General features: G+C 61.3%; 47 protein-coding genes and 1 tRNA gene. 19 read left to right on the forward strand and 29 right to left on the reverse strand.

From position 1 onward, the window contains the following. From AF71_RS27400 to AF71_RS27415, 4 genes are all read right to left on the reverse strand, one after another. Nucleotides 1-7,998 (reverse strand): DUF5801 repeats-in-toxin domain-containing protein (locus tag AF71_RS27400; RefSeq protein ID WP_169683884.1); only part of this gene is annotated, 7,998 nt, incomplete at its 3' end. A gap of 334 nt (nucleotides 7,999-8,332) precedes the next feature. Next, nucleotides 8,333-9,112 carry a VOC family protein gene (locus AF71_RS27405; protein ID WP_169683885.1) on the reverse strand — a complete coding sequence of 260 codons (780 nt, stop codon included), beginning with the start codon at nucleotides 9,110-9,112 and terminating at the stop codon, nucleotides 8,333-8,335. Nucleotides 9,113-9,164: 52 nt separating this feature from the next. Next, nucleotides 9,165-9,632 carry a DUF1579 domain-containing protein gene (locus AF71_RS27410; protein WP_169683886.1) on the reverse strand — a complete coding sequence of 156 codons (468 nt, stop codon included), beginning with the start codon at nucleotides 9,630-9,632 and terminating at the stop codon, nucleotides 9,165-9,167. Between the two features lie 33 nt (nucleotides 9,633-9,665). Continuing rightward, a complete protein-coding gene (locus AF71_RS27415) occupies nucleotides 9,666-10,394 on the reverse strand; it encodes a thioredoxin family protein (RefSeq protein ID WP_169683908.1) in 729 nt (242 codons plus the stop codon). A 90-nt stretch (nucleotides 10,395-10,484) separates the two neighbouring features. Here AF71_RS27415 and AF71_RS27420 point away from each other — a divergent pair, with 90 nt between their 5' ends. Further along, nucleotides 10,485-10,931: a MarR family winged helix-turn-helix transcriptional regulator gene (locus AF71_RS27420; protein ID WP_025662359.1), complete on the forward strand. Its 447-nt coding sequence runs from the start codon at nucleotides 10,485-10,487 to the stop codon at nucleotides 10,929-10,931. Between the two features lie 23 nt (nucleotides 10,932-10,954). Here AF71_RS27420 and AF71_RS27425 read toward each other — a convergent pair whose 3' ends face one another. The 3 genes from AF71_RS27425 to AF71_RS27435 form a co-directional block, all read right to left on the reverse strand. Beyond that, the gene (locus AF71_RS27425; RefSeq protein WP_169683887.1) at nucleotides 10,955-11,710 is read right to left on the reverse strand and encodes an RES family NAD+ phosphorylase; all 756 of its coding nucleotides are present in this window, start codon (nucleotides 11,708-11,710) and stop codon (nucleotides 10,955-10,957) included. Beyond that, the gene (locus AF71_RS27430) at nucleotides 11,670-12,053 is read right to left on the reverse strand and encodes an MbcA/ParS/Xre antitoxin family protein (protein WP_018859620.1); all 384 of its coding nucleotides are present in this window, start codon (nucleotides 12,051-12,053) and stop codon (nucleotides 11,670-11,672) included. The genes AF71_RS27425 and AF71_RS27430 overlap by 41 nt, the downstream gene beginning before the upstream one ends. 87 nt (nucleotides 12,054-12,140) lie before the next feature. Continuing rightward, nucleotides 12,141-12,563 (reverse strand): organic hydroperoxide resistance protein, encoded by a 423-nt coding sequence (locus AF71_RS27435; protein ID WP_025662361.1) that lies wholly within the window; start codon nucleotides 12,561-12,563, stop codon nucleotides 12,141-12,143. A 123-nt stretch (nucleotides 12,564-12,686) separates the two neighbouring features. On the opposite strand from AF71_RS27435, the gene AF71_RS27440 reads away from it, so the two are divergent. Further along, nucleotides 12,687-13,154 carry a MarR family transcriptional regulator gene (locus AF71_RS27440; protein ID WP_018859622.1) on the forward strand — a complete coding sequence of 156 codons (468 nt, stop codon included), beginning with the start codon at nucleotides 12,687-12,689 and terminating at the stop codon, nucleotides 13,152-13,154. Nucleotides 13,155-13,188: 34 nt separating this feature from the next. Here the strand turns inward: AF71_RS27440 and AF71_RS27445 are convergent, their stop codons facing one another. Further along, nucleotides 13,189-15,114, reverse strand: coding sequence for a BTAD domain-containing putative transcriptional regulator (locus AF71_RS27445; protein ID WP_169683888.1), 1,926 nt, complete (start codon nucleotides 15,112-15,114; stop codon nucleotides 13,189-13,191). 113 nt (nucleotides 15,115-15,227) lie between these two features. On the opposite strand from AF71_RS27445, the gene AF71_RS27450 reads away from it, so the two are divergent. Next, complete coding sequence (locus tag AF71_RS27450; protein WP_169683889.1) at nucleotides 15,228-15,941, forward strand: DUF1194 domain-containing protein; 714 nt, start codon at nucleotides 15,228-15,230, stop codon at nucleotides 15,939-15,941. A 37-nt stretch (nucleotides 15,942-15,978) separates the two neighbouring features. Here the strand turns inward: AF71_RS27450 and AF71_RS27455 are convergent, their stop codons facing one another. The 5 genes from AF71_RS27455 to AF71_RS27475 all read right to left on the reverse strand — a co-directional run bounded on the left by AF71_RS27455 (nucleotide 15,979) and on the right by AF71_RS27475 (nucleotide 21,485). Further along, on the reverse strand, nucleotides 15,979-16,707 hold the full coding sequence (locus AF71_RS27455; RefSeq protein WP_018859625.1) for a L,D-transpeptidase: 729 nt from the start codon (nucleotides 16,705-16,707) through the stop codon (nucleotides 15,979-15,981). A gap of 167 nt (nucleotides 16,708-16,874) precedes the next feature. Further along, nucleotides 16,875-17,705 (reverse strand): L,D-transpeptidase, encoded by an 831-nt coding sequence (locus AF71_RS27460; protein WP_169683890.1) that lies wholly within the window; start codon nucleotides 17,703-17,705, stop codon nucleotides 16,875-16,877. 109 nt (nucleotides 17,706-17,814) lie between these two features. Further along, on the reverse strand, nucleotides 17,815-18,738 hold the full coding sequence (locus AF71_RS27465; RefSeq protein WP_018859627.1) for an alpha/beta fold hydrolase: 924 nt from the start codon (nucleotides 18,736-18,738) through the stop codon (nucleotides 17,815-17,817). 108 nt (nucleotides 18,739-18,846) lie between these two features. Further along, nucleotides 18,847-20,475: a cisplatin damage response ATP-dependent DNA ligase gene (locus AF71_RS27470; protein WP_169683891.1), complete on the reverse strand. Its 1,629-nt coding sequence runs from the start codon at nucleotides 20,473-20,475 to the stop codon at nucleotides 18,847-18,849. Then, the gene (locus AF71_RS27475; RefSeq protein WP_112824423.1) at nucleotides 20,475-21,485 is read right to left on the reverse strand and encodes a ligase-associated DNA damage response exonuclease; all 1,011 of its coding nucleotides are present in this window, start codon (nucleotides 21,483-21,485) and stop codon (nucleotides 20,475-20,477) included. Before AF71_RS27475 ends, AF71_RS27470 begins: the two co-directional genes overlap by 1 nt. Nucleotides 21,486-21,595: 110 nt before the next feature. Here AF71_RS27475 and AF71_RS27480 point away from each other — a divergent pair, with 110 nt between their 5' ends. Beyond that, on the forward strand, nucleotides 21,596-22,972 hold the full coding sequence (locus tag AF71_RS27480; protein WP_169683892.1) for a TIGR03808 family TAT-translocated repetitive protein: 1,377 nt from the start codon (nucleotides 21,596-21,598) through the stop codon (nucleotides 22,970-22,972). 99 nt (nucleotides 22,973-23,071) lie between these two features. Then, nucleotides 23,072-23,731: a glutathione S-transferase family protein gene (locus AF71_RS27485; RefSeq protein WP_113471621.1), complete on the forward strand. Its 660-nt coding sequence runs from the start codon at nucleotides 23,072-23,074 to the stop codon at nucleotides 23,729-23,731. Here the strand turns inward: AF71_RS27485 and AF71_RS27490 are convergent, their stop codons facing one another. Continuing rightward, the gene (locus AF71_RS27490) at nucleotides 23,732-24,628 is read right to left on the reverse strand and encodes a LysR substrate-binding domain-containing protein (RefSeq protein ID WP_169683893.1); all 897 of its coding nucleotides are present in this window, start codon (nucleotides 24,626-24,628) and stop codon (nucleotides 23,732-23,734) included. A 120-nt stretch (nucleotides 24,629-24,748) separates the two neighbouring features. Here AF71_RS27490 and AF71_RS27495 point away from each other — a divergent pair, with 120 nt between their 5' ends. Next, nucleotides 24,749-24,937, forward strand: coding sequence for a hypothetical protein (locus AF71_RS27495; protein WP_026372113.1), 189 nt, complete (start codon nucleotides 24,749-24,751; stop codon nucleotides 24,935-24,937). A gap of 50 nt (nucleotides 24,938-24,987) precedes the next feature. After that, the gene (locus AF71_RS27500) at nucleotides 24,988-25,338 is read left to right on the forward strand and encodes an MmcQ/YjbR family DNA-binding protein (RefSeq protein ID WP_025662372.1); all 351 of its coding nucleotides are present in this window, start codon (nucleotides 24,988-24,990) and stop codon (nucleotides 25,336-25,338) included. Nucleotides 25,339-25,365: 27 nt separating this feature from the next. Here the strand turns inward: AF71_RS27500 and AF71_RS27505 are convergent, their stop codons facing one another. Further along, nucleotides 25,366-25,983 (reverse strand): glutathione S-transferase, encoded by a 618-nt coding sequence (locus AF71_RS27505; protein ID WP_018859635.1) that lies wholly within the window; start codon nucleotides 25,981-25,983, stop codon nucleotides 25,366-25,368. 93 nt (nucleotides 25,984-26,076) lie between these two features. Continuing rightward, nucleotides 26,077-26,433, reverse strand: coding sequence for a hypothetical protein (locus AF71_RS27510; RefSeq protein ID WP_026371959.1), 357 nt, complete (start codon nucleotides 26,431-26,433; stop codon nucleotides 26,077-26,079). 120 nt (nucleotides 26,434-26,553) lie between these two features. On the opposite strand from AF71_RS27510, the gene AF71_RS27515 reads away from it, so the two are divergent. Continuing rightward, a complete protein-coding gene (locus AF71_RS27515) occupies nucleotides 26,554-27,309 on the forward strand; it encodes a DeoR/GlpR family DNA-binding transcription regulator (RefSeq protein WP_169683894.1) in 756 nt (251 codons plus the stop codon). Here AF71_RS27515 and AF71_RS27520 read toward each other — a convergent pair. The 3 genes from AF71_RS27520 to AF71_RS27530 all read right to left on the reverse strand — a co-directional run bounded on the left by AF71_RS27520 (nucleotide 27,284) and on the right by AF71_RS27530 (nucleotide 29,897). Continuing rightward, a complete protein-coding gene (locus AF71_RS27520) occupies nucleotides 27,284-28,033 on the reverse strand; it encodes a hypothetical protein (RefSeq protein WP_169683895.1) in 750 nt (249 codons plus the stop codon). The two genes, AF71_RS27515 and AF71_RS27520, sit on opposite strands and share 26 nt — an antisense overlap. A gap of 140 nt (nucleotides 28,034-28,173) precedes the next feature. Beyond that, the gene (locus AF71_RS27525) at nucleotides 28,174-29,181 is read right to left on the reverse strand and encodes an asparaginase (protein WP_018858461.1); all 1,008 of its coding nucleotides are present in this window, start codon (nucleotides 29,179-29,181) and stop codon (nucleotides 28,174-28,176) included. 95 nt (nucleotides 29,182-29,276) lie between these two features. After that, a complete protein-coding gene (locus tag AF71_RS27530; RefSeq protein ID WP_169683896.1) occupies nucleotides 29,277-29,897 on the reverse strand; it encodes a MarR family transcriptional regulator in 621 nt (206 codons plus the stop codon). A 107-nt stretch (nucleotides 29,898-30,004) separates the two neighbouring features. On the opposite strand from AF71_RS27530, the gene AF71_RS27535 reads away from it, so the two are divergent. Beyond that, a complete protein-coding gene (locus tag AF71_RS27535) occupies nucleotides 30,005-31,438 on the forward strand; it encodes an MFS transporter (protein ID WP_169683897.1) in 1,434 nt (477 codons plus the stop codon). A 206-nt stretch (nucleotides 31,439-31,644) separates the two neighbouring features. Further along, the gene (locus AF71_RS27540; protein WP_169683898.1) at nucleotides 31,645-32,859 is read left to right on the forward strand and encodes an MFS transporter; all 1,215 of its coding nucleotides are present in this window, start codon (nucleotides 31,645-31,647) and stop codon (nucleotides 32,857-32,859) included. On the opposite strand, the gene AF71_RS27545 is transcribed toward AF71_RS27540, so the two are convergent. From AF71_RS27545 to AF71_RS27560, 4 genes are all read right to left on the reverse strand, one after another. Then, on the reverse strand, nucleotides 32,856-33,851 hold the full coding sequence (locus tag AF71_RS27545) for an NAD(P)H-quinone oxidoreductase (RefSeq protein ID WP_169683899.1): 996 nt from the start codon (nucleotides 33,849-33,851) through the stop codon (nucleotides 32,856-32,858). The genes AF71_RS27540 and AF71_RS27545 overlap by 4 nt on opposite strands. Nucleotides 33,852-33,929: 78 nt before the next feature. Beyond that, a complete protein-coding gene (locus AF71_RS27550; RefSeq protein WP_169683900.1) occupies nucleotides 33,930-35,735 on the reverse strand; it encodes a GGDEF domain-containing protein in 1,806 nt (601 codons plus the stop codon). A gap of 137 nt (nucleotides 35,736-35,872) precedes the next feature. Then, complete coding sequence (locus AF71_RS27555) at nucleotides 35,873-36,115, reverse strand: type II toxin-antitoxin system ParD family antitoxin (protein WP_112660907.1); 243 nt, start codon at nucleotides 36,113-36,115, stop codon at nucleotides 35,873-35,875. A gap of 182 nt (nucleotides 36,116-36,297) precedes the next feature. Further along, nucleotides 36,298-36,846, reverse strand: coding sequence for an HdeD family acid-resistance protein (locus tag AF71_RS27560; RefSeq protein WP_169683901.1), 549 nt, complete (start codon nucleotides 36,844-36,846; stop codon nucleotides 36,298-36,300). Between the two features lie 142 nt (nucleotides 36,847-36,988). On the opposite strand from AF71_RS27560, the gene betI reads away from it, so the two are divergent. From betI to betA, 3 genes are all read left to right on the forward strand, one after another. Next, nucleotides 36,989-37,588, forward strand: coding sequence for a transcriptional regulator BetI (gene betI, locus AF71_RS27565; RefSeq protein WP_018116475.1), 600 nt, complete (start codon nucleotides 36,989-36,991; stop codon nucleotides 37,586-37,588). Next, nucleotides 37,585-39,054, forward strand: coding sequence for a betaine-aldehyde dehydrogenase (gene betB, locus AF71_RS27570; protein ID WP_113472111.1), 1,470 nt, complete (start codon nucleotides 37,585-37,587; stop codon nucleotides 39,052-39,054). Before betI ends, betB begins: the two co-directional genes overlap by 4 nt. A 106-nt stretch (nucleotides 39,055-39,160) precedes the next feature. Then, the gene (gene betA / locus AF71_RS27575) at nucleotides 39,161-40,813 is read left to right on the forward strand and encodes a choline dehydrogenase (protein WP_169683902.1); all 1,653 of its coding nucleotides are present in this window, start codon (nucleotides 39,161-39,163) and stop codon (nucleotides 40,811-40,813) included. 15 nt (nucleotides 40,814-40,828) lie between these two features. Here betA and AF71_RS27580 read toward each other — a convergent pair whose 3' ends face one another. The 3 genes from AF71_RS27580 to AF71_RS27590 all read right to left on the reverse strand — a co-directional run bounded on the left by AF71_RS27580 (nucleotide 40,829) and on the right by AF71_RS27590 (nucleotide 42,312). Further along, nucleotides 40,829-41,305 carry a DUF6644 family protein gene (locus AF71_RS27580; RefSeq protein WP_113472113.1) on the reverse strand — a complete coding sequence of 159 codons (477 nt, stop codon included), beginning with the start codon at nucleotides 41,303-41,305 and terminating at the stop codon, nucleotides 40,829-40,831. Between the two features lie 34 nt (nucleotides 41,306-41,339). Then, entirely contained in the window at nucleotides 41,340-41,726 is a 387-nt protein-coding gene (locus AF71_RS27585; RefSeq protein WP_169683903.1) for a DUF6152 family protein, read from the reverse strand. 139 nt (nucleotides 41,727-41,865) lie between these two features. Beyond that, entirely contained in the window at nucleotides 41,866-42,312 is a 447-nt protein-coding gene (locus tag AF71_RS27590) for an Rrf2 family transcriptional regulator (RefSeq protein WP_018858473.1), read from the reverse strand. A gap of 412 nt (nucleotides 42,313-42,724) precedes the next feature. Here AF71_RS27590 and AF71_RS27595 point away from each other — a divergent pair, with 412 nt between their 5' ends. The 3 genes from AF71_RS27595 to cysN all read left to right on the forward strand — a co-directional run bounded on the left by AF71_RS27595 (nucleotide 42,725) and on the right by cysN (nucleotide 46,025). Beyond that, a complete protein-coding gene (locus AF71_RS27595; RefSeq protein WP_018116470.1) occupies nucleotides 42,725-43,471 on the forward strand; it encodes a phosphoadenylyl-sulfate reductase in 747 nt (248 codons plus the stop codon). 111 nt (nucleotides 43,472-43,582) lie between these two features. Next, the gene (gene cysD / locus AF71_RS27600; protein ID WP_018116469.1) at nucleotides 43,583-44,536 is read left to right on the forward strand and encodes a sulfate adenylyltransferase subunit CysD; all 954 of its coding nucleotides are present in this window, start codon (nucleotides 43,583-43,585) and stop codon (nucleotides 44,534-44,536) included. Between the two features lies 1 nt (nucleotide 44,537). Beyond that, nucleotides 44,538-46,025 (forward strand): sulfate adenylyltransferase subunit CysN, encoded by a 1,488-nt coding sequence (cysN, locus tag AF71_RS27605; protein WP_169683904.1) that lies wholly within the window; start codon nucleotides 44,538-44,540, stop codon nucleotides 46,023-46,025. A 59-nt stretch (nucleotides 46,026-46,084) separates the two neighbouring features. Here cysN and AF71_RS27610 read toward each other — a convergent pair whose 3' ends face one another. After that, entirely contained in the window at nucleotides 46,085-46,906 is an 822-nt protein-coding gene (locus tag AF71_RS27610; protein ID WP_018858476.1) for a bifunctional allantoicase/(S)-ureidoglycine aminohydrolase, read from the reverse strand. 125 nt (nucleotides 46,907-47,031) lie between these two features. Here AF71_RS27610 and AF71_RS27615 point away from each other — a divergent pair, with 125 nt between their 5' ends. Then, a complete protein-coding gene (locus AF71_RS27615; RefSeq protein WP_169683905.1) occupies nucleotides 47,032-47,247 on the forward strand; it encodes a hypothetical protein in 216 nt (71 codons plus the stop codon). A 145-nt stretch (nucleotides 47,248-47,392) separates the two neighbouring features. Here the strand turns inward: AF71_RS27615 and AF71_RS27620 are convergent, their stop codons facing one another. Together AF71_RS27620 and AF71_RS27625 are read right to left on the reverse strand one after the other, a co-directional pair. Continuing rightward, nucleotides 47,393-47,626, reverse strand: a complete 234-nt coding sequence (locus AF71_RS27620; RefSeq protein ID WP_018858477.1) for a hypothetical protein — start codon at nucleotides 47,624-47,626, stop codon at nucleotides 47,393-47,395. 1,361 nt (nucleotides 47,627-48,987) lie between these two features. After that, nucleotides 48,988-49,064: transfer RNA gene (locus tag AF71_RS27625), tRNA-Pro, on the reverse strand. Between the two features lie 272 nt (nucleotides 49,065-49,336). Between AF71_RS27625 and AF71_RS27630 the strand changes: the two genes are divergently transcribed. Continuing rightward, nucleotides 49,337-49,750 (forward strand): hypothetical protein, encoded by a 414-nt coding sequence (locus AF71_RS27630; protein WP_169683906.1) that lies wholly within the window; start codon nucleotides 49,337-49,339, stop codon nucleotides 49,748-49,750. A 227-nt stretch (nucleotides 49,751-49,977) separates the two neighbouring features. Beyond that, nucleotides 49,978-50,383: helix-turn-helix domain-containing protein (locus AF71_RS27635; protein WP_169683907.1), on the forward strand; the 406-nt coding region annotated here is incomplete at its 3' end.

Consider the following 50,383-nt stretch of genomic DNA (forward strand, 5'->3'; position numbering starts at 1 on the left):
GAACACGTAGCTGGCAGTTGAGCCTTCGGTTACGGACGAGCCGGAAAGGCTGACCGTCGTCACGTCGATCGTGTCGCTGACCGACGCGGTAGCGGAGCCAGTTCCGACCTGCAGGCTTTCGAAGTTGCCGCCGCTGGTGCCGGTGATCGTCGCTGTCCTGGTCGAGGCGTCGCTGTAGACGTCCTCGCCATTGTTGGCGGCGATCGTCAGCGTGCCGCTGGTCTGACCGTCGGCGATGGTGATGTCGCCCCGATCGGTATGGACAACCGTGACNCCCTGCGAGGCGTTCGTCAGCGTTGCCGTGAACACGTAGCTGGCAGTTGAGCCTTCGGTTACGGACGAGCCGGAAAGGTTGACCGTCGTCACGTCCGTGGTGTTCGAGACATTGAACGACACGTTCGCCGTCGAGGTATCGCCGTCGCTATCCTTTACCGCAAAGGTGAAGCTTGCCGAGCCGGCATCCTTGTAGACGGTGTCGGAATGCGCGGTGAACTGATAGTTTCCGTCAGCTGTTACCCGCAGCGTTCCCTGCGCTGTCGTGACGCCCTGCGACCAACCGTCATTTCCAAACGTCAGGTTGACGCCGTTGATTTGAGAGACAACGGCGCCATCGGTGCCCCGGGCGAAATCGAGCGTGCCTTCGGCGACCGAGCCTTCGGCAACCGACTGCGCAACCATGTCGTGCGCCACCGGACCGTCATCCTGGAACTGGACCGTCAGATCCACCTGCGATACGGCGCTGGTCCTGTCGCCGTCTGCGTCGGTCAGGGTTGCCTGGATGTGTAGGCCACCGTCGACGACAACCTTTACGACGTCGTCATAGGCTGCCTGGCTGGAGCCGGCTTCGCTGTTATGGATCGGCTGGTACTGGGCGATCCAGACATGACCGTCGGCATCAACGTATACCTTGAAGATCTGGTTGGCGGCCGGATTGCTGCCCGTGTAGCCAATCAGCGTTCCGTCCGAGGCAGTCGTCATCTTGATCGAGGTGCCGTCCAGCGTGGTCAGACCGGAATCCACGCCGCTGAAGGCGCTGCCGTCGGCCTTGGTGATGGCGAAGGACCAGGTACCGCTCTTGTCAGCGCCGACGCTGCCGGTGAATAGAGCGTTCGGTCCGGAAAGCACGCTCGTCGCGGACTCGGCATAGCCGATGGCGTTGGCCATGTAGATCGCCACCGGCGGGGTGTTGGCGGTATCGTCGGCGGCGTTTGGACCCGACGCGGCAACTCCCGCGCTTTCATCGATGCTGACCGCCAACGTCTCATGGTGGGTAACGGTGGTATAGACAGGCACTTGCTTCGAGTGCTCGACCTCCACAGTCACAGACGTCTCAATATTGGAAATGCCAAACTTGTCGCCGTGGTATGTCCTGTTAGAGCCGTAGCTCACGTCATCGTAATTGCTAACCTTGAGCACGTCGAAGGTGCCGTTTGCATTTGCCGCCTTGACGTTGATCACCGCGTTATCGGGAACCTTGGCCAGCACATAGCCAGTCAGCGTATTGCCCTGATAGACCGCGTTGGCGCTAACCGCGTTCCCGTTGACCAGGAAGGTCAGCGCTACGAAATTGCCGTTGTTGGTGGCATTGATGAAGACTGCGGCGGTGTTGTTGTTACCAGTAACATCAACCTTGAACTGTGCCGACGAATGCGGATCCGCTGCCTGATTACTCTTCCCAGCATTGGTTACGAAGTTCATGGACAGAACTTCGCTGGGGCCGTCGATCCACGGGTTGGAGACGCCGATATTGTTGCTGCTGGTGTTGACCGTATCGCCATAACCACCGCTCTTGGCCGTCAGCAGCAGGTCATGTCCGGCCGCGCTGCCGGCACCGACAAGCGTGCGCTCCGACTGATTGCCGGCCTTGAACGCGAACGTATCAGCGACCACTTCCGTCGTGGTCCAGGTGTAGGTCGTCGTACCGGTCAGAACCTGTTCGGTCGTATCGTTCGATGCGCGGGTCGTAAGGACCGGAATGTCGTCCAGCACGCTGACCTGAATGCTGCCGGGTCCAAGGTCGATGGTGTCGTTGTCGCCGTCGGTCGCGGTGACATAGTTGGAAAGGTCGAAGGTCAGCGTGTTTTCGCCGTTGCCCGTCGCGTGGTCGAGCTGCGCGATCAGCGTGAAGATGTAGGCGCCGTTCGCCCCGAGAACCAGGGTGAAGACAGGTTTGTCGTACGCCGCATTATAGCCGACGCCACCACCTGCCTCGACATAACCGGTCAACGTCGAGCCATTCGACGACAGGTAGACCTGTTGCTCATGCGACGTAACGCCGGAAAGTTCGGCCGCGCTGACCGGCTTCAGGGCGAAGCCGCCATTGGGACCGGGACCGTCCGCGCCGAAATTGACCAGAGCCGACAGGATTCCCGTCGCCGTCAGGCGGTTGCTCGGCGTGCTAGTGTCGGTGTCGGCATGCTCGCCCGTGCGGTTGGCATCGGCATTCGCCCAGGTGAGGCCGTCTTCGTCGACTTTGGCCGTCACCGTCGCACTAGCGATCAGCTTCGGACCATCGTCGGCGAAAGTGATATTGCGACCGATCTCGATCGTGGCGCTGCTGCTCTTCGAGTCGCCGTCATAATCAATGATCGTCGCCGTCGCCGTCAGCTTGATGAGATTGTCAGCAAGCGAGACCACCGTGCCGTCGCCGCCGTGATCGATAGCGTCGTACTGGGTCAGCGTGACCTTGCCGGTATCGTCCACCGTGACCTTAAAGATGGTGTTGCTCTGCCCGACACCCTGGAACGTGGAGGCGGTCGAGCCGTAGATCACTCCATTGCTCTGATAGAGATAGATAGTCTGGTTATCGCTCTTGAGCCCGGAGGTGCCGCCCTGGGTCACCGAAAGCGCATATCTCGTGGCGAGATCGCCCGCGCCGTCCGCGCCGTAGCTGGAAACAGCGTTGAACACGCCGGCGAAGCTCTGGCTGGCCGTATCGTAATTGGCGCCAATGGTGTCGGCGTCCTGCGTGGCCAGCACAACGTTCGCCTCACCACTAGCGGTCAGCGTGATCGACGGGGTGTGGTCATCAAAGCTGATATTTCCGCCGAGATCGACCGTGGCGCTGCTGCTCTTGCTGTCATTGTCACCATCGGTGATCGTTGCGGTCGCCGTAAGCTTGACGAGATTGTCGGCGAGCGAGATCACCGTGCCGTTGCCGCCATGATCGATCGCGTCGTACTGGGTCAACGTGACCTCACCAACGTTGTCCACGGTGATCTTGAAGATGGTGTTGGTCTGCCCGACCTTGTCGGACGAGGAAGCCGTCGAGCCGTAGACGGTGTCACCGATCTTATAGAGATAGATCGTCTGCCCGTGGCTATCGAGCTTGGAGTCGACGCGGTTTTGGCTGTCCGGCTGGCCGGTCACCGAGAGCGCGTAGCTGGTGACGGTGCTTCCCGTGCCATCCGCGCCATAGCTGGAGACAGAATGGAACACGCCGGCGAAGTTCCGGCTGGCTGTGTCGTAATTGGCGCCGATGGTATCGGCGTCCCGTGTGGTCAGGGTGAGCGCGGCGTCGCTGCCCGCTGTCAGCGTGATCGACGGCGTATGGTCGTCGAATTTGATATTGCCGCCGAGATCGATCGAGGCGCTGCTGCTCGCCTTGTCGCCGTCATCGTCGGTGATCGTCGCCGTCGCCGTCAGCTTGACGAGATCGTTGGCGAGCGAGATGCTCGTATTATTGCCCTCGCCGAGATGATCGATGGCGCTGTACTGCGTCAGCGTCACTGTGCCGCCGCTGCTTACCTCGATCTTGAACACCGTGTTGCCAACGTTGATGTCGTTTGCCGAACCGGCGGTGGAACCGTAAACAACGCCGTTCTTCACAAACAGGTGGATCGCTTGGTCGTCATGCGACAGGCCGCTCAATCCGCCCTGAGCGCTCACCGAAAGCGCGTAGCTGGTGACGGTGTTGCCAACGCCGTCCGCGCCGTAGCTGGAAACGGCGGTGAACACGCCGGCGAAGCTCCGGCTGGCCGTATCGAAATTGTTTCCGATGGTGTCGGCGTCCTGCGTGGTCAGGGTGAGCGCGGCGTCGCTGCCCGCTGTCAGCGTGATCGACGGCGTGTCGTCGTCGAATTTGATATTGCAGCCGAGATCGATCGAAGCGCTATCGGTCGCCTTGTCGCCATCATGGTCGGTGATCGTCACGGTCGCCGTCAGCTTGACGAGGCCCTCGTCGAGCGAGATGACCGCACCATTGCCGTTGCCGACATGATCGATGGCGTCGTACTGGGTAAGCGTGACCTTGCCAATGCCGTCCACGGAGATCGTGAAGATGGTGTTGCCCTGCCCGACGCCGTGGGACGAGGAGGCGGTCGAGCCAACAATTACGCCATTGATCTCGTAGAGATAGATCGCATGGTCGTTGCTTTCGAGCCCGGAGTCGACGCGGTCGCCGAAGCCGCCACGATCCCAGTCGTCATGGTCATCATGATGCGAATTGCCGCTGAGGCTGAGCGCATAGGTGGTGTTTGTAGTACCGGCGCCGTCCGCGCCATAGGAAGAGGTGATCTTGAACGCCCCGGAGAAATCGGCGCTCGCCGTGTCGGTACCGCCGGCCCCGCTCCCGATCGTGTCGTGATCCTGCGTCTCAAGAGTCGGCGCCTTCGAAGCGGAGGCAGAGATCGCCGCCACCGGCACGTCGTCGATCACGCTGACGAGGAAGCTCTTGGCGTCCAACGTTACGCTGTCGTTGTCGAAATCGGTGTACTGGACCAGGCTTGACAGGTCGAGCTTCAGCACGCCCTCGCCATTATTGCCGTAGCTGTGGTCGAGATTATCCCTGAGTTCGAATTTCCAGCTGCCGTTGTCATAGACGGTGAGGGTGAAGACAGAGTGCGCGCCTTCGCCAGTCGTCCCGGCGGTAAGCACCTGATAGCCGTCATACGAGGCGACAGAGGTGATGGTAACGGGATATCCGTCGGAGTTCACCGGATAGCTGTTGGCATCAACGATAGCCACCGGATGGCCATTGGCATCGACGATATTCGTTCCACTGGAGGCTACGAACGAGAAATGCCCGCCTTCGTCGGCGCCGGTGTTGACCAGCGTGGCGAGCGAATTCGCGCCGCTGCCGCTGACGACCGCGGTGGTATTGTCGTGGAAATGGCCGTGGTGGCTGATGTCGTCGTCCGTGGCCGAGCCCGAGCCGCCACTGGTATCCTCATTGCCGTTGAGCTGCTCTTCCTCGACCGTACCCGAGACATGGGCGCGACCGGCCGTGGTTGGCGCGTCGTCGGTGATGGCGATTTTCAGGCCGCCGGTCAGCGGAATGCTGTCGCCATCGCCATCGGTCGCCTGGATCAGGCCGCCGAAGTCGATGGACACGCTCCCATTGGTGGCGTCGGTGCCATGGTCGAGCTGATCGAAGAGCTTAAAGGTGTAGTCGCCGTCATTCGATAGGGTCAGCGTGAAGACGACGCGCGCCCCCTCACCCTCGCCCGCCGTCGCGGTGAGGACGCCGTTCGCGACGGTGTAACTCAGCGCGTCGCCATGCGAGGACAGCGCACCGAGGCTGCTTAAGTCGCCGGTGAAGGAAAAACCGCCCTTGCCGTCATTGCCGAAGTTCACGACGTTTGCGATCGAGCCGCTGACTGTCGCGGGGCCTGGCAGATTGTTAGAGGCATTGCCGGTATAGGAGCCGTCCGCGTTGCCGTCGTTCGGGCTCGTACCCTGCGAAAGCGACGTCTTGATGTCGTCTTCAGCGACCGTGGCGCTCTGAAGTGCCTCCCGGTTGATGCTCGGGCTGTCGTCATCGACATTGACGCTGATCGTGCCGGACACGTGGTCTCCGTCGCCGTCATAGATGTCGAAGCCGAAGTTCAGGACGAGATTGTCCTCGGTGCCCGTTGCGGGGTGAGCGAGGGCGGCGTTGAGCGTAACCGAGTAGGTGCCGTCCGCATTGACCGTGACGACGATCGCGTTTTGGACGTGAAGGCTGCTCCAACTCATGGAGCCGCCCTGCCCATTCGGCGTCCAGACCCCTTCGCCCAGTGCCTCTGCTGTACCCTTGCCGGTGTCGTCAATGTACATGACCGAGAGCGCGGCGTTGCCGAGGCCGGCGACGGATTCAAGGCCGGTGATCTGGATATGGCCGAGCCCATCCGAGCCCGCGTCGAAATCGATCGTGCCGAACGCGGTGGCCCCGTGACCGTCGTCACCAGTGCCGCCCTGGTTGCCAGCTTTGCCGACGTCCTCGTCGTCAAGGATGGCACTGTTGCCGGTCACCGACACATTGGCGAGGAACGTGCCGTAGTAGTCGGCGTGCCCGGTTTCCTTGAATTCCAGCGTGTTCGATGCATTGCCGGCGCCGCCGACAATGGAGATGCTATAAGTCGTCATCTGTCCGGGCGGGTCGATTTCGAGCACGACGACGCCGCCGAAGGTGACGACCAGGTGCTTGCTGCCCGCCTGTGCCGCGCCGGCCTCGAATGTGAGGGTGTAGCTTTCGCCCTCTGCCAGTTTGAGCACCTGCGAGACCGCTACATCGCCCGGCGATGCGTCGAGGTCGATCATGTATCCGTTCGTCGAGGAATGCATGCCGAGATAGCCGTCGCCGACGCGCTCAAGCTGCGGGGTACCCTCGGAACCGTCCGCCCAGGCGATATGCCAGTTGCCCGAGACACCGGTGTTGTTGACGCCGCTGTTCTCGTTCCAGGCATTGCCGTTGGAGGTGAAGCCATCGAAGAAGAATGAGCCCGAATAGTCGCCGGCCGGTGCCGGGACCGAGATCAGAATTGGGCCATCGTCGCTGAAGCCAATTTTGTCGCCGATATCAACGGTTGCGTCGACTTTGTCGCCGTCGAAATCACTGACCGTGACCTTGGCGAGGACCTGGCCGGACTTGATGAAGTCGATCTCGTCTTGTGAGTTGCTATCGGCGTTGTAGATCGAGACATACTGGACCATCGACAGCTGGCCAGTGACTGGATCGATCGCAAGGGCGAATGCGGCGGGATCAGCACTGGTGACCTCGCCGTTCTCGGCGTCATAACGACCGACGATTAGGCCATTTTCCTCGAAGAAGTAGATTTCGTGGCCGCCCGTGGTCTTAAGGCCGGAATCGTGATTGTTGCCGGAGCCGAGTTCGAGCGACCACTGGACTGCATTCGTAGCGGCAGGACCATTGATGCCGAACTGGATATCGGCCTGCAGGAGGCCGGCGGTCGCGTATTGCGCCCCGTTCATATGCCCATCGAAGCCTTGATTGCTAACACCTTTGAACAGGTCCGCAACATCGGCGAGGGCCGTATCGTTGTCCGGGCTGGTCTGGATGCCCGCCGATTCATCGAGCACGAGCGTCGCGGCAAGGTTGCCGAGGTTGATGACGTGCAGGCTGACTGTCGGCGAACCGTCCGGGACCGCTGGCGATGTCGGTGGGGTTGCATCTTGGCCGTGCCTGCCGACTCCGCCGAAGAGGCGGCCGGGCTGACCATCCGGCTGGTCCGTGTTCTGCAGGAGGTCCGCTATCAGCGGCGGCAGGTGGGGAGGCTGCTGGATCGTATCGAAGTTGCCGCCCGAGCTTGGGGAGCCGGAATGGGCCGAATAGGAGCCGTCGGGACCCGCCGCAACGTTGATGTTGTTCTGCTCGAGGGCGGCGATCACGGCCTGCTGCGGCAACTCGACTTCGCCGAGCAGGAAGGTCGGCACGTGCAGAGCGCCATTGACGATGACGATCTCGGTGCCGTCTGCCTGGATGAGCACGAGATTGTTGCCTTCGACGCGGATGTCGTCGATCGATACGTCAGCCGGCAGGTGGGCGACGTTGTTCTGATCCGGAACGATTTCGGCCGGATGGGCGCTGGCAGCTGCCGTCTGGGGCGCCGCCGGCACGCGGTCGGTCTTCTCCGGCTGCTGGTTATTATCGGCCTGCGCGACCTCAACGCCCTGACGAGCGGAAGTCTCAATACTTGCGTCTTCATGAATGTCCTGGCGGAAGTCGTGCGAGACGTTTTCGCTTGCAGTAGCGGAAATGCGCGGATCTTCGATAGACATAACAAAACAACCCCAATGAGAAACTGGGGTCAATCAATTACGCGGAAGAGCCAAAATCAATACTTGCAGCCGCTTCAGGCATAGCCGGTTATGCTTCCACCCAAAAATGTTTTAGGAAGAGTTAACGCCGCGGCCCCGAACCTCGCCGGAAACGCTAAAATTCTAATAAAATTAATGAAGTACAAACGCGCTCCCGCAACGCGTCCCAGCTCCTTCGATTCGACGCGAACGCTGCCATGCGGCTTGCGGCGGAGCTCCCGGAACCCTCAAACAGTTCAGCGCGAGACGGCGTCCGGCCATCTCGCGCTGAGTTGAAAATCGTCGTCTGAAGCGCCTATCGGGTGGGCGCCACGAGGCAGAAGAATGCGCCCTGGGGATCGGCAGCCTGGATGATCCAGCTGCCGCCGGGCACTTCCATCGGACCGTTCAGCACCGTGCCGCCGCCCGCCTTGACGCGTTCGATAGCCGCATCGATGGCCGGCACATTGAAATAATAGGCCCATACCGGCATGGGAACGGTCGGCGGCTTGGTCATCATGCCGCCAATTTGCGTGCCGTGCTCGGCGAAGATAGTATAGGCGCCCATCTCGCCCATGTCGAAGTCATGATCCTTCGTCCAGCCGAAGACCTTCGAGTAGAATGTGAAGGCTTCGGCACCGTTGCCGGCATAGAGTTCGTGCCAGCCGATATGGCCGGGCGTACCCATCGGTGCCGGCGGCGACGGATTGTCCCTCGGCAGCGGCGTCATGATGCAGATGACCGCCCCATGCGGATCGGCAACGACGGCAAAGCGTCCGACCGTCGGAATATCCGCCGGCTCGCGCCGGACGGAGCCACCGTTGGCGCCAAAGTCCTTCGCCGACTTGTCGACGTCATCGACAGCGACATAGCCCGTCCAGTTCGGCGGAATGCCCTTCCCTTCCAGTTCGGCGGGAAAATCCATCAGGCCGGCGACGCCGGCTCCATTCGCTTCGAAGATCGTATAGGGCGGCAGGTCCTGGATCGTCATGTCACTTGTCGTCCACCCGACAACCTTGCCGTAGAATTCGGCGGCGGCCTTGGGATCGGGGGTCATCAGTTCGCACCAGATGAATTTGCCGTGGTTTTCGGACATGGTCTTCTCCATTTGGATTTGGACTTGCGACGAACGGCAGCGCCGTCCGCAGCTATTGCTTGCGGGTGTAGTGCGCTTCCATGAACTGCTTCCAGGAACCGTCGGGCTGCCTGGCAGCAGAATTGAACGTGCGGTGATCGCGATGGTGGAAGATAAGCTGCTCGCGATACTCGGCGAGTTCGTTTCCGCCGATAAGATCGGGGCCCGTGGTATAGAGGCTCAAGGTCTTGCCGTCGTCGGAAACCTCACCCTCGTAGACCCACATGTGGTCCATCATCGTTCCTATCCAGGTTCCGACATATCTTCCCTTGTCGGCGCTGTAGCCGAGAGTGAGTATCGTCGTTGCCGCGCTACCGCCCGGCATGGTGCCGGAGCCTTCGGCGACGAACCAGATGCCATGAAGCGACCGCACGATCTCCGTCCACGGTTCCTGTCCGGTCATTTCGGGTGCCGTCACGTCCCATACGCCAACGAGATCTTCCAGGAACTCGTGCTCCTTCAGAACTTTCGCTTGCTGCATCGTCCTTCTCCCTTGGGATGATGGTCGCAGATATCAGTGACAGCAGGATGGCGTGCTCTTGGCCGGCTCGTATTCGTCGTGACGCTTGACGAAATCCATGGTCGCGTCTTCGTTACGTCCCTTCGGCGCACGATCGAGGATCATCAAGGTGCCGACCGCTTCTTCGAGGCCGCGGGCGTAGCTCGAGTAGGTATGGAAGACTTCGCCCGCGTTGTTCTTGTAGAATGCGCTGAGACCGGGAAGCTCGTGATTGGCGTTCGCCGGATCAATCGCCTCGAAATTGTAGAAGACCTTGTCCTTCGCCAGATCCTCCGGACTGAAGGACACATGGTAGTCGAAGTTGAAGCTGTTATCGAAGGATGAGACCCAAGGGAATTTCCAGCCCATGCGCTTCTTGTAAGCCTCGATCTTGGCGAGCGGCGCGCGCGAGACGGCGACCCAGGTGACATCATGGTTGTTGAGATGTGGCAGCGTTCCATCGACGTGATCCGACAGGAACGAGCATCCGGGGCAACCGGCCTCCCAATCGGGGCCAAGCATGAAATGATAGATCAAAAGCTGGCTGCGCCCATCGAAAAGGTCGGCGAAACCTTTCTTGCCCTGCGGCGTGTCGAATATGTAATTCCTGTCAACCTTGACCCATGGCAGGGCCATGCGTTCGGCGTTGACCTTGTCCCTCAGATGCGTCGCTTCCTTCTCCTTGAGAAGCAGTGCACGGCGGGCTTCCAGCCATTCTTCACGGGAAACGACTTGGTTCTGCATCACGTGCGCCCTCCTCCGGCGCGGTCGAGACGTGCTTGGTTCATGCTCCTTTTCCTTGACTAATTACATTGATATCAATAGAAATTGATCATGTCAAACGCGGTAGAGATTCCCTATTCAACGACACTTCTGGTACGTGACACGTGTCTGTGCCTGCATGTGCAGCGCGCGGCGCGCGCACTGGCGCGGCTCTTCGACGATGCCCTTCGCCCTGTCGGGCTCACCAACGGCCAGTTTTCGCTGATGATGTCGCTGAACCGCCCGGAACCGCCGCCCATGGGACCGGTCGCGACCCTGCTTGCGATGGACCAAACGACATTGACGGCAGCGCTCAAGCCATTGCAGCGTCGTGGTTGGGTAAATGTAACGCAGAATGCGAAAGACAAGCGTCGGCGCCTGCTAAGCCTGACGCCCGAAGGAAAGGCCGTGCTCGCGGCCGCAGTGCCGATCTGGGAAACCACCCACGCCAGCCTCGAGGAAGTCCTGCCTGATGGCGACATGGGAAGGTTGCGGCGCGACCTGCAGGCGCTCGCCTGACGCTCGGGCCGCCTGCGACATCGTCAGTCGCGCGCCATGCGCGGGTCGCTGGCGAAATCCTCCACCGAGAATCCAATTCTGACTTTCGGGAAATCGCAGAGCGCCTGGACGCCAATACCCGAAAGTCGGATCCTCCAGGTCTGACGCTCGACAGGCTCGCGGGCGGCAAATGCCGCTGCCGTCAAGAGCGCGATATTGCGGCCACGTTGCGGATCCCGCACGGATTCGTAGAGGATTGCCTGGCAACCCGCCTCGCGAGCAGCGTCGGCCAGGGCCTGACAGGGCGCATAATTCTGAGGATCCGTCCATATCGCCCGATCGGCATCGAGAGGCGCGCGGGTCAGGTCGATTGCCGATGCGGTCGCGATGGCCGCGGAAGAAGCAGTGTACTCGGCGGCATTGACAGGAAGCGATGTCGCGGGCGACTCCGAATAAAACAGCAACCGGTAGAACGCCATTTCGGCAAGCGCGGTTTCCACCCGCTCGGACGCATAGAAGACGCCCAGCGTGCGCCCTGCCCGGCGGAAACGCGACCCATGCGGATAGACGGCGCCATAGCGAAACGGGGTCGCCAGCAGGTAGTCCAGCCCGATGCATTCCGGCGGCAGCGCCGGCTTGCTTTCTTCGAGCAAGGCTTCGAGCAGCGCCTGCTCATCGAGCGTGTCGACGAGCTTCAGCGTCGAAATCTGGTGCTGCGCCTCGACCAGACGCCAGAACCTGCCCGAGATTGCCCGCGTCTCAGACGATAGCGCGGCGGGCGTCCAGATAGGCAAGGACATCGGTCAATCCCGAAATGCTGACGATCTTTTCGAGCGGCGTGGCGCCGAGCGCCGTGTTGGCGTTGCGCAGCCATTGCCGGGCAACGGTCTCGTCGCCGCCGACAATCGCGTCGAGCGAACGAAACAGACGGACCAGCAGGATCGCGAGCTCAAAGGACTTCGAGCCGCGCTCAAGCAGATAATCCTGCCGCTTCATGCGCGAGACAGTCGCCTCGGAAACGCCGAGCACCGCCGAAAGCGTTCTGGCGTTGAGGCCGAGACGATCAGCGGCATTGACGGCGGCCTTGGTGATCACGGCCGCCTCGGGAGCCCGGGCGCCGGAGATCGGATGCGCTACAGCCATGCCATACTCCTTTCACAGGAAAGAATATAGCATCTAAATTTCATATGAAAAGAGCGGCGCATTACGCGACGCTCCTTTTCGCCTTGATCAAGCGACGGTAACCGGAACTTCCGTCGATGTACGCATTGCATGGCTATAGGGGCACACGATGTGGGCCGCAGCGGCAAGCTTTTCGGCGGTCGGCTTGTCGAGGCCGGGAATGTTCACCGTCAGGGCGACTTCAATGCCGAAGCCCGTGCCGTCGTCACGCGGGCCGATGCCGACCGTGGCGCTGACCGTGGTGTCCTCGGGAATCTTGACCTTTTCCTTGCCGGCGACAAATTTCAGCGCACCGAGGAAGCAGGCCGAATAACCGGCTGCAAAGAGCTGTTCAGGGTTGGTGCCGGTCGCGCCATCGCCGCCGAGTTCCTTCGGAACCGTCAGCGTCACATCGAGAACGCCGTTTTCGGAAACGGCGCGGCCTGCGCGGCCACCGGTGGCCGAAGCTTTGGTCGTGTAGAGGATAGGCATGTCAGTCTCCTTTGCGTTGGGGTTGGATTTTGTTTATCGCACTATTAAATTGTACGCAAGTGAATTTTGCAAATTGCATTTCGAATTCGAAAAGAGGACAATCGAGCCCGTGGAAGGACGACAATGAAAGCGCATCTGGCCAAGACGATGGAAATTCCAGAAGAGGAAAAGCGGCTCGAGAACCAGCTTTGCTTTGCTGTCTATTCGACGGCGCATGCCTTTACCCGCGCCTACAAGCCGATCCTTGACAGGGTCGGCCTCACCTATCCCCAATATCTCGTGATGCTGGCGCTTTGGGAGAAGTCCGAGCAGCCGGTCAAGGCGATCGGCGAGCAACTCGATCTCGATTCGGGCACGCTGTCGCCATTGCTCAAGCGCCTGGAACAGAATGGCCTGATCAAGCGCACACGCGATTCCCGCGATGAACGGCAGGTTATCGTGTCGCTGACCGACAACGGCCGCGCGATGCGGAGCGAGATCGACACCATCATGGGCGCAATCGGCCAGGCCGCAGGCTGCACGCTCGAGGAAATGAAGACGATCCGAGGGCTGTTGAAGGGCCTCCGCTCCAATCTGACATCGGCGGCTTGAGCACCAAGACATTCAAGCCGGAGCCGAGACGACATCATGCCCACGGCAAGTCCGCAGCCTCCAGCCGTAACCACAAATCTTGCCGGAACGATGAGCCGCGTGCCTGAAGCAGCTGCTCGAGATACCTACCGTTCAACAAAAGCGTGCTTTCCCTCACATAGGCCACGTCGCCCCGCGCCATCAGGTCCCTGCCCAGCGCTGCGTATGACGCCGCTCGCAGGAGTCGCGCCCAATGATAGTCCGGCAGCACGGTCAGGAAGCGATCAAGGCAGGCGATCGCTTCCTCATACTTCCCGGAGGCGAAATGGGCATCGCCCCGGAACAGGAAAATCGGATGATAGTCCGGACTGACCTGATCGGCCTGATCGAACGCCATGTGCGCCTCGCCGATCAGACCGGCGACGGTCAGTCCAATACCGAGCCACGTGTGGAATTCGGCGTCGTTGGGGTTGAGGTCGACGGCCCTTTGCAACGCCTCCAGGCCGGCCCTGGCGTTTCCCAGGTAGGTTTCAGCAAGGCCGAAGGCGCTGAGCAGGTAGGGTTCGTGGTCATCCAGGCCAAGCCCCACCAGAACGATTTCACGCGCCTGCTGGAAGCCCCCTACGGGATCGTCCAGCCAGCCGTTGAAACAGGAGTGGAAATTTATCCAGGCGAGGCTCTCGCGGACCAGAACGTGATTGGGATCAATGGCCAGGATCCGCTCGCAGAGACGCCGGGCACGGATCATCCCCTTCAACGTCGGCCGCTCGACATGATTGAACACCTGCAGATACAGCTTGTCCGTACCGACTTCGCCCTCCGGCTCGGTGGCCGAACTGGCTGCCGCGTGCTTCATCACGATATGATAGAGATTGCCGCTGATCTTGCGGACAAGCCGGTCCTGCCCGAGGTCGGAATTCGTGCTTTCGTCGAGATATTTGCGGCTCCATATCTGTGTGCCGCTTTGCACGAACACGAGTTGCACTATCGCCCAGCCGGCCTCCCCGTCGCCCTGAACCGCAGTTTCCAGGACATAGTCGGCGCCGACCCGTCTGCCGATTTCCTCGACAGTCTCGTGCCTCGCATTGACGGCAAACATCGTTGCGGCGGCGACCACCGAGAGTGGCGAGAACAGGCCGAGTTCCCCGATCAGTTTGCGCGTCAGGGATTCGGCGACGAGACTGTCGTCTCCATCATGTGAAAGGCTCCTGATTGGCAGGATCGCGATCCTGGGCTTGCCATTGGTCAAGTCCACGGACGGCTCCTGCTGTTCGCGAATTCGATCGATGAGCTGCTGCGTTTCGAGATCAGGCGCGACACCGAGATTGGCCTCCAGCAATGCCTTCAGGCCTTCGTAATGCCTGATGGCACGGGCGCGCTCGCCTCGGGCCTTGTGATGGCGCAGGATCGTTCGATGAGATGGCTCGTGGTAGGGATCCTGCCGCAAAAGGCATTGCGCAGCGAGAACCGCATGCTCCGTGCTGCCCGCCCTCTCCAAACCTTCGGTTAGATCCGCAAGGCAGTCGGCCAGCAAATTGTGGTGTCGGCCGCGTTCAATCCGAAGCCATGTTTCCAATGTCTCGTCGTTGAAGCTCAATCCCTCGAGAAACTCGCCCTCGAAGACATCCAGTGACGGCGGCAGCGACCCCGCCTTCGCGCTTTCCGCAAGAGTCTGAATGTCGGTGACAATGGCATCAGTTCTCATCCAGCCGGCGCCGCTGTCGAAGACGAGAGGTGACACATCGTGGCCGTTGACGGCATGGCGGATTGCAAAGAACGCCTGGCGGAGGCTGTTGCGTGCATGTTCCTCGGTGCGCTCGGACCACAGCATGCCCGCCAGTTTCGATCGTGAAACAGGCTTGCCGTTGGACAGCGCCAGCATCGCAATCAGCGCCTGATGCTTGCGCGAAGCGATCACAATGCTCTCGCCCGCGGGGGAGAGCAGTTGGAATCGACCGAACAGGCGCAGCATGAACCGCATCGCTACAATCTCAACTTCTAATTTAGCACGATCAAATAACGGCGATATAACAGCAGGAAAGCGACCGCTTGTCATAGTCAATTTTGGGCTATGGGCGAACGAGGGATGCGGAAATGCTCAAGATGCTGATTGGTATGGCTGCGGCTGTGGTTTTGATACTGCCCGCGTCTCCATCATTGGCCTGCGCGGATATCGCGCTGGTTGTGGCCGTCGACGGATCCGGTAGCATCACCGACGAAGAATATGCCTTTCAGAAGTCCGCGATCGCCACCGCCTTCCGGGACAACGACGTCCTGGCCATCTTGAGAAGTGCTGGCAACGTTGCGGTATCCGCAGTCTTCTGGGGGGATGGTGAATTCTCCACCCAAAAACTGGATTGGTTCGTCATACACAACGGGAACGGTGCCGAATCCTTCGCGGCCGCGATCGACGCCAACCAGCGCAGGGTGTTCGGCAACACCGACATCGGCAACGGCATGTGGTCCGCCCTCGATATGCTCTCCGACCCACGCTACTGCGCCATCAAGACCATCATCAACGTCTCCGGCGACGGCAAGGAGACGGTTGCGCCGAAACGACGGCAGACGCCGTCGCTCTATCAGGCGCGACAGCGCGCCATGAAGATGGGGACGACCGTCAATGGACTGGTCATTTCCGACGAGGAACCCGATCTTCCCGACTACTACGAGACGCGCGTCATCCTCGGCGAGGATGCCTTCGTGATGGAAATCAGGAGCTTTGCTGATTATGCGACGGCGATCCGCAAGAAGCTTATCAGGGAATTGTCACCGCCTACAGAAGTTCAGGTCGCCGAGCACCGGCAGTGAATGCGACCAGCCAATCAGCTGGCCGCACCCTCTTGGATCACTGCAGAACCACCACCGGAGCCTTGTTCGGCACGCGGTCATAGAGATCGATGATGTCCTGGTTCAGGAGGCGGACGCAGCCGGATGAAACGGCCTTGCCGATGGAGCGCCATTCCGGATTGCCATGCAGGCGGTAGAGCGTGTCTTCGCCATTCGAGAAGATATAGAGCGCCCGCGCGCCAAGCGGGTTCTTCAAGCCCGGCTCCATGCCACCGTTCTCGATCGAATACTTGGCGAGTTCGGGCTGACGCGCGACCATCTCATTCGGCGGCTTCCAACGCGGCCATCTTTGACGCCACTGGATGACGCCGGAACCCTGCCAGGCGAACCCTTCGCGGCCGATGCCGACGCCATAGCGCATGGCGGTGCCGCCCGGCTGAACAAGGTAGAGGAAGCGCGAGGGTGTATCGACGACGATCGTGCCGGGCGCCTGACCGGTCGGATCAACCACCTGCTGACGGTAGAAGCGCGGATCGATCTGCTGGTAGGGCACGGCCGGAATGAGAAAGCCGCCGTCCTCGATCGGGCCATACATGACCGCCAGCTCGGCGTCACCTGGCGTCTGCGGTGCCTGGAACATGTTGACCGGACTGCGCATGACGACCGGCTGAGCCGTGGCATAGGGCGGCGGTCCAGCCGTGGATGCACACCCCGTCAGCGCCGAAGCTGCGGTCACTGCCGAAAAGGAAAGGAAGCTGCGGCGGGAAAGGGGTTTTTCGAAGCTCATACGCGGGTCTGGTTTCCTGTTGCGCGGGAAGGACGGACGCCCTTCGCGGAAGGTGGCTCAACGCCGGTGACAACACAAGAAATCTATCGCCATACGTTAAATAAACCACCACCTCACGAAGTCGTGTCCGTCTGCCGCGAGACGATATCACCAGAGCTGTTGCGCGACTACATCACGACGATTTCGGCCTTTGCCGGAACGCGGTCATAAAGGTCGACCACATCTTGGTTCAGCATGCGCACGCATCCCGACGACGTGGCCTTTCCGACCGACTGCCAATCCGGTGTGCCGTGGATGCGGTAGAGTGTATCCTGCCCGTCCTTGAAGATGTAAAGCGCGCGCGCGCCGAGCGGGTTGCCGAGGCCCGGATTCATCCCGCCGTTCTCCGCAGAGAAGGCCCGGACATCCGGCTGGCGCGAGACCATTTCGGCGGGCGGCGTCCAGCGCGGCCACTTCTGCTTCCACTGGATGACGCCGCGGCCGGACCATGCGTAGCCGTCACGGCCGAGGCCGACGCCGTAGCGCATCGCCTTGCCGCCCAGCTCGACGAAATAAAGGTGCTTGGTTTTCGTGTCGACGATGATCGTGCCGGGCTTCTCGTTGGTCGGATAGTCGACCTCCTGCCGCAGATATTGCGGATCGATGCGGCTGACCGGTATGGCCGGCAGCGTAAAGTCGGTATCGCGCACCTGGCCATACATCGCGCCATTCACCGGATTGGTGACCGGCAGGCCGTAGGTCCGGCTGAAATTCGCGCCTGGGATACCATAGGTCTGGTTATAGATTGTCGGCGGCACACCCGGCCTCTGCGGGACCGGCGTTTCCAGTGGCTTGACGCGCATCGGATCCACACCGTTATAAAAAACAGGCGACGTTTCCTGCACAAAGCGGGCGGGATCGGTGGCACCGGTATCCGGGACAAGGATGTTGCAGCCGCTCAGGCAAAGAGCAGCGGCCGCAAGCCCGGCAAATGGCGACACCCGGCTGAGAACAGTCATAAAACACCCTCATCGACAACAGCGAGACGTATAGCTGCGGCGAGGATGACACCCGCGGCTGGCGCGAGGCTGGTCACCCGGTCAGCCTCGCATGGATGTCAGACCGCGATCAGGCCGCGACGCCGTGGAAGAACCGTATGCTCTGCTCGATTTCCGCCGGCAGCGCCGACGTATGGTTGCCGGTCACCGTATCAGTTTCGATGCGGACACCGCCGGAGCGAGCGCGACTGGCAAGCAGACCGGCGCGGTCGTTGAAATGTGCCTCTTCGGTACCGTGAACAACGCGGACGGGGCACTTGAAGCTCTTGGCATAGCAGAGCGCGCTGCGGACCTCGAATTCGTGGGCGTTGCTGTCGTCGAAGCGAATGTCCTGCGGGTAGCGATTGAAGAAACGGAAAGCATCCGGATTGCCGGAGATCGGCGCCGCCGCACGAAACTTGTGGCTGCTCATCGCCGCAAGCATGGTCAGCGTGCCGCCGACACTGTGGCCGGCAATGAACAGGCGATCGGCATCGACGCCCGGAAGGTGTTGCAGCCGGTCGGCCGCCGAGAGCACGTCGTCGACCTCGTCGTAGAAGCCCGAGAAATTGCCCATCTGGCCGTTCTCGCCGCGCAGCGACGGCATCATCACCACGAATCCGGCATCGACATAGGCCTTGAGCAGGACCCAATGCCCAAGCCCCATCGCGTTGCCGCCATGCAGGAACAGCACGCCCGGCTTCGGCTTGCTGCCGCGCTTGTATCTGGAAACCCAGGCGACCAACTCCAATTCGCCGCCGTAACCCGAACGATAGAAGATCTTCTCGCCTTCCGGCGGAGCGTCGAGCGGTTCGTACTTGTCGGGAGCCGGCCCCTTCTGCAAGAGCTTGGTATGGAAGCGCTTGCGGACCTTTGCATAATCGTGATCGATCAGCCTCGGCACCTCCGGAACGTCGAATGCGCTTGCGATGCGCGGGAGCAGGAGGGCTCCAGCCAGGCCTGCAAGAACCGTGCGGCGCTGGCGGAGAAAAGAATTACCTTCGTCTGACGTCATTTCACACTTCCATGGTTCCCGGCGATTCGAAAATTGCACCGGAAGCGTGCGACCGCCAACACACGTTGTGTTGAAACGGTGGCCCTGCGGCGTTTTGCGTCGGAAAACCTACCGCTCGTCCTTGGCATCGATCATGGCGACCAGCGTCTGAAGGCGGTCCGCCTCGTAGGACGGCTTATCGGGGCGCAGGCGGGAGATCCGCGGAAAGCGCATCGCAACACCTGACTTGTGGCGGGTGGAGCGATTGATGCCTTCGAAGGCAACTTCCACGACGAAGCCGAAATCCTTGTCCGCCCTGACGGCCCGCACCGGACCGAAGCGCTCCGTCGTGTTGTTGCGCACGAACTTATCCAGCAGTTCCAACTCGGCATCGGTGAAGCCGAAATAGGCCTTGCCGACAGGCACCAGCTGTTCTCCCTCCGGCGTCTCGGTCCAGACGCCGAAGGTGAAATCCGAGTAATAGCTGGAGCGCTTGCCATGGCCGCGCTGCGCATACATCAGCACGGCGTCGACGTTATAGGGATTGCGCTTCCACTTGAACCACGGACCCTTCAGCCGCCCGGCCTGATAGACACTGTCGCGGCGTTTGATCATCACCCCTTCGATGACAGGATCCGGCGGTGACGACCGCAGTTGATCCAGTTCATCCCACGACGAGAACTCGACCAGGGGCGAAAGATCGAAACGGTCGTGCGGCGCATGATCGATGACCTCCGCAAGACGCGCGCGGCGATCGACATAGGAGCGCCCGCGCACGTCCTCCTCCCGATCGAACAGGAGGTCATAGGCACGGATGAAGGCCGGATACTCGTCAAGCATCTTCATCGTCACCGTCTTGCGGTTCAGGCGTTGCTGCAGATCGGAGAAGGTACGCGTCGGGCTGTTCGAACGGGTGGTTCCGCCAACGAGGAGTTCACCGTCCATCACCCCGTCGAAGTTGATCGAATCGACGATATCGGGAAACGCGCCCGAGATATCGTCGCCGGAACGCGAATAGATCTTGCGCGTGTCGCCGGAGCGCGACAGCTGTACGCGAATGCCGTCCCATTTCCACTCGGCGGCGTATTCGGCCGGCTCGAGCTGATCGAGATCGCCCTCCTCCACCGGATTGGCGAGCATGACGGAATGGAAGATTGCAGGCGTTGCCAGCACCGGCTTGTCGCCCTGCCCTTCCAGCCAGCGAAACAGCGGTTCGTAGGGCGGCTGCAGACCATGCCAGAGCGTCTCGATTTCGGTCACATCGCGGCCGCCCATATCGGCGAGCGCCTGTTTCGCCAGACGAGACGAGACCCCGATGCGGAGCGCCCCGGTCGCAAGCTTGATGAAGGCGAAGCGACCTGATGTGTCCAGCCGATCGAGCAGGTCGCGCACGAAGCTGCGAACCTCGGTGCGCCCAAGCGCGTTCATCTGCCTGACGACATCGCCAAGCCGCGGCTGGGCAAGTGCTGACCGTTCGATGTCCTTCTCGGCGTCCCAGACAAGGGAGATCGTCTCGGCGAGATCGCCGACATAATCATAGGAATAGCGGAAGAGCACTTCATCCATCCGCTCCAGCACCAGCTCGCGCAGCATGGCCGGCTTGACGTTGCGCACTTCAAGCGTGCCGGCGATGGCGGCAAGCCCGTAGCCGCGATCCGGATCCGGGGTGTCGCGGAAGTAGTCGGAGAGCAGTTTCAGCTTGCCGTTGCGGCTGGGGGTGAGCACGAGGCGGTCGAGAAGGTCGGCGAATGCTTTCATCAGTCGGCCTCGTCTTCATAACCGACCAGGTGCAGCGGCCGGGCCTTGATGCCCTGCAACTGGCACCAGCGAACCAGCGCCTCCTCGCGACCATGCGTCACCCACACTTCCTCGGGGCGCAGATCACTGATCGTCTCCGTCAGTTCCGGCCAATCGCAATGGTCGGAGATGACTAGCGGCAGCTCGACGCCCTGCTGCTTGGCGCGCTGACGCACCATCATCCAGCCCGACGCAAATGCCGGCAAAGGCTCGTTGAAGCGTCGTGCCCAGCGATCGGCAAAGGCGGAGGACGGGCCGACGACAATGGCTCCCTTGAAGGCTGACTTGTCGCGACTTTCGATGGTCGCCGGGCAAAGCTCACCGAGCTCAATGCCCTGTTCCATGTAGTAGTCGCACAGCCTCTCCATCGCGCCGTGGATATAGATCGGCTGATCGTAGCCGGTATCGCGCAGCAGGCGGATGACGCGCTGCGCCTTGCCGAGCGCATAGGCGCCGATCAGATGCGTACGCTCCGGAAATTGCCGCAGCGAGGCGTAGAGCTTGCCCATCTCATCGACCGGATCGGGATGGTGGAAGACCGGCAGTCCAAAGGTGGCCTCGGTGATGAAGACATCACAGGGAACCGGCACGTAGGCCGCGCAGGTCGGGTCCGCTCGCCGCTTGTAATCACCTGAGACGACGATGCGGGTGCCGTTCTTCTCGATGGCGATCTGCGCCGAGCCGAGCACATGGCCAGCCGGATGAAAGCTGACCTTCACGCCGTTGATCAGGACCTCCTCGCCGAAAGCGGCAGCCTGCTGGCTTGCGCAGAAACCGTCACCATAGCGGATCTGCATGATGTCGAGCGTCTGGCGTGTCGCAAGCACGTTTGCATGGCCGGGCCGCGCATGATCGGAATGGCCGTGGGTGATCAGGGCTCGCTCGACTGGCCGCACGGGATCCACATAGAATCCTCCCTCGGGACAATAGAGCCCCTCGGGGGCGGGATAGAGCAAGGCATCTGGTCTCATGCCTGCAAAGATAGCGGGAAAGAACGGAAGGGCCAGTGGGCGACGGGAAGATGCCTATCTGTACCAAAATGAAACAGGCGCGCTGGCACGTTTCCTGCAGGGCGGTCGAAATGAAGGAAAGTCCGTTAACCTCCCGTCGTGACCTGCTCCGTCTTGCGGGAGCATCCGCCTTTGCGCTGATGGCATCGCGCAGCTTCGCGACTACGCGCGATGGTGGCCTGCGCTGCGCGATTGACGCGGCAGATTACCAGCCAACGCCAGGCGCGCCGGACCGCAAGCGCGTCAGCCTGCAGAAGATGATCGACCAAGCGGCGGCGGAGAACGCACCGGTTTTCCTGCCACCAGGCACCTACAAGGCTTCCAATCTCGTGCTGCGGGAGAATACGCGCATCACCGGCGTTCCCGGCGTATCGCGCATCGTCTACACCGGCGGTGGCAACCTCTTCAGCGCTGAGAAGGTCAAGCACATCGAACTCTCGAACATCATCATCGACGGACAGAATCGCTCGCTCGGTGATGATACTGGCGGGCTGCTGCAATTCACCGGCGTCGCCAAGGTAATCATCGACAATTGCGAGATCGCCAACAGCCGCAAACATGCCGTTCGACTGGAGCGATGCGGCGGCCGGATCACGGGCAGCCGCATATCAGGCTCCGGCCAATCCGGCATCTACGCCGTCGAATCCGACGCGCTTTCGATCACCGGCAACGAGGTCTTCGACTGCGGCAATGGCGGTATTCTCGTGCATCGCTGGACGAAGGCGGCTGATAACAGCGTCGTCAACGGCAACCGCATCTACCGGATCAAGGCCAATGACGGCGGCACCGGCCAAAACGGCAACGGCATCAATATCTTCCGCGCTGACAACGTCATGGTCGCAAACAACCACGTGTCGGACTGCGCATTTACCGCCATCCGCGCCAATTCGGCCTCGGATATCCAGATCACCGGCAACCAATGCCAGCGCTCGGGCGAGACGGCTGTTTATGTCGAGTTCGAGTTTGTGGGCGCCGTCGTCTCCAACAACCTGGTGGACGGCGCGGCGAACGGCATCTCGATCGCCAATTTCGACCAGGGCGGCAGGCTGGCGAGCGTTACCGGCAACGTCGTGCGCAACCTGACGCTCAAGGGCCCCTACGAGCATGAGGTCGGCTTCGGCATCGGCATTGCCGCCGAGGCGGACACACTGGTCTCCGCCAACATCATCGAAGGCGCTCCACGCCGGGGCATGCAGCTCGGCTGGGGTCCCTATCTCCGTAACCTCGTCGTGACCGGAAATATCATCCGCAAGGCCTCGATCGGATGCGCTGTGTCGGTAGCGGAAGGTGCCGGAACAGCCGTCATCACCGACAATGTGTTTCAGGAAACACCCGGTGGCGCCGTCCTCGGCTTCGAATGGGACAGGAAGGTGTCCGGCGACCTGGCGACCGCGGGCGCTGCCTCGCGCTTTGCGCAGCTGACGGTCGAGCGCAACCGCATCTCCTGAAAAGCATCAAAAGCTTTCATAGATTCATAAGGCTTGGCGGCTTCCGCTGCGACGCTTCGGCTCCTACCCTGCGCCCAGCCGAACAAGGGGGACATCGACATGCTGACAGTTTACGGAGTTTATCGCTCGCGCGCCTCGCGCGTTTACTGGATGGCCGAGGAATTGGGGCTCGAATTCGAGTCCGTGCGGGTCATTCAGGCCCGGCGACTTGCCAATCCGCTTGCCGCCGATGCGCCTATCAATACGCTGTCGCCTGATTTCCTGGCGGTCAATCCGATGGCGCTGATCCCGAGCATCAAGGACGGCGACCTCGTGATGCACGAGTCGCTCGCCATTACCCTTTACCTCGCCCGCAAGCATGGCGGACCGCTGGCCGGTCAAACCGTCGCGGAAGACGGTTTGATGACGATGTGGACCATTTGGGCGGCCACCGAAGTCGAGCCGCATACGGTGAAGATCGTCTATGTCTACGACGACGAGAAGCAAAACAGCGACGAGGGCAAGGCAACGATCAGCGTCGCCGTCCGATCGCTGAAGAAGACCTTCGCGACGCTGGACAAGCATCTGGCGGCCAACGAATACGTTGTCGGCAACCGCTTCACCGCAGCCGATCTCAATATTGCGGAAGTTCTTCGCTACGCGCAGACGGAACAGGCGCTGTTCGACGCCCATCCCAATGTCAGCGCCTGGATCAAGCGCTGCCAGTCGCGGCCGGCCTATATCGCGATGCAGGCGACGCGGTCGCAGGAACCGGTTTGATCATGGAAAGAGCTTGAGGGTGCTGGCCATTTCCTCGCGGATCCAGGCCTTGAAATCCTTCACCTTCTTGGGTTCGCGCGCGCCTTCGGCCGTTACGAAATAGTGGCCGAAGCCGGTTTTCGCGCGAATGCCGAAAGGCGCAACCAGCTGCCCCTGCTGCAGGGCAAAGTCCGCGAGCGTCTGCCAGGCGAGCATGACGCCCTGCCCTGCGATAGCCGCATCGAGGCAGAGCGAGGCATCGTTGAAGACGTGGCGCGTCTCAAGCGTCGCGCTAGACAATCCGGCCTCTCGCATCCACACTTCCCAAGTGAACATGGCGCGACCGTCGATGACCGCCGGCAGCGACAGTATATCGGCGGGCTCGTGCAGTCGCGCCGCCATAGCGGGCGAGCAGACCGGGAAGACCTGCTGCTGCAGCAGCAGTTCGGCCTTCACGTCCGGCCACTGACCGTTGCCGACGCGGATGCCGACATCGACATCGCAGAGCGCCGGATTGACGAGCCGGGTGGTGGCATCCATCCGCAGGCTGATCTCAGGATGCCGTTCGGCAAAGCGATCGAGCCGATAGACAAGCCAGCGCGCGGCAAAGACCGGCGCCACAGAGATCGTCAGAATGCTGTCGTCCCGCCGCTGCGTCGTCGCGACGGCCTGCGACAGCGCATTGAAGCCCTCGGTCAGGCCGGCCAGCAGGCGCGTGCCCGCCTCAGTCGCGACCATGCCTTTTGGCGTGCGCTCGAAGATCACGTGGTCGAGCTGCGCTTCGGCCTTGATGACCTGTTGGCTGACAGCGCCGATGGAGACGCCCAGTTCCTCTGCGGCGGCCTGCAGGGAGCCAAGCCGGCCGACAGCCTCGAGCGCGCGCAATCCGTTCAAGTGAACCGAGTTCAGGTTTCTCATATAGTTTTTCTATACCGAGAGATTGGTAATCTCAATTGAAACCTGGCTGGCCGCCCGCGATAATCCGCCTGTGTTGAGCAGATGCTCCGTTCGCCATTCTGGAAGGAAGCGAGGCGCGCCATGCAAATACTAAAGTTTTTCTTGAGCGTGGAAACAATCGAACCGCCCTACAGCGCGGACAGCAAGCGGGATCCGCTCTACCATCCCGATCTGGCCCGCATGTCACCGACGGCGTTGGCAGACCTGCCGCTCGGCCCGCAACCACGCGCGCCCGAGCAGGAACCGCTACAGCTCGCAAAGTGCGCATAGCCCGGTAAAATCTGCTAGTCTTGGCCCGCTTCAGTTTCGAGCGGGCTCACATGACCAGTGTCGATACGATCTTTGCGCGCCTCAAGCGTCTTTCGGCGGAAGCCAATCTGCCTGACGTCGAGGAGAGCACGTCCTACGGTAACCCGGCGCTGAAAGTCGGCGGCAAATCATTCGCGGCGGTCAAGAACAACGAGACCATCGTGCTCTGCATCTCGATCGACGACAAGGAACGGCTGATCGAGATGGCGCCCGAGATCTACTATCAGACACCCCACTATATCGGCTGGCCGTATATGCCCCTGCACGCCGCGATGATCAGCGACGCCGAACTGAAGGAACGGCTGATCGGTGCGTGGCGGTTCCGCGCGCCAAAGCGGCTTGCCGCGAATTTTCATGGCTGATGTGCCCGGCGGCCGGGCGACGTCTCTTTAGGCCTGTTCGCGTTCCAATGCCCGCAGCACGGCCGCGCGCTCCATCATCTGCGCATAGTGCGCCGTCGCTTTCCGGAAGCGGGCCGGATCGACGCCATCGGACCGCAGCCAGCCGGTCATGACAAAGAGGTAGGGATCGGCGACCGAATAGTACTCGCCCATGACCCAGGGGCCCTCCAGCATCTTCGCCTCGATGATCTCGAAGCATTCGGCCATCGTTTGCGGCACCTTCGCCTTCATCGCTTCATGGGCTGTCGGATCATCGGCCCACCGGCTGCCCCGGCGGCCGTGCGCGTGGTTCACATGCACGGTCGAGCAAAGATAATTGTTGAAGGCCTGCATGCGAGCGAACTCGAAAGGATCAAGCGGGGCCAATTGCGCGGCGGAGGCGACCTGAGCGATATAGGCGAGGATTGCCGGCGTTTCGGTAACGATGCCGCGATCCGTCACCAGAGCGGGAACCCTGCCCTTGGGATTGATCGCCAGGTACTCGGGAGAACGCTGCTCCGCTTCGGCGAAGTTCAGCTTCTTCGTTTTGAACTGCAGGCCGGACTCCTCCAGCGCAATGAGGCTTGCGAGCGCGCAGGTATGCGGCGCGTAGTACAGTGTCAGCATGATCGACTCCCTTCGATGCTGACTTTATAGCGCGGCTCTCCGCAAACGCACAGATCGAGGCCGGCGAGCCGGCCTCTTAAAAGTCAGCCTGCCTCAAGCACAGCCGGGGACATCCTCGATCCGGTGCCAGACCGGGATGCCGCGTTCGCGCGCGATGCGAACATCATTGTCGGCGCCTTTCGATTCGCCCTCAAGCCGCAGCACGCCATCGCAAAGCTGCAGCAGGCGGCCGGCAACGGGGTGGAAGATTTCCTCGTAGAGATCATCGCCGACAGCCTTGCCGCCGGCCGCGTTCCACACGGGGAGCGCCACCCATTCCCCAATCATCGGTACATGGCCCGCCTGGAACAGCCTGTGCGAGGGTTGCTCCAGCCGCTGCAGATTGGCAGCCATTTTTTCCGGGTCATCCCCGGTTCCGGACCTGTAGGGACCAGCAATCAAGATCAACATCATCAAGCTCCATTTCCCTCGGCTTCATGCACGGGATGGCCGATAACTGCACGATATTTCTTGATTGTCGATTCATTTCGTGCAATTTCACGATAATTCGTGCAAATACGGGATGAAGGCATGCTTACGACCCAGCGCAGATCGTTGATCCTCGATATTCTCAGGCGAGACGGCCAGGTGATTGCCAAACGTGTCGCCGAAGACTTCTCGCTTTCGGAGGACACGATCCGCCGCGACCTCAGGGAGATGGCGGCGGAAGGTTTGCTGCAGCGTGTTCACGGCGGGGCGATGCCTGTTGCGCCCGAGCTGCCGGATTTCTCGACGCGAAAGAGTGTTTCGTCCGAGGCGAAGGCGCGGTTGGGACGAAAGGCCGCCTCGCTCGTGCAACCCGGGCAGCTGATCTTTCTGGATGGCGGGACGACGACGGCGGAGATTGCCCGGCAACTGCCGCGCGACTTTGCGTTCTCGGTCGCGACGCACAGTCCGACGATCGCTGCGGAGCTGGAACACCACCCGACGGCGAGCGTCATCCTGATCGGCGGCAAGCTCTACAAGCACTCGATGGTCGCGGTCGGCGCCGTTGCGATGGCCGCGATCTCGCAGCTTCGGCCGGGTATGTTCTTTCTCGGCGTGACGGCTGTGCATCCCGTACACGGGCTGTCGACAGGCGACTTCGAGGAGGCGGCCATCAAGCGGCACATCGCATCCTGCGCAGCCGAAACCTACGTGCCGCTAACGGAGGAGAAGTTCGACCACGTCTCTCCCTGCCAGGTCCTTCCGATCTCAGGCGTATCGGGGCTGATCGTCGCCTCTGATATCCCAGCGGCAGCCATAGAGCCCTATCGCAATCTTACTGCCGAGATCCTCGAAGCATGAACGGCGGGACGAAGCGCGCCCTGAGTTCCTCGAGGTTCTGTGGCAACAGGCTCGCAGCGAGACCGACGACAAAGACAGCGAAGACGATATAGGCGAACGTGTCGCGGCCGGCCCAGAGGGTCAGGACGTCATGCAATCCGGGCTGTAGCGCAGCAATTGACGTCGAAAGCCGCATCTCGCCAAGCACACGACCCGGAATGGTCGCGAAGGCGGGTGCTTCCGACAGCGCCAATAGCGCGCCATAGACGGCGGTGACGGAAATGATTGCGCGCAGCGCACGCCACGCACCAAACGGCCGCGCGCCACTCTCTTCAAACGACCAGCCGATATAGGCGCAGAAGATCACAAAAAACAGGAACGCCACCGGCAGCCCATCCAGCACGGCCTCCGGCTTCAACTGGCCGGTCCAGCCGTTGGCGAGGAGCAGCGGAAACGGCGCCGATGCAACGAACCAGATTGCGACAATCACGCCCCAGATCCAGTTCATCGACAGATAGTGGATGCGGGCAAGCGTCACGACGAGGATGATGCCCCCCGCTAGGTAGACGCCCGACGGTTTCATGGAACCGGTCATGGTGACGATGATCGGCCCGCAGGAGCCGGCGATCCGCGCGCAGCCGGACGAAACGACCGTCAGCCAGGTCACGTAGTCAAAACACATGGTGAAGAAGAGGAAGATCGCGATGGCGATCAACATCCACCAAAGATAGCGGCCCGCAAACATATCCTGCCCTCATGGCGTTCGATGTACTGGGCAAAAGGGTAACTCAGCCCACAAAAACCGCATCCGTTCTCGTGGGCTGTAGTTTCACATACATTAGCAACTTCTATTTTCGCAGCGAGACTGTCCCGTTCCGGAACGGCTTATGCAGTCAACGCAGCCGTCGCGCGAATATCACCAACATGCATACCGTTCCAATTGTGCATCTGGACGGTCGCCATGGCGGCCAGGCGCGCGCGAATCGCATCTTCCTTGCCGAAGAAGCGGCTGAGGGCGGCGGCAACCATTGCCTCGGAGGCACGCGAATGGCCGTCGTCGCATTTGACTGTTATCGCGACTCCCTGCTCGGGGATCGCCGCGCAGAAGACACCCTCGGCCCCCGTCTTGGCGAAGATGCGACCAGGTGCGGCCTCCATCAGCGCGGTGCAGGCGCGGCCCGTTCCGGCCACATAGAAGGGCTCGGCCATGCAGGCATCAAACAGCCGCCGGGAAGCCTTGGCGCGGAGCGGCTCGAGGCCATTGCCGGTCGCCATCTTGGCAAAGCCCTGCGCCAGGCCGCGCAAGGGAACCGCGTAGGTCGGGATGGAGCAGCCGTCCGTGCCGCAGTTGTCACGGCCGAGCGCCGCACCCGTCAGGCTTTCCATGACGCCGCGAATTTCGGCCTGCAGCGGATGGTCGTAGCCGACATATCCCTTCGGATCGATGTCCTGATGGCAGCAAGCGCAGATGAAGCCGGCATGCTTGCCGGAGCAGTTGTTGTGCAATGCCGTCGGCTTGTCGATCGTGCGCGCCTGGTGGATCAGCACCTTCTGGCTCGAGGACCAATGAGCGCCGCATTCCAGCGTTTCGACATCTCGACCGGCTTTCGCCAGCATGGCGGCGGCGAGCGCCACATGCTCGTCCTCGCCATTGTGCGAGGAGCAGGCCAGCGCCAGTTCCTTGTCGCCGAAGCCATAGGCGTCCGCAGCACCGCTTTCCATCAGCGGCAGCGCCTGCATCGCCTTGCAGGCAGAACGCGGGAAGGTTGGCGCGTCGATGTCGCCGATCGAGAACACGATCTTTCCATCACCATCCACGGCAACGACGGCGCCGCGATGGCGGCTTTCAACGAGCGAGCCTCGGGTGACTTCGACGGTGACGGGATTGGTCATGGCTTGGTCCTGATCATGTAGGCAGATGCGTCACGCATAGCGAGTCGCGTCGATAAAGCAATTGCCTTTCGTCGACTCCTGTACCGGGGCGCCGCTCAAGGCGGCGTGACGCGATAGGCGCAACGGCGGGCGCCGAGCAGGATATGTTCCTCGCGCTCGACCTTGGCGCCGAGGACGGCGCGAAAGGTCTCCAGCTCGGAGCGGCAAAAACCGGCACAGACGCTTGCGGCGGCGCAGATCGGGCAGTGGTTTTCGACAAGCAGAAGCGAACCGTCCGCCTCTTCCCAGCTGTCGGCCATGTATCCTTCGCTGGTGCGTATGGCGGCGAGCTGCCGCACACGGGATTCCATGTCGGCAGCGTCGACTTCCTTGCGGTAGCGCTTGAGGGTATCTGCTTCGCGGGCGGAAATGACGGCATCCAGGGCCGGCGTCCCCAGCTGCGCGACCAGCGTGCTCAGGATCGTGGCTGTGAGTTCGGCATGGCCATCGGGAAAGGTCTGGTTGCCGGCTGTGGTCAGGTTCCAGAGCTGTCTCGGTCTCCCCCTGCCGGTCGCACTTTCGTTCACTGCTTCGACCAGCCCATCCTCCGCCATCTTCGTCAATTGCTGACGGGCGGCTTCCGACGATATGCCGAGCTTTGAGCCGAGTGTCGCGGCAAGTTGAGGTCCTTCCGTTTTGATTAGCAGCAGGATTCGGTTGGCCGGGGATTGTCTCATCTATTTTTCCAAGCTTGCACTTTCTTTAATAACATGGCCGTGTATTTTTTCCAAATAATAACTTGCAAAAATAATGCATATCCCGGGAAGCACACAAGGCATTAGACATGACCGGCATTGAAGAGATTTCCGCAGACAGGCCATCCGTCTTTCACCTGTTTTCCGCGCCGCTTTTGCCCGCGACACTCATGCTCGGCGGTGGCGTCACCCTCTACGCGGTTGAGACCTACATCACCGCGACAATCGCGCCGTCGATCGTGCGCGACATCGGCGGGCTCGAACTGCTGTCATGGATGACGACGCTCTTCGTTGCCGCTGCGGTCCTGGGGTCGATCTTTGTCGCGACGCGTCCTCAAGGCATCGGCTTGCGCAGTGTCTACGTCGCAGGCGCGCTCATCTTCGGCACCGGCAGCCTGGTCTGCGCGCTTGCCCCGGCAATGCCATTTGTGCTGGCCGGGCGTACGGTACAGGGATTCGGCGCCGGTATTCTTGCCGGGCTTGCCTATGCTTTCATTCGCTTCGCCTACCCAGAGCCGCTGTGGCAGAAGGCATCAACCCTCTATGCCGCCATCTGGGGTGTCTCGACCCTGGTCGGACCCAGCCTCGGCGGCTTGTTTTCCGAAGGCAACGCGTGGCGCCACGCCTTCATGGTGCTCGTCCCGCTCTGCGTGCTGATGGCGTCGCTTGCGCCCTGGCTGCTGCCACGCGCCGAGGATGACCGCGCCCATGGCAAGACCCCGATCCTGCAGATTGCCTTGCTGCTTGCCGCCGTGATGCTGGTCAGCATTGCCGGAACGATCGATGTGACAAGCTTCAAAGCATTGTTGATTGCAGCATCGATTGTCGCGATCGTCTCCATGCTATCGGTCGAACGGCGCGGCAGGAACCGTCTCCTCCCGACAGGCGCGGTCACGCTCGCAAAGCCTGTGGCACGTGTCTACCTGACGATGTTCGTGCTACTGCTGGTGCTCACAAGCGACATCTACATACCCTATTTCCTGCAGGCCCTGCATGGCGTGACGCCGCTGGTGTCAGGCTATCTGACCGCCCTTGTCGCGCTCGGCTGGACCTTTGCCGCCTTCTTCAGCGCAACGCTGTCCGAAAAGCGTGCCAGCGCCGCGATCGCCGCCGGCTGCGTGATCGAGATGATTGCGGTTGCCTCGCTGACCATCTTCCTCGCAGCGGATAACCAATCGGGCAACCTAGCCATTCTCGGCCCGGCTGTCATCGGCATGTTCCTAATGGGTTTCGGTGTTGGCCTTGGCTGGGCGCATCTGGTGACCAAGGTCCTGAGCCTTGTCGATAACTCCGAACAGGACAAGGCCTCGGCCGCGATCTCGACGGTACAGTCCCTCGGCAGCGCCTTCGGCGCCGCCGTCGCCGGTGTGATCGTCAACAGCACCGGACTGGTGAACCCTGGCGGGGTTGCCGGCAGCGTCTCGGCTGCCCACTGGCTCTACGTCCTGATGGCCCTTCCAGGCCTGATCGCGGTCGCAACGTCTCTGACCCTCTCGTCGCCCGCCGAACGGCAGGCCCGGTGAGCGACGTGCGAGCGGTCATAGACGCAGCATGATCTGCCGATGTGACCGCTCGTTTCCATCCCAGCGATTGGGCGGATCGGCTCTTGTCGACCGGCCGCGATCACGGCATGGGACCACCCATCACGTGATTTGACCGCTGCCATCACAAACTCTGGTTATTCGAAAGCACACTACTGGTTTATATCAGTGGCATCGGGAATCACGCCATGCCATCCGCTTTTTCGTCCATCCTCCGCGATCGTCAAATCCGCGTCCCAGCGCTGACGCTGGTTTCGCTCGCCTTCACCTATGCCTCGACGATGCCTTATCAATCGATCATCGGCATCAACGAACTCGGCCTGTCCGACCGCAGCTATTCCGGGCTGATCTTCCTTGCGGCGCTGGTCAACGTCTCTACCAGCCTGACGCTCGGCATCTGGTCCGACGGGCTCAGCGATCGGCGCCCGCTGGTGCTGGCGCTGTCGGTGTGCGGCATGCTCGGCTTCGGAATGATCTACGAATTCCGCACCGCCGCAGTCTTCATGTTCGGCATATTGGTGCTGATCCCCATCAGCAATTCCACCTATTCGATCCTGTTTGCCAGTATCCGCGCGACGACGAACACGATGGACCGCGGAAAGGCTGCAGCGATCACGTCCACGGTTCGCGCGCTGTTCTCGGGCTCCTGGGCGCTGGCGCCTGGCCTGATCGGCCTGTACCTCATCAATTCGCAATCGATGACACCGGCCTATGGCATTGCGGCTCTCGCGAGCCTGACCTGCTTTTGCCTCTACCTGTTCGTGGCCAAGCCTGCGCCGGCGGGCGCAGCCTCCCCTTCCCTGAATATCGGCTTCTTCTCGTCGCTCGGCAGGATTTTTTCCCCTCATGTGCTGGTGAGGGTCTGCCTCATGGCGCTGCTGCTCGGCTTGCAGCGGTTGAACAGTGTCGTTTCGCCGTTGATCATTACCGATGCCGCAGGCGGCACGGTGGTCGATGTCGGTTTCATGGCCGGCCTCGTCGCCTTCCTGGAAATGCCGTTCATGCTGATGTGGGGCGCGCTGCAGCGGCGCTTCCGCAACGTGCATGTGCTTGCGCTCGGAGCGCTCATCTATTGTCTGTATCTGATATTGCTGAGCTTTGCCTCGGCGCCCTGGCAGATCTATGCCCTCGTGCTGGTCAACGCCTGCGGTGCTGCAGCCATCCTCAGCGTACCGATCACCTACCTGCAGGACCTGATTGCCGATCGCCCGGGACTCGGCAGTTCGCTGGTTTCGGTCAACACGTTCATCGCAAACGGCATCAGTGCGTCGATCTTCGCCGCCGGGACCGGCTTCACAGGATATTCAGGCACAGCACTGCTTGCCGCCGTGGTCGGTCTCGCTTCGGTTGGCCTACTGCTGTTCCTTGAAAGAGCCCCCCGACCGGTCCCGCGACCGGCCTAGATCCGCAGCATGATCTTTCCGATGTGGCCGCTCGTTTCCATCAGCCGATGCGCCTTGGCGACGTCCTCGAAAGGAACGACGGTATCGATAATAGGCGCAAGCTTGTCTTCATCGAGAAGCGGCCAGACCTGGGAAAGGAGATCGTCCCGGATCGCGCGCTTTTCCTCAGGCGTGCGCGGGCGCAGCGTCGAGCCGGTGATCGTCAGCCGTTTGACCATGATCGGCGCTAGATTGACCTTTTCCACGACAGCGCCGCCGAGAAAGGCGATGATCGAGAGGCAGCCGTCCTTCGCAAGCGATGCCACGTTCCGCTCAAAATAGGCAGCACCAATCATATCGAGGATGATATCGACACCGTGGCCCGTCTCGGTCTTGATGACCTCTGCAAAATCGTCGGTCTTATAGTTGATGGCCCGCATTGCACCGAGCCTGACGCAGGCGTCGCATTTCTCCTGCGAACCGGCGGTCGCGTAGACCTCAGCGCCGAAGGCCCGCGCAAGCTGGATGGCGGTCGTTCCGATACCACTCGAGCCGCCGTGCACGAGGACCTTCTCGCCTTCTGTCAGCCCGGCCATCTGGAACATGTTGGCCCAGACGGTGAAGTAGTTCTCCGGGAGGGCGGCCGCCTTGACCGCATCGTAGCCTTTCGGGAAACGGAGCGCCTGGCCGGCGGGCAGCAGGCAATATTCGGCATAGGCGCCGCCGTTCGTCAGGCCGCAGACTTTGTCGCCGACGGCAAAATCTCTGACGCCAGCGCCAACGGCAACGATCTCGCCCGCCATCTCAAGTCCGAGGATCGGGCTTGCGTCCTTGGGCGGGGGATAGGTGCCCTGACGCTGAGCGACGTCGGGCCGGTTGACGCCGATCGCCTCGGTGCGAATGAGAAGCTGCCCCTCGCCCGGTATCGGCAAGGGTCCGGTGGCAATCCGCATCACTTCAGGCGCGCCGAAGCTCGGCAGGTCGATGAAGCGCATCTGCGTGGGCAAAGACATGGTCCGGTCTCCTCGTTCCGAAAGCACGTGAGATAGTCCAGCGCTTCGGATTTGAGAAGGCAGGAAGAACGGATGGCGTCAATTCGTCTCGCCCAGGAGGTGGAAGACGAGCCCCTCCTCGCTTTCCTTAGCCTCGGCCTTAATGTGAGCAATTTCGGCGCTGACGCGATTGGTGTCGTCGATGACAAGACCTTCCGGTAGCTCCAGCACGCCGATCGAGCAGCGCATCAGCGGGAACAGTGCCTCGACGCCTGCGCGGTCATGGCCGCGAATGCTGCCAGCGGCGCGATCCGTATCGGAATAGAGGCCGAGCACATCGTCGTGAAAATCGCTGATCAGGCGGTCGAGAATTTCTGTCAGCTCTTCCTTGGCCCAGCCGCGGACGCCGATGAAGAAATCGTCGCCGCCGACATGCCCGAGGAAATGACGTTCGGCGAAAAAATAGCGGCGCATGAGGGCGGCAAAGAGCGAAATCGCGTGGTCGCCGAGATGGAAGCCATAGGCATCGTTGAACGGCTTGAAGTTGTCGAAATCACAGTAGCAGAAGTGACGCTTCTCGTCGCCATCGAGGCTGGACTCGCGCATGAAGTCGCGGATCGCCCTGTTGCCCGGCAGTCCGGTCAGAGGGTTCTGGTCCTGGGCCGTCTTCAGCTTCTTCTCATTCATGACCTTGATGAGCGAGGCGGCTGACACGACACCCGCATAGCGCATGTTGTCGGTCAAAAGCAGGCAGTTCGTGCCTTCCATGTTGGCGAAGATCGCCATTAGCTGTTCGGTATCGGAATCAAGCCCGACGATCGGCGCCATCTCGACGAAGTGGGAGATCGTTCGCTCGTAGACCTTGTTCTTCAGGAGGTCGCGACCGAAAGGCTGGTAGATGTATTCCTTCAGATGGCGTTCGTGCAGGATACCGCGCGGCTCGCCGTTCGCATTCAGCACCGGGAAAAACGCCTGCTGCGGATTGCGGCGGAACAGCTCGAAGACACTGTCGATCGTGTCGTTTTCATAGACTGTCGGCAGCATCTCGATCTGCTTGCGGATCAGGATCTCGTCGAGCGATTGCGGATTTCGCTTGCTCTTGCCGAGGTCCAACAGGTGCGGAAACGACGGCTGCAACTCGGTGACATGGGTGGTCGGGCGGGAGACGAACCAGCCTTGGACGAGATCGACGCCGAACTCGCGGCAGGCGACGAATTCCGCCTCCGTCTCGATGCCCTCGGCGATGACGCGAGTGCCGAGCACATGGGCGATGTGGACGATGTTTTTCAGAAGATGGCGCTTGCGCGGGCTGCTGTCGATGTCGGCGATGAAATGGCGGTCGATCTTCAGGTAATCGACCGGGTGGTCGCAGAGCAGCTTCATCTCGCCGTGGCCGACACCGAAATCGTCGATCGCCAGCTTGAAGCCGGCCTTGCGGAGAAGCGATACGAGCGCCGCAAATTCGGGCACGCTAGTATTGTCGAAGCGTTCGGAAAACTCGAAACAGATGGAAGACGGAGGAATATTGGCGAGCTTCAGGTGCTGCAGCAGGCCTTCCACCAGGCGCTCACCATGCGGGATCAGCCGAACATCGAGATTGAGGAACAGTGTCGAACTGGAAAAGTGCGGCAGCGTTGCGAACTTCGCAAGCGCACGGCTTGCCACCATCTGCTCCAGTTGCAGAAGCTGCTGGTTCTTGTGAGCCTCGTCGAGGATTTCGATCGGGGAGTTGAAGCCGATGCGTTCCTGCCCGCGCATCAGCGATTCATAGCCGAACGCCACTCCCGTCCCTGCTTCCACGATGGGCTGGAACGCGTTCTCGATGACGAGTTTCGCAAGGGTCACGATCTGATCGCTGGCGTAGCGACGAACAAGCGCCGGATCGACGGTGGCAGCCAAAGACATGCCAATCTCCACTGTGTCTTATTGTTTTGCGCAGGGAAACTGGCGGAGAAGGATCAACGAACCCTTTCCCGAATATGAAACTTTTGTGAAACCACGTCCATTTTCGATCGAATTTTATCGATCAATCAATGGCTTGGTCAGGCTGTATGCCTGTTCTCAGCCTCATGATCGGCGAACATGTCAGCGACGCATTTGCCACCCCGGGAGACGCCGCTCTGATCGAAGGCGCCTTCGGGGCATCCGCCGAGTTTGCGGGCGGCCTCCCACATGCGCAGGGCCTCGCGCACAACCTCGCTGCTTGACGCATAGGTGCCATTGTCGACAGCGGCGCGGATATCCGCAGCCTGCAGCGGCGAAATGGATACGGTAACCATCGGCATGAGATTCCTCCCTTTGCCTCGTCGGACAGTGCCTGTCCTCTGGGAGACGGATTAACCCGTCCACGGCATTGCCGACGCCGCCGCCTCGGCTGCCTCTTATTGGGCGAAATTTTAGACCCCACTCACATACTTGTCAAAAAGGAAACAGTCCGTGATGTCTGCCTGTGAATTGCGGGCATAAGTCAGCGACGGACCGCAAGACCGAAAGCGAGCATCGACCAACCCTGCAGCAGAAGGTCACAGGCGAGGAAAAGTCCCAGGATCCAAAGGCTGTTGACCGGCCATCCGAGCGCAATAACCACGCCAGCCAGCGCCGTGATGATACCGCTCACAAGGACCCAGCCCCATCCTTTCACGGGGCGCATGCGCCAGCCGACCCAGATTCGGAACACGCCAGCAACGAGCAAGGCGATCGCCAGAAACAGCGTCAACACGGCCGATGCCAGAAGGGGATTCTCGAAGGCAAAGAAACCGGCCAGCAGATAGAGAACGCCGCTCAAGGCCCAAACCAGCGCCTGCTCCCAGTTTCTCACCTGAAAGGCGTGGATCAGGTAGACCACGCCGCCGACCAGCATCAGGATTCCGACATAGTAGACGGAGACAACGGTTGCGAGCGCGACGTTTGCCAACGCGATAAAGCCGCAGACGATCAGCAGCACGCCAAGTGCCGCGAACCAACCCCATTTCGATTGCAGCGACGAAAAACCCAGTCGATCAGAAATATCTGCCATGGCACACCTCCTGGTTGGTAAAAGAATATGCCGCAAAATCGCGGAATTGGAAGAGGTTAGCCTTCTGGAAGTGTTGCCAGATTTTTATTGATTGATCAGTCAATCAAAATTATGCTGGATGGCATCTTCATGGAGTGATGCGATGCCCAAGGTCGGAATGGAGCCGGTTCGCCGCAAGGCGCTTGTCGATGCCGCGCTGCGCGTGATCGGCGATCACGGCTCGCTGACTGTCACCATGTCCGAAATTGCCCGGCAGGCCGGTGTGTCGCCGGCGCTGGCGCATCATTACTTCGGCAGCAAGGAACAACTGCTGATCGAGACTGTCCGCTCTCTCCTCAAGCAGCTGCGCGACGACGTCGTGACTGCGCTGAAGGCGGTTGACGCACCGCGCGAGAAGCTCTCCGCCGTCATCCGCGTCAGCTTCCAGGCAGACCAGTTCGCGCCGGCAACAATCGCCGCCTGGCTGGCCTTCTACGCCGAGGCGCAGCGCTCCGAGGAAACCCGGCGCTTCCTTGTCATCTATGCCCGCCGTCTGCAGTCGAACCTCATCGCCAACCTGAAAGCGCTCTGCCCTTACGATGCCGCAGAACGCATTGCCGAAGGCGCGGCTGCGATGATCGACGGGCTCTACATCCGCCAAAGTCTGAGGTCGGCGCCTGTCAGCATCGAGGCATCGATCGCGCTTACCGAAGACTATATCAATTCACAGCTTGCCGCCCTTGCGAAAGGACAGATTCAGTGACCCTCAGAGCCCAGCCGAAAGCCTCCCATTTCATCGACGGCGAATATGTCGAGGATGACGCGGGCAGCGTCATCGAAAGCATCTATCCGGCGACCGGCGAAGTCATCGCCCGGCTGCACGCGGCAACCCCTGCTATCGTCGAAAAGGCGATCGCATCGGCCAAGCGCGCCCAGCCGGAATGGGCTGCGATGAGCCCGACGGCGCGCGGCCGTATCCTGAAGCGCGCCGCTGACCTCATTCGCGAACGCAATCGCGAGCTGTCCGAACTGGAGACGCTGGATACTGGTAAGCCGATCCAGGAAACGATCGTCGCCGACCCGACATCAGGCGCCGACAGCTTCGAGTTCTTCGGCGGCATTGCAGCTGCCGGCCTCAATGGCTCCTACATCCCGCTCGGTGGCGATTTCGCCTACACCAAGCGTGTTCCGCTTGGCGTCTGCGTGGGCATCGGCGCCTGGAACTATCCGCAGCAGATCGCCTGCTGGAAGGGTGCACCGGCGCTCGCCGCCGGCAATGCCATGGTCTTCAAGCCGTCGGAAAACACACCGCTTGGGGCCCTTGCCATTGCCGAGATCCTTCATGAGGCGGGCCTGCCGAAGGGGCTCTACAATGTCATCCAGGGGGATCGCGAGACGGGACCGCTGCTGGTCAACCATCCTGATGTCGCCAAGGTGTCGCTGACGGGCTCGGTTCCGACCGGCCGCAAGGTCGCCGCGGCCGCTGCCGGCAGCCTCAAGCACGTCACCATGGAGCTCGGCGGCAAGTCGCCTCTAATCGTCTTCGACGATGCCGATATCGACAGCGCCGTCGGCGGCGCCATGCTCGGCAACTTCTATTCGACCGGCCAGGTCTGCTCGAACGGCACACGCGTCTTCGTGCAGCGGAAGATCAAGGCGGAATTCCTCAAGCGGTTGAAAGCCCGCACCGAGGCGATCGCCATCGGCGATCCGATGGACGAGGCGACGCAGCTCGGGCCGATGGTGTCCTGGGCGCAGCGCGACAAGGTTCTCTCCTACATCGAGAAGGGCAAGGCCGAGGGTGCGACCCTCGTCACCGGTGGCGGCATCCCCAACAACGTCTCCGGCGAAGGCTACTATGTGCAGCCGACGGTCTTTGCCGACGTCACCGACGAGATGACGATCGCCCGCGAGGAGATCTTCGGCCCCGTCATGTGCGTGCTTGACTTCGACGACGAGGCCGAGGTGATCGCTCGCGGCAATGCGACGGAATTCGGCCTCTCCGCCGGCGTCTTCACATCAGACCTGACGCGCGCCCATCGCGTCGTCGACCAGCTCGAGGCGGGCACGCTGTGGATCAACACCTACAATCTCTGCCCTGTCGAAATCCCGTTCGGCGGCTCCAAGCAATCCGGCTTCGGACGCGAAAATTCGCTGGCCGCGCTGGAGCACTATTCGGAGCTGAAGACGGTTTATGTCGGCATGGGGCCGGTGCAGGCGCCCTATTGAGGCAGCAGGCGGCCGGTCCCGGCAGGTAGCATTCAATTTCGCTTCGTCCCGATCGGCTCTCCAGCGGGCCCGAGGACGAGGTGGTGAATCGGAAAAGAAGCACATCATGCAGCAGGCAGATTTCGTCATCATCGGCTCCGGCTCGGCGGGCTCGGCGCTTGCCTACCGGCTTTCGGAAGACGGCAAGAATACCGTCATCGTCATCGAGGCGGGCGGCTCCGACTTCGGGCCGTTCATCCAGATGCCGGCCGCCCTTGCCTGGCCGATGAGCATGAAGCGCTACAACTGGGGCTATCTCTCCGAGCCCGAGCCGAACCTGAACAACCGGCGGATCACCGCGCCGCGCGGCAAGGTGATCGGCGGCTCCTCCTCGATCAACGGCATGGTCTATGTGCGCGGCCACGCCGAGGACTATAACCGCTGGGAAGAGCTCGGCGCGCAAGGCTGGGCCTATGCCGACGTCCTCCCCTACTTCAAGCGGATGGAGCACAGCCACGGCGGCGAGGAAGGCTGGCGCGGCAAGGATGGACCGCTGCACGTCCAGCGCGGTGTCTTCCGCAACCCGCTGTTTCGCGCCTTCATCGAGGCCGGCAAGCAGGCAGGCTTCGAGGCGACCGAGGACTACAACGGCTCGAAGCAGGAAGGCTTCGGACTGATGGAGCAGACGATTTTCGGCGGTCGCCGCTGGTCGGCCGCGTCAGCCTATCTGAAACCGGCGCTGAAACGACCGAACGTGGAGGTCGTCTACGGCCACGCCCACAAGGTGGTGATCGAGAACGGCCGGGCAACCGGCGTCGAAATCGAGCGGGGCGGCAAGATCGAGATCGTCAAGGCGAACCGCGAGGTCATTGTCTCGGCCTCCTCCTTCAATTCGCCGAAGCTCCTGATGCTGTCGGGCATCGGGCCCGGCGCGCATCTGCAGGAAATTGGGATCGAGGTAAAGGCAGACCGGCCGGGCGTCGGCGCCAACCTGCAGGACCACATGGAATTCTATTTCCAACAGGTTAGCACCAAGCCGGTTTCGCTCTATTCCTGGCTGCCCTGGTTCTGGCAGGGGGTCGCGGGCGCGCAATGGATGTTCACCAAGTCGGGGCTTGGCACCTCGAACCAGTTCGAGGCCTGCGCCTTCCTGCGCTCGGCGGCTGGCGTCAAGCAGCCCGATATCCAGTACCACTTCCTGCCGGTCGCGATCAGCTATGACGGCAAGGCGGCGGCCAAGAGCCACGGCTTCCAGGTGCATGTCGGCTACAACCTGTCGAAGTCGCGCGGCAACGTCACGCTCGGCTCCTCGGACCCGAAGGCCGATCCTGTCATTCGCTTCAACTACATGAGCCATCCCGAGGACTGGGAAAAATTCCGCCATTGCGTGCGGCTGACCCGCGAGATCTTCGGCCAGAAGGCCTTCGGCCAGTATCGCGGCCCGGAGATCCAGCCGGGGGAGGCCGTCCAGACCGACGAACAGATCGACGCCTTCCTGCGCGAGCACCTGGAAAGCGCCTATCACCCCTGCGGCACCTGCAAGATGGGCGCGAAAACCGACCCGATGGCGGTCGTAGATCCCGAAACGCGCGTCATCGGCGTCGACGGGCTGCGCGTCGCGGACAGCTCGATCTTCCCGCACGTCACCTACGGCAATCTCAACGGCCCGTCGATCATGACCGGCGAGAAGGCTGCCGACCATATCCTCGGCAAGCAGCCGCTGCCGCGCTCCAACCAGGAGCCGTGGATCAATCCGCGCTGGGAAACGAGCGATCGGTAAATCTGCCGATCGCCATCAGACAAAGCCGATCCAGCGGCCGGCAAGGAGCGCGGATATCCATACGGCCGCGGAAAGGCCCGCCTGCAGGCGCAAGCTGAACGCGGGCGCAGAGCCTGACACGGCCCGCCGCCAGGCAGCCTGGGCATGGACCACGGCCGCGTTCACGATGCCGAGCACCAGCAGCCCCAGCTTTGCGAGGAAGGCCAGATTTCCGGCGTATTCCATCGGCTTGACGCTGAAAAGGGCAAAGCCGGTGATAGCAGCTCCCACGAGCCCGACAGCCGCGGCCCGCGACAGGAACGGGCCAAGCACCGCCAGCGGCACCGAGCCGAAGCAGCCCATCAGCCGCAGATCCAGCGGCAGGATCGCCCCGATCAGCAGGCCGATCGAAAGGATATGGGCGGCGTTGACGGCCATGTAGACAAGCGCCGAGCGCCGCAGCCCTGACGACAGCGGGGTTGCGGCGAGCCATTCCAGGAACTCGATCGCCATCGCCTAGAGCCTTTCGGGGTTAAATTGAAAGGTTCTAGTTCGTCTGGATCCGTTCCGGATAGATGTCGTAGCGCTTGTCGGCGACCGTGATGCGCACGGCCTTCATCCGTTTCTCGTCGGCCTTCAGCGAACGGTTTCCGAGGACGACAATCGGATTCCCCTTCTTCGCGGAGCCTTCGACAAAGCCCGAGCGTTCGGTCTGCCTGGGATTGCCGAGTTCGACGAGCCAGACGCCGTCGGCGGCGGTCGCAACGTCGAGCGTCGGGTGCGGCCCACCCATCGTGACCTTTTCGATCGTGCCATGCAATTCCGTCTGCTCTCCCTCGGCCCACGACCAGCCGTGGTGCGCCGCGGCTCCCGACGCCAAGGTCAGCGCGAGGACCGCACCAATTGCCATCCGTTTCGAGTTCATGAGACGCATGTTCGTTTCTCCCTACCTCAGGACAGGGGCGAATTGGCGTAGCACCAAGCAATGGAAAGCTATCTCACCGAATCTTGAAGCGACCTTTATCCGCCTGATGGTCTCAAGCAACATGCAGCAGCATGGACGATGATTAGGCCTAGGCGAGTAAACGGGTGACTTCCGCGACCTTTGCCGGCGCGACAGCATCTGCGATCGTCGTGGAGAACAGCACCTTGCGGGTCGCATCCGCCACCTTGGCGAAAACATGGCGGATCTCGCAGTTCTGCTCTCCATCGCAATCATCGCATTTGCGATAAGCGGTGATCGAGAGGCAGGGAAGCGGTGCGATCGGCCCGTCGATGATGCGCAGCACCTCGCCGAAGGTGATCATGTCGGCCGGCTTCAGCAGCAGATACCCGCCCGTCTTGCCGCGGCGACTGACGACGATGCCCTGGTGCTTCAGGTCGAGAAGGATCTGTTCAAGGAACTTCTTTGGGATCTTCTGCTGCGCCGCAATGTCTGAGATCATCACCGGCTCGCCGTCATCGGCTGCCGCCAATACCGTCAGCGCCCTCAGCGCATATTTTGCCTTTTGCGTAATCATTTTTGACCGTCGACACACACATGGCGGGCGGAATCACAGACCCGCCGCAAGCAGGATCCTGTCTCTATGGCATGCGCAGCATGAACGGAATTTGAACAAGCCGGCGAAACCCTTGAGAGACAAGGTTTTTGGCCTTGTTTTTTCACCCTCGGCCAATACTGCAAATCTACGTCAAAATGCACTTGCGATGTCATCAATTCACATTTCCGATTGACAGGCAACGTGTTACTCTACTAAATCAATAGACAATTGGGCTGACCGTCGACAAACCATCGCGGTGCGGCTGCTTTTCCGCATTGCAGCGGCCGGGGAGAGATATTTGCTCCTATCGCGCCTGCTTTCGAAATCCGTTTTTCTGTCCGATCCAAGCCCGACCTGCGATACTCCGGCCAACATCAAGGACAGGATCCCCATGACTGTTGCTGCCAATCCGAACGCTGAAGCGGAAACGCTGAACGCGAACCTCGCGAGCCTTGACCTTGCGGAGCGTCTGTCGCTCGTCGCCGGCCTTGGCGGCCGCGTCGTCTTCACCACCTCCCTCGGCATCGAGGACCAAGTCATCACCGCCGAAATCGGCAACCACCGCCTTCCGATCGACGTCGTGACGCTGCAGACCGGACGGTTGTTTCCGGAAACGCTGGCGCTGATCGACGAGACCGAGAAGCAATACGATCTTCACATCAGCCGTTACGAGCCCGAACAGGCAGATATCGATGCCTATGCCGCCAAGTACGGCCTCAACGGCTTCTATGAGAGCGTCGAAGCCAGGCATGCCTGTTGTGGCGTGCGCAAGTTGAAGCCGCTTGCGCGAGCCCTGGCAGGGGCGACGATCTGGATCACCGGCCTGCGCCGTGGCCAATCGGCCAACCGCGCTGAGACGCCGTTTGCGGAATATGACGCGGAGCGTCATCTCCTGAAGGTGAACCCGCTCGCCGACTGGGACCTCGACGTTATCAAGGCCTATGTCGCCGACAACGGCGTGCCGATCAATCCGCTGCACGCCCGCGGCTATCCCTCGATCGGCTGCGAACCCTGCACCCGGGCGATCAAGCCGGGCGAGCCGGAACGCGCCGGCCGCTGGTGGTGGGAACAGGACGAAAAGCGCGAATGCGGCCTGCACGTGGCTGAAGAGGCCTCGGCGATTGCCGCACAACAGTAACCCGTCGACTTCGGGATCGGAGCGCGGCCCGTCGCCTGCGCTCCTCGAAGTCTGAAATGCACCCATTCCGGATGCCTCCCTTCCGAGAATGATTGAAGCCTGGAGTCAGAAATGCCCGATAGCCGTCCGGATACGGAACTCAACAATCCCCGGAGCGCGAAGCCGCCGCTCGACCCGCATTTGAAGGCTCTCGAAAACGAAGCGATCCACATTTTCCGTGAGGTCGCCGCCGAATTCGAGCGTCCCGTCATGCTCTACTCGATCGGCAAGGATTCGTCGGTCCTGCTGCATCTGGCCCGTAAGGCCTTCTACCCCGGTCGCGTCCCCTTCCCGCTGCTGCATGTCAACACCGGCTGGAAATTCCGCGAGATGATTGCCTTTCGCGATGAAACCGCGAAGAAATACGACCTCGACCTGATCGAGCACATCAATCCGCGCGGTGCGGCCGAAAACATCACGCCGTTCACGCATGGCTCGGCCGCCTTTACCGACATCATGAAGACCGAAGGGCTGCGCCAGGCCCTCGACGCCGGCCAATTCGATGCCGCCTTCGGTGGCGCGCGCCGCGACGAGGAAGCCAGCCGCGCCAAGGAACGCATCTATTCCTTCCGCACACCAGACCATCGCTGGGATCCGCGCAACCAGCGCCCGGAACTCTGGAACATCTATAATGGCCAGATCCGCAAGGGCGAAAGCGTTCGCGTCTTCCCGCTGTCAAACTGGACCGAAGTCGATATCTGGCGCTACATCCAGGCCGAAGACATTCCGCTCGTGCCGCTCTACTACGCCAAGAAGCGCCCCTATGTTGAGCGCGACGGCATGATGATCCTTGCCGAAGATCCGCGGCTGGAACTGTTGCCCGGCGAAGTGCGCCAGGAAGGCATGATCCGTTTCCGCACCCTGGGCGATTTTCCGCTGACAGGCGCCATCCCATCGAAGGCGACCACGCTCGAAGAGGTGATTGCCGAACTCGAAATTGCCACTGTCTCCGAACGACAGGGCCGCGCCATCGACCGCGACCAGTCCGGTTCCATGGAAAAGAAGAAGCGTGAAGGATATTTCTGAGATGACCGCAGCCGTAACCGCCGCACACGCCCTTGCCGTGCCCGCCGCAGATCCTGCGACGGCAACGCGCGACTCGCGACCGCTGCGCCTCATCACCTGCGGCAGCGTCGATGATGGCAAGTCCACCCTGATCGGCCGCCTGCTCTGGGATACCAAGGCCGTCAAGGAAGACCAGGCCGCCACGCTGCAGCGCGATTCCACCGGCAAGCAGAACGATCTCGGCCTGCCCGACTTCGCACTGCTGCTCGACGGCCTGCAGGCCGAGCGCGAACAGGGCATCACCATCGATGTCGCCTATCGCTACTTCTCGACCGACAAGCGCTCCTTCATCGTTGCCGACACGCCCGGCCACGAGCAGTACACCCGCAACATGGCAACCGGCGCCTCCACCGCCGATCTCGCCGTGCTCCTGGTCGACGCGCGCGCCGGCATTCTGGAGCAGACGCGTCGCCACGCAACGATCGCCTCGCTGCTCGGCATCAAGCAGTTCGTGCTTGCCATCAACAAGATCGACCTGACGAACTACGATCGCGCCGGCTTCGAGAAGATTACGCACGAGTTCCGCGAATTCGCGCTGTCGCTCGGCGTCAAGCAGATCACCGCGATCCCGATGTCGGCCCTGAAGGGCGAGAACGTCGTTTATTCCGGCGAGGCATCGATGCCGTGGTACGCCGGCCCGACGCTGGTCGAGACGCTCGAGCTTGCGACCGTCCGCTCCTCGCAGGCGACAGGCTTCCGCTTCTCGGTGCAGCGCGTCTCGCGTCCGGGGGAAAGCTTCCGCGGCTACCAGGGCACCGTTGCCGGCGGTTCCGTCAAGCCGGGTGATAGCGTCATGATCCTGCCCTCGGGTATGATCGCCAACGTTTCCAAGATCGTCACCTTCGATCTCGTGCGCAACGCCGCCGTTGCCGGTGATGCGATCACGCTGGTTCTCGACCGGCAGGTCGACGTTGCACGCGGCGACATGATCGTCTCGATCGACAGCCAGCCGCAGGTGGGCATCTCCTTCGACGCGCAGATCGTCGCGCTGCAGCCGGAGGGTATCGAAGCCGGCAAGCGCTATTGGCTGAAGAGCGGCAGCCGTCGCCAGCGCGTACAGGTGCAGCCGGTGGCGCAGCTCGAGCTGAAGACCGGCGCCTGGGCCCCGGTCGATACGCTCTACATGAATGCGATCGGCAAGGTGCGCCTCGCCTTCGACGAACAGGCGATCTTCGACCCCTACGAGCAGAACCGGGCGACCGGCTCCTTCATCCTGATCGACCCCGACACCAACAACACAGTGGCCGGCGGCATGGTCAGCGGAAAGCGGAGCGAGCTCGGCGGCATCCACGGCGGCGATGCCCGCGTGATCCTGTCGCTGCCGGCCGACCTCGCCGACCAGATCATGGCGAGCGAACTCTTCGCCAACCGCCGCCATGAGGCGGAGGTGCGGCGCATGACCGCCGCTGAGGCGGCCGACCTCTGGTCGAACGCGGCAAGCGACATCTAGGCAAACGAAAACGGGGCCACATCGGCCCCGTTTCTCATTCTAAACTCGCCGCGTGACCCCTACCACAGTGGCATGTGGCGATTGACGTCCTTGTAGAGCAGGTAGCGGAAGCGTCCGGGACCGCCGGCATAGCAGGCCTGCGGGCAGAAGGCGCGCAGCCACATGAAGTCACCGGCTTCGACTTCGACCCAATCCTTGTTGAGACGATAGACGGCCCTGCCCTCGAGCACGTAGAGGCCGTGCTCCATCACGTGCGTTTCCATGAACGGGATCACGCCGCCGGGCTCGAAGGTGACGATGGTGACGTGCATGTCGTAGCGAAGATCGGCCGGGGCGATGAAGCGCGTCGTGGCCCAGGCGCCGTCCGTATCCGGCATCGGCTGCGGCGGGTGATTTTCCTCATGCGTGAAGATCGCCGGCGGCGGCTCCTGCCCCTCGACCTCTTGGAACGCCTTGCGGATCCAGTGAAACTTTACGGGTGCAGCACTCTTGTTCCACAGCGCCCAACGGGAGCCGGCGGGCAGGAAAGCGAAGGAGCCGGGGCGCATTTGGTGTGCCTTTCCGTCGAACTCGACGGTCATCTCACCGTCGACGACGAAGAGCACGCCTTCGGCGCGCTTCTCCGGTTCCGGCCGGTCGCTGCCGCCACCCGGCTGCACTTCCATGATGTACTGCGAGAACGTCTCGGAAAAACCGGTCAGCGGGCGGGAGATCACCCAGGCACGTGTCCCTTCCCAGTGCGGGAAGTAGCTGGTGACGATGTCAGTCATGACGCTGCGGGGGATGACGGCATAGGCCGTCGTGAACACCGCCTTGCTGGAGAGGAGTTCGGTCTGCGGCGGCAGGCCGCCCATGCTGGAGTAGAAGTTCGAGCTGCTCATTGGTTCACTTTTCACGGGCCGGGATTGTCAATCTGGTTTAAGCGCCGCATCTCTTCTAGGCAACCTTTAGATTGCCGTCGCCGCGGCAGACTGTCCGCGGTGCCTCGCTAGCTCAGGAGGGATCGATGAGTCTGGAAAAACTTCGGGAAGACTATGTTCAGAGGGTCAAGGAATACGAGGACAATCTCAAATCCATGTCCGAGAACGACGTCAAACACTTCCGCGCGGAGGATGGCGGGCCGCTCTCCGATATCACCGAGCAGATCCGCAACGAGTATTATCGGCATATCGAGACCTATGCGACCCTGATTGCCGAAATCGATGCCATTCTCGGAGCTTAGCGCGCTCGAAGCCGGAACAGCCGCTGCACCAGCGGTGCCGGATCGAAGCAAAGGGGGCTGTGCGTCCGTAGCCGGGCCCGAGGGTCGGGGACCCTGGCCACTACGGGTGCTGCATCCGATTGCTGAAATGATTGGGCAAGCCGACTTACGCGATCCTGGCAAGCCTGACATCGGTGTCATCGGCCAAGATCTCAGCCTGCGCGACGGACACGTTTGCCGACGCCATCAACAGCAGGCACAGGCCGACCGCGCGCGGTACTTCGGTTTCACCCGACGCCCAGCGACGTGTCGTCGTCTGATCGACACCAAAGAGCTTTTGGACACCAGCGGCGCTCAGTCCCGTGACGGCAACCGCAGCTTTGTATTCTGAGGTCTTCATGCACTGTTCCCCGCCCGCCGAAGCGCGCTTGTCTGATATATCTTTATGTGAAGCTGCGTACTTTAGTTCTCGCTTATTTTTATGGATACCGAAATACGACATCTAAGCCTCCGTTTGCGACAGCGACGCCGATGCGACCTTTCGGCTGAATGTTCCAGAGGCTGTAGTTGTGTTGTTCACAGCAAGGAAGCTAAATGGCGGCGTAAGAAAAAAGCCCGCCTCCGCGGCTTTTCGGCTGGACATCGAAAACCTCCCGCCCGACCCGGCCCTTAGTGACAGCCAAGTCAATTCCTTTTGATGGCGGATCCGGTGTTTGCCGTAGACCGCTCTAGGACTCCCAGGCTCGTCCCGAGAAATCCCGAGATATCGTGGATCTTCACGAGCCGTAAATTTACTGTTGCGTACTTAACCGTTGGTCTCGTTTGTGGTCCGCTCCACCGAGAAGACATGTTCTCTACCGACTATTGCGGCTACTGTTCCAGGCACCCGCTTGACCGCGGATGGCAAAGCGATGGTCTTCAGAGGCTCGTTTCAAGGAGGATTTCGTGAAGAGGATAGTCGGCCTTGCGGCCATCTTTTGCTCGTTTTCTATTTTTGCTTTCGCCGCCGCGCCCAGTGATATCGCCGATCTCGTCGGTACTCGCGCGACGGACGCTGCGTCCAAGATGCAAGCCCGTGGCTACCGACACGTCAGGAGCAGCACTTGGTGGAACGACAAGACGGGCACGTGTGTCGATGTACGCGTGTCGTTTGGCCGCTACTCGCGTATCGATCAATTGAAGCCGTCTGCATGCGGCGAAGCTTCCGCCGGATCGCCGGACTTGAGCAACGTTCCGGCTCGCGCTTTGCGCGCGTGCAGCCGACGGGCCGATCGATATCAGAGCCCTCGAGGGGGAACGAACGTCGTCAAGGCAGCCGAGCGGACCGGTCCCACCTGGCTTCTGACGATCGCCACCCGACATTACACTCTAGAATGCACAGTTACGGCTTCCGGACGGGTAATTCGGATGGACACGAAGTAAAGAGCCAAGATCCACTGGAGATGCACCCCACATTTCCACAGCTCGTACAACGGAGCTTCGGCATCAGCGTTTCAATTATCACTCGTCCCCAAATCGCCGCCCAACCTCCCACCTGTCCAGCCAACAGAGATGACGGCATTTCGAGTTGCTCTTTCCGCGAGTCCGCGGCGGCGGCGCGTTTGTCTTCGCCGTCGGCTTAAGCGAACCACAGTCGAGAATTTGTAGCCGCCGACGGCTTTCCGACGGATTGGAATTCCAATCAATTGCTGAATCTGTCGGTGAGGTTTTTGTGCGTCCATTGGCACAAATGAAAAACCCCTGCAGAGCAGGGGTTTCGGCTGGTCGGAGTGGAGTGATTCGAACACTCGACCCCCACGTCCCGAACGTGGTGCGCTACCAGACTGCGCTACACTCCGTGACCAGCGGCGCCTCTATAGACCGGCCCATCTCGTTGCGCAAGCACCAAAATTCAAAAGCCGGCGCATTTTTTGCCGACAGGGCCGGCGCACCTCCTGAGAGCACTAAGTGGAGCAAAATGACACACTTGCGGCAAATTTTGCGATTGCCAAGGCGGGCCGATTTTCTTTTGCCGGGTTCCGCGTTAAAGCCCTCGGCGGGACAAGCGGAAACCGCTGCAGACCAGCGATTCCCGCTGTCGAATGCGCGACAACTTTTCAAGGACGATAGAATGAAACTCCGCACCTTTGCCGCGGCTGGGCTTGCCATTGCGCTTGCCGGCTGCACGACGATTCCGACCTCCGCAGATCCGATCTCCAGTCGCTGGGTTGGCCAGTCGGCCGGCAAGTTCTTTGCCGCATTCGGCCCGCCGATCAACGATGTCGAGAACGGCTCCAGCGTCACCTACACCTGGAAGGGCGGCTACAAGACGGTTCGCACCCCGGCGAAATACGCAGAAGGCGCGGATGGCAAGCGCGGCAAGCAGATCGCGGCTGCCCGCACGCAATACCTGCGCTGCCAGGCGGAAATCGTCACCAGCTCCGACTACACGATCCGCAGCATCCGCGTCGTCGGCGACATCCCGGGCGTGAACGGCCCGTCCTATTGCGCCGAGTTCCTGGCGCCGGCACAACCCGCGCAGTAAGAAACGGCAGAGCGAGCGTTTGGAAGGCGGCCCATTGGTCGCCTTTCTTCTATGTCGAGTATTCTGAGTTGCTACGCGGCCTCCGTTCGCGGCTGACACCGCGGCAAAAGACTTCATCATTGCTGGTGTCCTTCCCGAGAGAGGGGTGACAGTTCATACCGGAGACATGGGTTACACTTTTGGCCTTTGCGAGGAGAGCGAAGGTGCCTTGGCAGGAGTGCAACCGCATGGACGAACGTCTCAAATTCGTTGCGCGGGTTCTGGATGGCGAGAAGATAGCGGCGCTGTGCCGCGAATTCGGCATCTCCCGCAAGACCGGTCACAAGATCATCAGCCGCTATAACGACAGCGGTCTGGAAGGACTGACAGATCGATCGCGACGGCCTTACCGGCACGCCAATCAGCTTCCTTTCCAAATCGAGAAGCTGATTGTGCGGACCAAGCAGGACAAGCCCAACTGGGGCGCACCGAAGATCAGGGAGCGGCTGGCGCGGCTGTATCCGGATGTTCACACGCCGGCGATCTCAACCGTGCATGCCGTCCTCGACCGCAACGGCCTGGTCAAGCACGGTAGGCGGCGGCGCAACCGGGCTGAAGGAACAGCACTCTCCAATCCTGGGCTGCCCAACGACC

The organism is Rhizobium sp. 57MFTsu3.2, assembly GCF_012932765.1.
Taxonomy (GTDB): Bacteria; Pseudomonadota; Alphaproteobacteria; order Rhizobiales; family Rhizobiaceae; genus Rhizobium; species Rhizobium altiplani.

Excerpts from the sequence above, each read along its gene's own strand:
- AF71_RS27405 (WP_169683885.1), bottom strand. The coding sequence starts at position 9,112 with ATGTCCGAAAACCACGGCAAATTCATCTGGTGCGAACTGATGACCCCC.
- AF71_RS27410 (WP_169683886.1), bottom strand. The coding sequence starts at position 9,632 with ATGCAGCAAGCGAAAGTTCTGAAGGAGCACGAGTTCCTGGAAGATCTC.
- AF71_RS27415 (WP_169683908.1), bottom strand. The coding sequence starts at position 10,394 with ATGCAGAACCAAGTCGTTTCCCGTGAAGAATGGCTGGAAGCCCGCCGT.
- AF71_RS27420 (WP_025662359.1), top strand. The coding sequence starts at position 10,485 with ATGTCAAACGCGGTAGAGATTCCCTATTCAACGACACTTCTGGTACGT.
- AF71_RS27425 (WP_169683887.1), bottom strand. The coding sequence starts at position 11,710 with ATGTCCTTGCCTATCTGGACGCCCGCCGCGCTATCGTCTGAGACGCGG.
- AF71_RS27430 (WP_018859620.1), bottom strand. The coding sequence starts at position 12,053 with ATGGCTGTAGCGCATCCGATCTCCGGCGCCCGGGCTCCCGAGGCGGCC.
- AF71_RS27435 (WP_025662361.1), bottom strand. The coding sequence starts at position 12,563 with ATGCCTATCCTCTACACGACCAAAGCTTCGGCCACCGGTGGCCGCGCA.
- AF71_RS27440 (WP_018859622.1), top strand. The coding sequence starts at position 12,687 with ATGAAAGCGCATCTGGCCAAGACGATGGAAATTCCAGAAGAGGAAAAG.
- AF71_RS27445 (WP_169683888.1), bottom strand. The coding sequence starts at position 15,114 with ATGCGGTTCATGCTGCGCCTGTTCGGTCGATTCCAACTGCTCTCCCCC.
- AF71_RS27450 (WP_169683889.1), top strand. The coding sequence starts at position 15,228 with ATGCTCAAGATGCTGATTGGTATGGCTGCGGCTGTGGTTTTGATACTG.
- AF71_RS27455 (WP_018859625.1), bottom strand. The coding sequence starts at position 16,707 with ATGAGCTTCGAAAAACCCCTTTCCCGCCGCAGCTTCCTTTCCTTTTCG.
- AF71_RS27460 (WP_169683890.1), bottom strand. The coding sequence starts at position 17,705 with ATGACTGTTCTCAGCCGGGTGTCGCCATTTGCCGGGCTTGCGGCCGCT.
- AF71_RS27465 (WP_018859627.1), bottom strand. The coding sequence starts at position 18,738 with ATGACGTCAGACGAAGGTAATTCTTTTCTCCGCCAGCGCCGCACGGTT.
- AF71_RS27470 (WP_169683891.1), bottom strand. The coding sequence starts at position 20,475 with ATGAAAGCATTCGCCGACCTTCTCGACCGCCTCGTGCTCACCCCCAGC.
- AF71_RS27475 (WP_112824423.1), bottom strand. The coding sequence starts at position 21,485 with ATGAGACCAGATGCCTTGCTCTATCCCGCCCCCGAGGGGCTCTATTGT.
- AF71_RS27480 (WP_169683892.1), top strand. The coding sequence starts at position 21,596 with ATGAAGGAAAGTCCGTTAACCTCCCGTCGTGACCTGCTCCGTCTTGCG.
- AF71_RS27485 (WP_113471621.1), top strand. The coding sequence starts at position 23,072 with ATGCTGACAGTTTACGGAGTTTATCGCTCGCGCGCCTCGCGCGTTTAC.
- AF71_RS27490 (WP_169683893.1), bottom strand. The coding sequence starts at position 24,628 with ATGAGAAACCTGAACTCGGTTCACTTGAACGGATTGCGCGCGCTCGAG.
- AF71_RS27495 (WP_026372113.1), top strand. The coding sequence starts at position 24,749 with ATGCAAATACTAAAGTTTTTCTTGAGCGTGGAAACAATCGAACCGCCC.
- AF71_RS27500 (WP_025662372.1), top strand. The coding sequence starts at position 24,988 with ATGACCAGTGTCGATACGATCTTTGCGCGCCTCAAGCGTCTTTCGGCG.
- AF71_RS27505 (WP_018859635.1), bottom strand. The coding sequence starts at position 25,983 with ATGCTGACACTGTACTACGCGCCGCATACCTGCGCGCTCGCAAGCCTC.
- AF71_RS27510 (WP_026371959.1), bottom strand. The coding sequence starts at position 26,433 with ATGTTGATCTTGATTGCTGGTCCCTACAGGTCCGGAACCGGGGATGAC.
- AF71_RS27515 (WP_169683894.1), top strand. The coding sequence starts at position 26,554 with ATGCTTACGACCCAGCGCAGATCGTTGATCCTCGATATTCTCAGGCGA.
- AF71_RS27520 (WP_169683895.1), bottom strand. The coding sequence starts at position 28,033 with ATGTTTGCGGGCCGCTATCTTTGGTGGATGTTGATCGCCATCGCGATC.
- AF71_RS27525 (WP_018858461.1), bottom strand. The coding sequence starts at position 29,181 with ATGACCAATCCCGTCACCGTCGAAGTCACCCGAGGCTCGCTCGTTGAA.
- AF71_RS27530 (WP_169683896.1), bottom strand. The coding sequence starts at position 29,897 with ATGAGACAATCCCCGGCCAACCGAATCCTGCTGCTAATCAAAACGGAA.
- AF71_RS27535 (WP_169683897.1), top strand. The coding sequence starts at position 30,005 with ATGACCGGCATTGAAGAGATTTCCGCAGACAGGCCATCCGTCTTTCAC.
- AF71_RS27540 (WP_169683898.1), top strand. The coding sequence starts at position 31,645 with ATGCCATCCGCTTTTTCGTCCATCCTCCGCGATCGTCAAATCCGCGTC.
- AF71_RS27545 (WP_169683899.1), bottom strand. The coding sequence starts at position 33,851 with ATGTCTTTGCCCACGCAGATGCGCTTCATCGACCTGCCGAGCTTCGGC.
- AF71_RS27550 (WP_169683900.1), bottom strand. The coding sequence starts at position 35,735 with ATGTCTTTGGCTGCCACCGTCGATCCGGCGCTTGTTCGTCGCTACGCC.
- AF71_RS27555 (WP_112660907.1), bottom strand. The coding sequence starts at position 36,115 with ATGCCGATGGTTACCGTATCCATTTCGCCGCTGCAGGCTGCGGATATC.
- AF71_RS27560 (WP_169683901.1), bottom strand. The coding sequence starts at position 36,846 with ATGGCAGATATTTCTGATCGACTGGGTTTTTCGTCGCTGCAATCGAAA.
- betI (WP_018116475.1), top strand. The coding sequence starts at position 36,989 with ATGCCCAAGGTCGGAATGGAGCCGGTTCGCCGCAAGGCGCTTGTCGAT.
- betA (WP_169683902.1), top strand. The coding sequence starts at position 39,161 with ATGCAGCAGGCAGATTTCGTCATCATCGGCTCCGGCTCGGCGGGCTCG.
- AF71_RS27580 (WP_113472113.1), bottom strand. The coding sequence starts at position 41,305 with ATGGCGATCGAGTTCCTGGAATGGCTCGCCGCAACCCCGCTGTCGTCA.
- AF71_RS27585 (WP_169683903.1), bottom strand. The coding sequence starts at position 41,726 with ATGCGTCTCATGAACTCGAAACGGATGGCAATTGGTGCGGTCCTCGCG.
- AF71_RS27590 (WP_018858473.1), bottom strand. The coding sequence starts at position 42,312 with ATGATTACGCAAAAGGCAAAATATGCGCTGAGGGCGCTGACGGTATTG.
- AF71_RS27595 (WP_018116470.1), top strand. The coding sequence starts at position 42,725 with ATGACTGTTGCTGCCAATCCGAACGCTGAAGCGGAAACGCTGAACGCG.
- cysD (WP_018116469.1), top strand. The coding sequence starts at position 43,583 with ATGCCCGATAGCCGTCCGGATACGGAACTCAACAATCCCCGGAGCGCG.
- cysN (WP_169683904.1), top strand. The coding sequence starts at position 44,538 with ATGACCGCAGCCGTAACCGCCGCACACGCCCTTGCCGTGCCCGCCGCA.
- AF71_RS27610 (WP_018858476.1), bottom strand. The coding sequence starts at position 46,906 with ATGAGCAGCTCGAACTTCTACTCCAGCATGGGCGGCCTGCCGCCGCAG.
- AF71_RS27615 (WP_169683905.1), top strand. The coding sequence starts at position 47,032 with ATGAGTCTGGAAAAACTTCGGGAAGACTATGTTCAGAGGGTCAAGGAA.
- AF71_RS27620 (WP_018858477.1), bottom strand. The coding sequence starts at position 47,626 with ATGAAGACCTCAGAATACAAAGCTGCGGTTGCCGTCACGGGACTGAGC.
- AF71_RS27630 (WP_169683906.1), top strand. The coding sequence starts at position 49,337 with ATGAAACTCCGCACCTTTGCCGCGGCTGGGCTTGCCATTGCGCTTGCC.